57 protein-coding genes, 1 pseudogene and 1 riboswitch (1 of these 59 only partly in view) are annotated in these 57,671 nt (G+C 40.9%); of the genes and pseudogenes, 17 read left to right on the top strand and 41 right to left on the bottom strand.

From position 1 onward, the window contains the following. The 10 genes from NE257_RS09560 to NE257_RS09515 form a co-directional block, all read right to left on the bottom strand. Positions 1–490, bottom strand: partial view of a YveK family protein gene (locus NE257_RS09560; protein ID WP_251886318.1) — the 5' portion only. The gene continues 305 nt to the left of window position 1, outside the view; only the first 490 of its 795 coding nucleotides appear in the window; its start codon is at positions 488–490; its stop codon lies off the left edge, out of view. 15 nt (positions 491–505) lie between these two features. Then, positions 506–1,486, bottom strand: coding sequence for an LCP family glycopolymer transferase (locus tag NE257_RS09555; protein ID WP_251886317.1), 981 nt, complete (start codon positions 1,484–1,486; stop codon positions 506–508). Positions 1,487–1,513: 27 nt separating this feature from the next. After that, positions 1,514–2,290, bottom strand: a complete 777-nt coding sequence (locus NE257_RS09550) for a hypothetical protein (RefSeq protein WP_251886316.1) — start codon at positions 2,288–2,290, stop codon at positions 1,514–1,516. Between the two features lie 331 nt (positions 2,291–2,621). Next, a complete protein-coding gene (locus NE257_RS09545; RefSeq protein WP_420871129.1) occupies positions 2,622–3,845 on the bottom strand; it encodes a 3D domain-containing protein in 1,224 nt (407 codons plus the stop codon). A gap of 427 nt (positions 3,846–4,272) precedes the next feature. Beyond that, positions 4,273–5,328: an AI-2E family transporter gene (locus tag NE257_RS09540; protein ID WP_251886314.1), complete on the bottom strand. Its 1,056-nt coding sequence runs from the start codon at positions 5,326–5,328 to the stop codon at positions 4,273–4,275. 273 nt (positions 5,329–5,601) lie between these two features. Continuing rightward, the gene (locus NE257_RS09535; protein WP_251886313.1) at positions 5,602–7,032 is read right to left on the bottom strand and encodes an MFS transporter; all 1,431 of its coding nucleotides are present in this window, start codon (positions 7,030–7,032) and stop codon (positions 5,602–5,604) included. Beyond that, a complete protein-coding gene (locus NE257_RS09530; RefSeq protein ID WP_251886312.1) occupies positions 7,025–7,429 on the bottom strand; it encodes a MarR family winged helix-turn-helix transcriptional regulator in 405 nt (134 codons plus the stop codon). The genes NE257_RS09535 and NE257_RS09530 overlap by 8 nt, the downstream gene beginning before the upstream one ends. A gap of 189 nt (positions 7,430–7,618) precedes the next feature. Beyond that, entirely contained in the window at positions 7,619–8,266 is a 648-nt protein-coding gene (pcp, locus tag NE257_RS09525; RefSeq protein ID WP_251886467.1) for a pyroglutamyl-peptidase I, read from the bottom strand. Positions 8,267–8,290: 24 nt separating this feature from the next. Then, entirely contained in the window at positions 8,291–9,220 is a 930-nt protein-coding gene (locus tag NE257_RS09520) for a DUF979 domain-containing protein (RefSeq protein ID WP_251886311.1), read from the bottom strand. 3 nt (positions 9,221–9,223) lie between these two features. Next, positions 9,224–9,907, bottom strand: coding sequence for a DUF969 domain-containing protein (locus NE257_RS09515; RefSeq protein WP_251886310.1), 684 nt, complete (start codon positions 9,905–9,907; stop codon positions 9,224–9,226). A gap of 204 nt (positions 9,908–10,111) precedes the next feature. Between NE257_RS09515 and NE257_RS09510 the strand changes: the two genes are divergently transcribed. Together NE257_RS09510 and NE257_RS09505 are read left to right on the top strand one after the other, a co-directional pair. Continuing rightward, complete coding sequence (locus NE257_RS09510; RefSeq protein WP_251886309.1) at positions 10,112–11,824, top strand: ABC transporter ATP-binding protein; 1,713 nt, start codon at positions 10,112–10,114, stop codon at positions 11,822–11,824. Continuing rightward, a complete protein-coding gene (locus NE257_RS09505) occupies positions 11,824–13,575 on the top strand; it encodes an ABC transporter ATP-binding protein (protein ID WP_251886308.1) in 1,752 nt (583 codons plus the stop codon). The genes NE257_RS09510 and NE257_RS09505 overlap by 1 nt, the downstream gene beginning before the upstream one ends. Before the next feature lie 102 nt (positions 13,576–13,677). Here NE257_RS09505 and NE257_RS09500 read toward each other — a convergent pair whose 3' ends face one another. Continuing rightward, positions 13,678–14,883, bottom strand: a complete 1,206-nt coding sequence (locus tag NE257_RS09500) for a glycoside hydrolase family 3 N-terminal domain-containing protein (RefSeq protein WP_251886307.1) — start codon at positions 14,881–14,883, stop codon at positions 13,678–13,680. A 174-nt stretch (positions 14,884–15,057) separates the two neighbouring features. Here NE257_RS09500 and NE257_RS09495 point away from each other — a divergent pair, with 174 nt between their 5' ends. Further along, the gene (locus tag NE257_RS09495; RefSeq protein ID WP_251886306.1) at positions 15,058–16,797 is read left to right on the top strand and encodes a pyruvate oxidase; all 1,740 of its coding nucleotides are present in this window, start codon (positions 15,058–15,060) and stop codon (positions 16,795–16,797) included. Between the two features lie 156 nt (positions 16,798–16,953). Here NE257_RS09495 and tnpA (NE257_RS09490) read toward each other — a convergent pair whose 3' ends face one another. From tnpA (NE257_RS09490) to NE257_RS09390, 21 genes are all read right to left on the bottom strand, one after another. Further along, the gene (tnpA, locus tag NE257_RS09490) at positions 16,954–17,409 is read right to left on the bottom strand and encodes an IS200/IS605 family transposase (RefSeq protein ID WP_276532319.1); all 456 of its coding nucleotides are present in this window, start codon (positions 17,407–17,409) and stop codon (positions 16,954–16,956) included. Positions 17,410–17,623: 214 nt separating this feature from the next. Next, positions 17,624–18,259, bottom strand: a complete 636-nt coding sequence (locus NE257_RS09485) for a response regulator transcription factor (protein WP_251852227.1) — start codon at positions 18,257–18,259, stop codon at positions 17,624–17,626. Further along, a complete protein-coding gene (locus NE257_RS09480; RefSeq protein ID WP_251886305.1) occupies positions 18,256–19,281 on the bottom strand; it encodes a sensor histidine kinase in 1,026 nt (341 codons plus the stop codon). Before NE257_RS09480 ends, NE257_RS09485 begins: the two co-directional genes overlap by 4 nt. 4 nt (positions 19,282–19,285) lie before the next feature. Next, positions 19,286–19,744: a GAF domain-containing protein gene (locus NE257_RS09475; protein WP_052607469.1), complete on the bottom strand. Its 459-nt coding sequence runs from the start codon at positions 19,742–19,744 to the stop codon at positions 19,286–19,288. Between the two features lie 113 nt (positions 19,745–19,857). Next, positions 19,858–20,622, bottom strand: a complete 765-nt coding sequence (locus NE257_RS09470) for a formate/nitrite transporter family protein (protein WP_251854774.1) — start codon at positions 20,620–20,622, stop codon at positions 19,858–19,860. Positions 20,623–20,676: 54 nt separating this feature from the next. Then, positions 20,677–21,924: an NAD(P)H-dependent oxidoreductase gene (locus NE257_RS09465; protein WP_251886304.1), complete on the bottom strand. Its 1,248-nt coding sequence runs from the start codon at positions 21,922–21,924 to the stop codon at positions 20,677–20,679. A gap of 77 nt (positions 21,925–22,001) precedes the next feature. Next, a complete protein-coding gene (locus NE257_RS09460; protein ID WP_040366067.1) occupies positions 22,002–22,613 on the bottom strand; it encodes an NADPH-dependent FMN reductase in 612 nt (203 codons plus the stop codon). A 53-nt stretch (positions 22,614–22,666) separates the two neighbouring features. Next, complete coding sequence (locus NE257_RS09455; RefSeq protein WP_007207352.1) at positions 22,667–23,644, bottom strand: FAD:protein FMN transferase; 978 nt, start codon at positions 23,642–23,644, stop codon at positions 22,667–22,669. A gap of 231 nt (positions 23,645–23,875) precedes the next feature. Continuing rightward, positions 23,876–24,619 carry an alpha/beta hydrolase gene (locus tag NE257_RS09450; RefSeq protein ID WP_251886303.1) on the bottom strand — a complete coding sequence of 248 codons (744 nt, stop codon included), beginning with the start codon at positions 24,617–24,619 and terminating at the stop codon, positions 23,876–23,878. Positions 24,620–24,621: 2 nt separating this feature from the next. Continuing rightward, positions 24,622–25,593, bottom strand: coding sequence for a LacI family DNA-binding transcriptional regulator (locus NE257_RS09445; RefSeq protein ID WP_251886302.1), 972 nt, complete (start codon positions 25,591–25,593; stop codon positions 24,622–24,624). Between the two features lie 18 nt (positions 25,594–25,611). After that, positions 25,612–28,917, bottom strand: coding sequence for a GH36-type glycosyl hydrolase domain-containing protein (locus NE257_RS09440; RefSeq protein WP_251886301.1), 3,306 nt, complete (start codon positions 28,915–28,917; stop codon positions 25,612–25,614). Positions 28,918–28,952: 35 nt separating this feature from the next. Continuing rightward, the gene (bglX, locus tag NE257_RS09435) at positions 28,953–31,103 is read right to left on the bottom strand and encodes a beta-glucosidase BglX (protein WP_251886300.1); all 2,151 of its coding nucleotides are present in this window, start codon (positions 31,101–31,103) and stop codon (positions 28,953–28,955) included. Between the two features lie 22 nt (positions 31,104–31,125). Continuing rightward, a complete protein-coding gene (locus tag NE257_RS09430; protein WP_251886299.1) occupies positions 31,126–31,953 on the bottom strand; it encodes a carbohydrate ABC transporter permease in 828 nt (275 codons plus the stop codon). 12 nt (positions 31,954–31,965) lie between these two features. Next, entirely contained in the window at positions 31,966–32,850 is an 885-nt protein-coding gene (locus tag NE257_RS09425) for a carbohydrate ABC transporter permease (protein ID WP_040366069.1), read from the bottom strand. A 155-nt stretch (positions 32,851–33,005) separates the two neighbouring features. Further along, the gene (locus NE257_RS09420) at positions 33,006–34,259 is read right to left on the bottom strand and encodes a sugar ABC transporter substrate-binding protein (protein WP_251886298.1); all 1,254 of its coding nucleotides are present in this window, start codon (positions 34,257–34,259) and stop codon (positions 33,006–33,008) included. Positions 34,260–34,465: 206 nt separating this feature from the next. Continuing rightward, positions 34,466–34,990 carry a folate family ECF transporter S component gene (locus tag NE257_RS09415; protein ID WP_040366071.1) on the bottom strand — a complete coding sequence of 175 codons (525 nt, stop codon included), beginning with the start codon at positions 34,988–34,990 and terminating at the stop codon, positions 34,466–34,468. Between the two features lie 36 nt (positions 34,991–35,026). Next, positions 35,027–35,125, bottom strand: a riboswitch (THF riboswitch). A 56-nt stretch (positions 35,126–35,181) separates the two neighbouring features. Next, the gene (locus NE257_RS09410) at positions 35,182–36,048 is read right to left on the bottom strand and encodes a DegV family protein (RefSeq protein ID WP_251852215.1); all 867 of its coding nucleotides are present in this window, start codon (positions 36,046–36,048) and stop codon (positions 35,182–35,184) included. 79 nt (positions 36,049–36,127) lie between these two features. Further along, a complete protein-coding gene (locus NE257_RS09405; RefSeq protein WP_251886297.1) occupies positions 36,128–36,712 on the bottom strand; it encodes a hypothetical protein in 585 nt (194 codons plus the stop codon). Between the two features lie 120 nt (positions 36,713–36,832). Next, the gene (gene rsmA / locus NE257_RS09400) at positions 36,833–37,720 is read right to left on the bottom strand and encodes a 16S rRNA (adenine(1518)-N(6)/adenine(1519)-N(6))-dimethyltransferase RsmA (protein ID WP_251886296.1); all 888 of its coding nucleotides are present in this window, start codon (positions 37,718–37,720) and stop codon (positions 36,833–36,835) included. After that, positions 37,717–38,292: a ribonuclease M5 gene (gene rnmV / locus NE257_RS09395; RefSeq protein WP_007207364.1), complete on the bottom strand. Its 576-nt coding sequence runs from the start codon at positions 38,290–38,292 to the stop codon at positions 37,717–37,719. The genes rsmA and rnmV overlap by 4 nt, the downstream gene beginning before the upstream one ends. Next, on the bottom strand, positions 38,289–39,065 hold the full coding sequence (locus tag NE257_RS09390; protein WP_251869453.1) for a TatD family hydrolase: 777 nt from the start codon (positions 39,063–39,065) through the stop codon (positions 38,289–38,291). Before NE257_RS09390 ends, rnmV begins: the two co-directional genes overlap by 4 nt. A gap of 155 nt (positions 39,066–39,220) precedes the next feature. Between NE257_RS09390 and NE257_RS09385 the strand changes: the two genes are divergently transcribed. Together NE257_RS09385 and NE257_RS09380 are read left to right on the top strand one after the other, a co-directional pair. Continuing rightward, a complete protein-coding gene (locus tag NE257_RS09385) occupies positions 39,221–39,808 on the top strand; it encodes a hypothetical protein (RefSeq protein ID WP_251869454.1) in 588 nt (195 codons plus the stop codon). A gap of 88 nt (positions 39,809–39,896) precedes the next feature. Next, positions 39,897–40,772, top strand: a complete 876-nt coding sequence (locus NE257_RS09380) for a metallophosphoesterase (RefSeq protein WP_251852210.1) — start codon at positions 39,897–39,899, stop codon at positions 40,770–40,772. 120 nt (positions 40,773–40,892) lie between these two features. On the opposite strand, the pseudogene NE257_RS09375 reads toward NE257_RS09380, so the two are convergent. From NE257_RS09375 to NE257_RS09365, 3 genes and pseudogenes are all read right to left on the bottom strand, one after another. Further along, a pseudogene (locus NE257_RS09375) lies at positions 40,893–41,255 on the bottom strand (bifunctional acetaldehyde-CoA/alcohol dehydrogenase); the annotation flags it as partial. Positions 41,256–41,397: 142 nt separating this feature from the next. Then, positions 41,398–42,138: an epoxyqueuosine reductase QueH gene (locus tag NE257_RS09370; protein ID WP_251886295.1), complete on the bottom strand. Its 741-nt coding sequence runs from the start codon at positions 42,136–42,138 to the stop codon at positions 41,398–41,400. Positions 42,139–42,248: 110 nt separating this feature from the next. Next, entirely contained in the window at positions 42,249–43,259 is a 1,011-nt protein-coding gene (locus NE257_RS09365; RefSeq protein ID WP_251854790.1) for a lipid II:glycine glycyltransferase FemX, read from the bottom strand. Positions 43,260–43,515: 256 nt separating this feature from the next. Between NE257_RS09365 and tnpA (NE257_RS09360) the strand changes: the two genes are divergently transcribed. From tnpA (NE257_RS09360) to NE257_RS09320, 9 genes are all read left to right on the top strand, one after another. Continuing rightward, the gene (tnpA, locus tag NE257_RS09360; protein ID WP_251886294.1) at positions 43,516–43,917 is read left to right on the top strand and encodes an IS200/IS605 family transposase; all 402 of its coding nucleotides are present in this window, start codon (positions 43,516–43,518) and stop codon (positions 43,915–43,917) included. Between the two features lie 11 nt (positions 43,918–43,928). Continuing rightward, on the top strand, positions 43,929–45,068 hold the full coding sequence (tnpB, locus tag NE257_RS09355) for an IS200/IS605 family element RNA-guided endonuclease TnpB (RefSeq protein ID WP_251886293.1): 1,140 nt from the start codon (positions 43,929–43,931) through the stop codon (positions 45,066–45,068). 267 nt (positions 45,069–45,335) lie between these two features. After that, a complete protein-coding gene (locus tag NE257_RS09350) occupies positions 45,336–45,953 on the top strand; it encodes an NAD(P)H-dependent oxidoreductase (protein ID WP_251886292.1) in 618 nt (205 codons plus the stop codon). Between the two features lie 143 nt (positions 45,954–46,096). Further along, the gene (locus NE257_RS09345) at positions 46,097–47,485 is read left to right on the top strand and encodes an aldehyde dehydrogenase (RefSeq protein ID WP_251886291.1); all 1,389 of its coding nucleotides are present in this window, start codon (positions 46,097–46,099) and stop codon (positions 47,483–47,485) included. Between the two features lie 9 nt (positions 47,486–47,494). Beyond that, the gene (locus NE257_RS09340; protein ID WP_251852205.1) at positions 47,495–47,809 is read left to right on the top strand and encodes an ArsR/SmtB family transcription factor; all 315 of its coding nucleotides are present in this window, start codon (positions 47,495–47,497) and stop codon (positions 47,807–47,809) included. Positions 47,810–47,831: 22 nt separating this feature from the next. Then, positions 47,832–48,299 carry a DUF1569 domain-containing protein gene (locus tag NE257_RS09335; protein ID WP_338127567.1) on the top strand — a complete coding sequence of 156 codons (468 nt, stop codon included), beginning with the start codon at positions 47,832–47,834 and terminating at the stop codon, positions 48,297–48,299. 82 nt (positions 48,300–48,381) lie between these two features. Next, the gene (locus NE257_RS09330) at positions 48,382–49,020 is read left to right on the top strand and encodes a VTT domain-containing protein (RefSeq protein ID WP_251852203.1); all 639 of its coding nucleotides are present in this window, start codon (positions 48,382–48,384) and stop codon (positions 49,018–49,020) included. Between the two features lie 140 nt (positions 49,021–49,160). Next, positions 49,161–49,418 (top strand): hypothetical protein, encoded by a 258-nt coding sequence (locus NE257_RS09325; protein ID WP_251852202.1) that lies wholly within the window; start codon positions 49,161–49,163, stop codon positions 49,416–49,418. Between the two features lie 167 nt (positions 49,419–49,585). After that, positions 49,586–49,786 (top strand): hypothetical protein, encoded by a 201-nt coding sequence (locus NE257_RS09320; RefSeq protein ID WP_251852201.1) that lies wholly within the window; start codon positions 49,586–49,588, stop codon positions 49,784–49,786. Between the two features lie 78 nt (positions 49,787–49,864). On the opposite strand, the gene NE257_RS09315 is transcribed toward NE257_RS09320, so the two are convergent. Then, positions 49,865–50,878, bottom strand: a complete 1,014-nt coding sequence (locus NE257_RS09315) for a YeiH family protein (RefSeq protein WP_007207378.1) — start codon at positions 50,876–50,878, stop codon at positions 49,865–49,867. Between the two features lie 112 nt (positions 50,879–50,990). On the opposite strand from NE257_RS09315, the gene NE257_RS09310 reads away from it, so the two are divergent. Further along, entirely contained in the window at positions 50,991–51,860 is an 870-nt protein-coding gene (locus NE257_RS09310) for a LysR family transcriptional regulator (protein WP_251854795.1), read from the top strand. Between the two features lie 63 nt (positions 51,861–51,923). Here the strand turns inward: NE257_RS09310 and trxA are convergent, their stop codons facing one another. From trxA to NE257_RS09290, 4 genes are read right to left on the bottom strand one after another with little or no spacing between them, the layout of a single operon-like run. After that, positions 51,924–52,229 carry a thioredoxin gene (gene trxA, locus NE257_RS09305; RefSeq protein ID WP_007207380.1) on the bottom strand — a complete coding sequence of 102 codons (306 nt, stop codon included), beginning with the start codon at positions 52,227–52,229 and terminating at the stop codon, positions 51,924–51,926. Between the two features lie 16 nt (positions 52,230–52,245). Next, on the bottom strand, positions 52,246–52,545 hold the full coding sequence (locus NE257_RS09300) for a rhodanese-like domain-containing protein (RefSeq protein ID WP_251854796.1): 300 nt from the start codon (positions 52,543–52,545) through the stop codon (positions 52,246–52,248). Further along, entirely contained in the window at positions 52,538–54,187 is a 1,650-nt protein-coding gene (locus NE257_RS09295; protein WP_251886289.1) for an FAD-dependent oxidoreductase, read from the bottom strand. Before NE257_RS09295 ends, NE257_RS09300 begins: the two co-directional genes overlap by 8 nt. After that, positions 54,188–54,499, bottom strand: coding sequence for a rhodanese-like domain-containing protein (locus NE257_RS09290; protein WP_251886288.1), 312 nt, complete (start codon positions 54,497–54,499; stop codon positions 54,188–54,190). It abuts the gene before it with no gap. A 153-nt stretch (positions 54,500–54,652) separates the two neighbouring features. Between NE257_RS09290 and NE257_RS09285 the strand changes: the two genes are divergently transcribed. Together NE257_RS09285 and NE257_RS09280 are read left to right on the top strand one after the other, a co-directional pair. After that, the gene (locus tag NE257_RS09285) at positions 54,653–54,919 is read left to right on the top strand and encodes a metal-sensitive transcriptional regulator (protein ID WP_007207384.1); all 267 of its coding nucleotides are present in this window, start codon (positions 54,653–54,655) and stop codon (positions 54,917–54,919) included. Positions 54,920–55,067: 148 nt separating this feature from the next. Next, positions 55,068–56,417, top strand: coding sequence for an amino acid permease (locus NE257_RS09280; RefSeq protein ID WP_251854800.1), 1,350 nt, complete (start codon positions 55,068–55,070; stop codon positions 56,415–56,417). A 281-nt stretch (positions 56,418–56,698) separates the two neighbouring features. Here the strand turns inward: NE257_RS09280 and NE257_RS09275 are convergent, their stop codons facing one another. Next, positions 56,699–57,535 (bottom strand): aldo/keto reductase, encoded by an 837-nt coding sequence (locus NE257_RS09275; RefSeq protein WP_040366073.1) that lies wholly within the window; start codon positions 57,533–57,535, stop codon positions 56,699–56,701. Positions 57,536–57,671 lie beyond the last annotated feature (136 nt).

Here is a 57,671-nt window from a genome sequence, read left to right as displayed (position 1 = left end):
CCACAGCGTTAGAAATAATGGTAATCCGATCTACATTTAATACATCTTTGGCATTGTCCTGGAATGTTTTTGCGACAGTATTCGCAATATGTGCTGCTTCGACAGCTTTGGTACTTTTTACGATAATTGAAAACATTTGTGAATTTTGATTCTGTTCAACTGAAACAGCATCCTCAATTTCTTTGGGTTCCATTTCAATCTTATATTGTGTATTTAAGCGACTCTGTACTTGATTTAATACTAAATCACTTACAATAAAATCTTTGTAGGTATTGATCATTTGTAGGTTACTATTTACATCGTTTACATTGGTACTGTCTGATTGTGGCAGTGTCACTACTAATTGTGCTTGTGAGCTATACTTTGGCGTGATAATAAAGAATGTCACAACACCAGATAATGCTAAGCCGGCAAACATGCAAGTCAAAATCAGCTGGATATGTTTTTTAAACATATCTAAAAGTTGTTTTACTGTATAGGTCTTCTCCATCTTTTCTCCACTTTCCTATTGGTTTATCTCTAATTCGGTTTTTAATTGGTCTTGCATTGCTTTCAAGTCTTCCTCACTCACACGTTGGTAAGAGACGCCATCTTGCATAAAGCCGGTACCTTTTAATTGTTGCGTATCAATAGTTTTAAAAGCATCCCGATAGTCCAATGCGATTTGTTTCATTTGATCAAAGGTCAAGTCAGTCAAGACATTGTCTTCCATCGCATCAAGCAGGGCTTTATATTGCGTCACACCGTCTAATGAAAGAACCTTTTTGGCAATGGCAGTTACGACTTCGCGTTGGCGTCGTTGACGGCCATAGTCACCTTCTGGATCATCGTAGCGCATGCGTAGGTATCCGAGTGCTTTCATTCCTTCAAGATGAATTTTCCCGATATCATAGGTATACGTCACGTCATCTTGGGTGTAATCAAACTTCAACGTATTATCTACATCCACACCGCCGACTGCATCGACCAACTGTTGGATGCCTTCCATATTAATGACGATGTAGTGATCGATAGGAATATCTAGAAGGTTGGAGACTGTATCCATCGACATCCCCGCTCCACCGAATGCATAGGCATGGTTGATTTTATCTTCTGTGCCATGGCCGACGATTGTCGCATAGGTATCGCGCTCGAGACTAACTAAGAGTGTCTTATTGTCATTTGGGTTAACAGTCGCGACCATCATCGAGTCTGATCGGCCTTTATATGTCCGACCTAGTGCTCCTGTATCCACACCTAGTAAGAGTACACTAAAGGGTTCCTTCTTGCTTAAGTCGACTTCACTATCTCGATCGGCGCTTGTGGCTGTTCGTTCGACACTGGCGTAGGTAGCTTTTGCCGATTTCGATACATCAGAATAGAGTTTTGCAAAAACGATTCCGATTGCAACAATGAGTACACCTACTAGAGCAATGATGGTGATTATCACTTTTTTCCAGATGCTACGTTTACTACTTTTATGTTTTTTTCTTCGCTTTTCAGCCATGCTTCTTCCTCCGATTATTCGAATTCATTATTGAACTGGTGCCCCAAATCCCATTTGTTCATTAATGGCGTTTAACGTCTGAACAAAGGTTTGCCGTACGGTTTGATTTTTGACGGCATCAATATCTGAGGCTAACGGAACATAGGCATCATAAGTAGCTTCCGTAGTTGCTGTGCCATTTTGATACATTTTATCGATGGCAGCTTGGATCGTATCAATCGTCGTTCGTTGACTTGTTGCTTCATCTAAGTACTGGTTAGCCAAGGTTTGCCAACTATCTTTATACAAGACATTCACACTATCTTTTAGTTCGCTAATAGCTGTTGCAGTAGTCTTTTCGTTGATCGCTGCTGGGTCGGCGTAAGTCGTCCAATTGACAGCTTGTTCGAACAATGCATCAATTTTAGTCTGTAGGCTACGTTTTTCTTTGATTGCTTGTATCTCGCTTAGGAGTCTTTCTTTGGTTTTATCTAGTTTTTTTATTTCAGTAGGCAGTTGAGATTCGGTAATACCGAATGCTTCGGCTGTCGTCTGAACACCGCCTAATTGATTAGTTACTGTGTCAATTGTTTCATCGGTTACTTTGTCGCTTAAGATGCCACTTTCTTGCGATACATAGAATGTTTGAATCGTTTGTTCTGCACTTGTGAGCTGTGCTTTTTGGCTAGTAACGGATGACTTTGCATAAGCGACTTGCTGATTGACTTGCTGGCCTTTACTATATTGATAGCCAGCTATACAAATAGCTGCAGCGCCGATAGCCATAATCCCCACTCCGAAACTCTTAGTAACTGCTCTACTCATCGAGATGGTTTTCCTCCTACTATATTAGGTTTTTGTGAATAATGTACTTTTCCCCACTAATAAATATATGTTACCGAATAGCAAAGTATAAGTCAAAACAATTTCAATTAAAAAACATGAAATACCACTTATTTAAATAAAAAACTGTGAAAAAAATATGAAAACATTCGGCTTAATCCTCTTTTTCCTTTATTCTTCAATATTTTTTAAACAAAAATTTTTTTCGCTTTATTTGATCTTTTTCATAAAATAACGAATTATTTCAATTGTTATTTAAAGCAGCGGATAAAAAGAGCAACGCAACTTTTGGTTGGATTACTCTTTTTTTACATTATCCTAATATGGTTACTTTAACATTATAACGGCGGCCCCATTGTCGGCACTGCTCGACGGTATTAAAGTGAACGTCGATGATATTGCCTCTAATGGCACCACCAGTATCGGCAGCAATCGCAATCCCGTAGCCTTCGACTTCTACCATGGTACCTAATGGAATAACACTCGTATCGACTGCCACGGCCATTGGGTTTTGACGAAGATCTAAGCCACTAGCGGTGATGCTATAGCCTGTTTCTGAATAAGAATAGGCGGTTGATTGCATATAGAGTACTTTATTGGAACTTGAGGTACTCGTTGAGCTCGTTGTTGAGCTTGATTCTGTCGTTTGTTCTGAGCTTGAGCTAGTTGTGCTGGTGGAAGTACTACTTGAACTACTAGTTGCTTGGGTAGATGAACTACTTGTCGAACTATTGGTTGTTTGACTATTGCTTGTCTTACTTTCAGTTGTGGCTTCACTAGTTGTTTTGGCTGCAGCTTGTGCTTGTTCTTTCTTCGCAGCTTCGGCGGCTGCTTTTTCGGCAGCTTCTTGTTCTGCTTTTTCTTTGGCTGCACGCTCGGATTCGGCTTTTAGTCGAGCTGTTTCGACGGCTTTGCTATTGGCGATTGACTGCAAGACGCCTTGTTTTTCAGCGAGTTGTGTTTGTAAGTTTTTCACCTTAGTATGTAAAGTCGCAGCTTGTGTTTCCAAACTTGCTTGATTGGCTTCTAAGGTTTCTTGCGTCGCTTCGGCTTTGGCTTTTAGCGTCTCTAGCTGATTGACGTCTTTGTTTAGGCTTTCAACAGTGGCTTTCTCAGAGCTTTGCATAACGCTGATTGCATAGACACTGTTCACAAAATCTTGGATGCTATCGGCATTTAGTAATAGCTCGAGCTTGCTATCTGTTGCATCGCTCATTTGCAAGTTGCGCAATCGTTCGGCCATAACGGTTTTTCGCTTGGCAATCGTTGCTTCTTTATCGGTAATTTGTTGATTTGTATCGGCTAATTCAGTCTCGTTTTCACTGATTTGACTTTTAATCTTTTCTACTTTTGCATAGGTTTGATTCACATCTGTTAATGCGAGTTGTACCTCGGCACTGATGGTCTCACTTTCTTTGGTAACTTGCTGCTCTTGTTGATCCAGCACATCTAGTGATTCCGCTTGTGCTAGTAAGGGTACAAAGGTATTCAATCCGATCACTGCCACAGCAGCTAACGCGAGTTTTTTTCCTTTCACTCTAGCCCACACCTTTCCACTTTTCATTTCTTTTCTGTTACCCCTGTCTCTGCTCACGAGATTTCCTTATTAATTATACAAAAGTTGCGTGTATGCCTGATTGCAATTTCTTTACAGATTGTTACAGAATTTTGTTGTTTTGATAAAAAATAAGAAAGATTGAATTGAAAACTTATTCTCATGCCTTTTTCATTGTAATGAAATCGTAACATTCCAAGTGGGAAACTGAATTGCATTCCAACCAAATTGGCTTCCAATTTGGTATGCTAGCTAGACAAGAAGTTAAATTTTCGACTTAAAGTGGGGGTCAAGTTGCTTGGCATCCCAAAATGATAAAAGCTTGTACGTATTTACTCTGTGGGTCTACTTTCTGCTCCAAGAAGTGTAAAAGCCTCCCTAACTGTTTCAGCAAGGAGACTTTTTGTTATCATTCTTCTTTCTTCCGAGGAAACTTCATCATCTTGGGTGTCAGACGGCCAGCTGGATTTTTAATTTTTAACAAATCAAAGATAAAGGTGAAGACTGGAATCCCCATCACTAAGCCCCAAACACCAAAGTAGTGCTCACTAAAGAGCAAGATGACAAATGTAAAGAAAATGGGAATTTCAGTCTTGCTAGACATTAATTTGGGATTCAAAAAATACGATTCCAAGAGGTGTATCGCTAGAATAACCAATAAAATAATAACGACATCATTCATGCCACCTGTCGAATAAGCGATAATCGATAATGGGATAGTTGAAATAATCACACCTGCGACGGGAATCAAACTGAGAATAAAAATCATCACCACCAAACTGGGAATCTGTGTAAAGTTCATCGCAACCAACGCAAGGCAGGTTAAAACCGTATTAATTAATGCAATAAAAAGTTGGGCTTCAATCACTACGCCAAACGTGTTGGAAAATTTGACAAAAAAGTAATGCAAATCTTGAAAAAACCAAGCAAACTCGCCGTGTAAAAAGAGGCGTGAGAACTCAAATGTACGCTTTTCTTCTATTAAAAAGAAAAAGCTCAGAATAAAAGCCATCATCGCGGCAATCGTTACTTTTCCAAAGCTTTGGATATAGTCTAAAACAATCGTTAACCGATTTTTCAAATATTCCAATAGATTAAACTGATCGATTACTTCATGCGCAGCTCGGAAAAAGCTATCGGAATTTTTCGGATTGTGTTGGTAAAAGCGTACGAGAGAATCCACCATCAAAATCGATTGATCTATCACAATTGGAACGTATTTGGTTACAACAAGGTACATGCCAAGTACAATCAGACCATAAATAGCAACAACCAAAATGGTCGAGGAAATGGGAATGAGCTTTTTAAGCTTTTTGACGGACTTATATGCCAAAAAAGTAAAAATAAAGGTTAGGAACAATAAGGTCAGCATGCTCCGTAGAATATAGATTCCCCCAATCAGCACAAGCAGCACAACAATGCGCCGTAGCTTGATATTTTCCAAAAATGCTTCGTAATATTTCATGCAGACCCTTCTTTCATTCGATGTATTTCAGGCAGATCGTCTTGCTTTTCTAGTACGTAAAAGCCAAAATAATCTACTCTATATCTAGTAAGTCTATCTTACTATTCTTTGCATTGTTTTTATACATTTTATGAAAATATTCGTTATAGGAGCTTGCTCGTTTCACTAAATTTCTTACATTTAGCCACCCCGTTCGCAACCGAAAAAAAACTTAAGAAACCAGCATAATACATCCAATTCACCGGTTGTTTTATGCTGGCTTTTATCTACTGACTATATTTCATTTGAAGGCTTTTCTGTTTGGACAGGTGCAGTGTACTCTTTTGTGCGAAACATTAAGAAAAAGAGACCAAAGCTCACTAAGCCAAAGGTGATGAACAAGAGATTGGTCTGCTGGAACGCATCTTTAATATTGGCTTGACTACTGGAAATCAAGGCCACAACAGCGGTACCAATCGAACCGCCATATTGGTTCATCATTTGAAACAATGCTAATGCGTGGGGACCCTCTTCTTTTGATAAGTGCGCAATTGTGGTCGTTTGTATGTTACCAAATGCCATGACGCGACCAAAAGAAAATATCACATAGATGATAGTTAACAGTACCATACCTAATGAATGAGCAAACAGACACATCACCAAAAGACTGATGGTGAATAACAAATTTCCGAGGTATAGCGGCAATTTTGCTCCTCTTTCATCGTACAGTTTGCCAAACCAGGGATTCAAAAGGGCTGCAAGCAAGGATCCGGGTAGTAGAGCAAAGCCGGCTAAGATGCTGGATACACCAAATCCCAATTGTAAATAGTTGGGAATCAAATAATTGCCACCAATATTCGCAAACTGGTACAACACAAATGGAGTAACGGCATAGAGGAAGACGGGTTTAGCAAATAAGCGGATATTTAAAAATTCTTGCTTACTCGTTAGTGATTTCCAAATAAATAAAAAGAAAGTGGCAAAAAAGAGGACTAACACTGGAAGATTGACCTTCCCTGTTTCTAATCCAGATACAAAGATTAGACTAGTCGTTAACGCACAAGCTAGTAATAAAAATTGTAGCCAATCGAGTTTGGCTGTTTTGTCGATGGGTTCTTTTTTTTCAAAACTAGTGATGCCAAGAAAAACAGAAACAGCAACTAAAAGTAAAACGAAAAAGAAAATGGCACGCCAACCCAACGAGTCGACTAGTAAACCACCATACGTTGGACCAATGGACGGGGCGATGGATACAACTAATGATCCAAAGCCCATCCAGGTGCCAAGTTTGGCTAGGGGAACTTGTTCCAAAATAATGTTAAAGGTTAAGGGTAGGGCAATGCCGGCCGCCACGCCTTGTAAAACGCGGCCGACTAAAAGAATCGGAAAGGTGACCGCCGTGCCACCAATCAAGGTGCCGATGACAAAGACGCCGACAGATGCTAGAAATAACTGACGTTGGGAGAAGCGTCTCCTTAAATAGGCGGATAAGGTCATCATAATGGCGACCATTAATAAATATATGGTGGTTACCCACGCTAGGGTTTCCATACTGACGTGAAAGATTTGGCTTAGCTTGGGAAAGGTGACATTCATGGCTGTTTCGCTCATAATACCGGCAAAGCCCATTAAAGCAGCAGCCACTATCATGCGCACCACCTTTTTGGGTACCGTTGGTTGTTGTTGATTAGTCATTTGTTGATTAGTCATTTGTTGTTCAGTCATGTTTTCCTCCTATTTGTTGCAAAAACTTTGCAATTACGGCTAATTCGTTTGTGTCAAAGCCAGCAGTTAATCGTTCATTGTCTTTTTGAAAAAAATTTTGAATCGCTGTAATATAGGTCTGGGCATTCGGTGTCAAGTTGAGGTATTTTTGGCGACCTACTGTTTGGCGGGTCACCAAATTACGTTCTTCCATCCGGTGAACAATCACCGACATGGTTGACCCTTTCACACCAAATTCTGTCACTAAATCTTTTTGTGATATGTCTTCTCCTGAGTGTTCATATAGATAATTCAAAATACTCATTTGCGTGCCCGTCAATTGATATTGATGGGCAAAGGTATCCATTTCACGAGCTAATTGAATACTCGCTATTTTAATCAATTTCCCGAAATTCATTCTCTGCTCCTCCCATAGTTAGCAACCTAACTATTTTAGAAGATATTTCAGAAATGTGCAAATTTTTTCGATTTAATGCACTAAATAATCAGCAAAACAGCTCCCTTCTACACAGAAACAGTGTGTCGAAAGGAGCTGTTTTGTTTCAATTGGGTGGTTCATTTTTGCTATAACCTAAGAATGACTGACTTAATGCGTGGTTCCGCCAATGATTTTCAGATCTTCTTTGCCATCAAAAGCAACCATTTGAGCAATCGCAGCCGTTAAGCCGGCAACAATATTTTCCAAACTCATGGATGGTGTATCGGAACGGTTTAGTACTTGTTCTGGTAAAAATGGGACATGCATAAAGCCTGCTTTGACCTTGGGAAAGTCCGTGTGTGTTAGGTACAGGCATTGATACATGATATGGTTGCAGACAAAGGTCCCAGCTGAGTTTGAAACAGAAGCAGGAATGCCAGCTTCTTTCACCGCCGTGACCATGGCTTTTACTGGGTGTTGGGTGAAGTACGCGCTAGCACCTTCCGCTTGAATAGGAACATCAATCGGTTGTTGGCCTTCGTTGTCGGCAATGCGGGCATCATCGACGTTGATGGCTACTCGTTCAAAGGTTAGATCAAATCGTCCCCCTGCTTGACCGACTGCTAAAACATAGTCATAGTCTTTTTTTTGTAATTCTTCTTTCACAGCAGCTGCACTCTTATGAAAGACGGTCGGTATTTCTAATTTGGTTATCGTCGCTCCGGCGATAGTATCCGGCAAGCGTTTGACTGCCTCAATTGCCGGATTGGTTTGGTCTTCACCAAACGGGTCAAAGCCAGTTACTAAAATATTCATCATTGTGTTCTTCCTTTCTTTGTGCTAAAAAGCCCAGAAATACATTAAGACAATATGGACAATAATCATCAACGTTGCCATGGTTGCTTGCTCTTTGATGACACCGTATGGATTTTTCATTTCCATTAATGATGCGGGTAAGGCATTGAAGTTAGCTGCCATCGGTGTCAATAAGGTGCCACAATAACCAGCTGTCATCGCCAGTGCCCCTGCGATGGCTGGGTTTGCACCTTGCGCAATGACAAACGGAATGCCGATACCAGCTGTAATAACGGTAAACGCCGCAAAGGCATTTCCCATAATGGCGGTAAACAAGACCATTCCCAAGACATAAGCAACTACGCCAAAGAAACGGCTGCCTTCTGGTACCACTCCTCCAATGGCATTAGCGATGACTGTCCCTACTCCAGACAGTGAAAAAATCACGCCCAATGCAGCGAGTAATTGTGGTAAGACACCGGAAGTCCCCATTGCTTGAATCATACGGTCACTTTCAGCCATCGTTGCTTTGGCGGATCCTTTAAAGATCAGCCAAGCAAAAAGAGTTCCAATAACTGCTGCCAATCCAATGGCTACTTTGCTTGAGTCAGGAATAAATTTTGCTAATAGCATTGAGACAATTGCTAAACATAATACGGGGAAGAAGACCCAATTTTTGTATCGTTTGGCACTAGCCATCAAACTGTCTGTCGAAAAATTAGCAAATTTACCGACTTCAAATTGCTTAAAGATGGTGATGACTCCTAAGAATACGACTAACAGACCAGATAACGCAGTCGGAAGAACTTTTCCTAGTGTAAATAGAAGCCCTAGGTCAAGCCAAAAAAGTCCAGAACCTATTCGTTTTTGATTGGTTTGATCGTTAAAGGCTTTGTAGGCGGTGTAGATCAGTTGTAGGCCAATTAAGACATAGAAAAATTCTAAGACATTGTCCCAAAAAGTTGGTGAAGTCATCGATTATTTGGCCCCTTTCTGTGTATATTTTTTCTTTAATTGACGATCATAATTGATATTGTTTAACGCGCCAAAAACAATCATGATGACTGCCACGGGAATGGATGCCTGTGCGATGTCCCAACCAGAAATCTTGTAGCCCAGTGAATCAAGCGTGCTGGCAATCAATAAGACGCCTGAAGAAGCCAAGAACGTATTTTGTCCATAGAAGTTCCCGTAATTTTCCATCGCTGCGGATTTGGCTTTGATGGTTTCTTTTTCCTCTTCCGTGATTTCCCCATACTTCGCTTCAGCAGCTGCTTCAGCCATTGGTTGTACCAACGGACGGACAAATTGGGGATGTCCGCCTAAACGAATCGAAAACAGGCCTGCTACTTCACGAATAATTAAGTAGATGGTCAAAAATGTCCCCGTGGTTAAGCCTTTGATCTTTTTGATTAGCATGACGGCTTGTTCTTTTAAGCCGTGGCGTTCTGATAGGCCAATCAATGGTAGGGTAATAAAGAAAATGGTGACCAACCGTTGATCAACAAAGGCTTGACCCAAATGTTGTAAAAATTCGACTGGGGTAATCCCAGAAACAAGTGCTGTTGCAAAGCCAGCGATAATGACCACTGCGATTGTGTCTAGTTTTAGCACAAAGCCCACGACAATAATGACAATACCAATTAATTTAATCCATTCCATTTCTGTATTATTCCTCCTTGTAGATATTTACCACATTGATATGTGATTTATCTATACTAGGTCATAATTTGTGTATTTTCAATAATAAACTCTTTTTTTCGGTGAATTTCATGTAACAAACACATTTTTTTATAGCGCGATTGTACCTTCTTTTTGCATAGTATAGTACACTACATAGAGTAAAACTATTTGGGAGGTTTTAGGATGGTGGCTCTCTTGCACTATGCAAAAAATTATCGGAAGCAATTGTTGCTAGGTCCGGTATTTAAATTTTTAGAAGCCGTCTTTGAATTGATTTTGCCTTGGCAGATGGCACGCTTAATTGACGAAGGCATAAAAAAAAGCAACTGGCCGGTCGTGGTCCAAATGGCGGTCTGGATGGCTGCCATGTCGGTAATCGGACTTTTCTTTGCTGTGGTCTGTCAATATTTTGCGTCGGTGGCGTCACAAGGATTCGGCACTGAGTTACGCAATCAACTGCTCAAAAAAATCAACCAACTCTCGCACGAGGAGTTAAATCAATTTGGCACAGATACATTGATTACTCGCATGACCAACGATGTGAATCAGTTACAATTGGCATTGGCGATGTTGATTCGCTTAGTCGTACGGGCGCCTTTTTTAAGTATCGGTGCGATTGTGATGGCTTTTGTCATTGATTGGCAAGCGGGCTTGTTATTTTTATTGGTCTTGCCGTTATTTTGCTTGGTGCTCTATTTTATGATTAGTCGCTCGATTCCTTTATACAAAAAAGTGCAAGGTCAGCTGGATCATTTGAATGAATTGGTTAGTCAAAACTTGAGCGGTGTGCGGGTCATTCGGGCATTTGCTCGGACGGATCAGCAAAAAGAAACCTTTCATGACGCGACCGATTCCTTAAACGATGTCTACGTGCGCGTCGGCAACTTGCAAGCATTACTGACTCCGGCGACGACGTTATTGATGAATGTGGGCATTATTGGGCTCTTTTATCTAGGTGGCTGGAAAGTCGATACGGGTCACTTGCAACAAGGACAACTACTAGCCTTGATCAACTATATGAATCAGATGTTATTGGCTTTAATCGTCGTGTCGAATTTGGTGGTGATTTTTACGCGTGCGGCTGCTTCGGCTGATCGTATCAATGACGTCTTGGCGGTCAAGCCAGCCATTGTCGACCAACCGACTGTTCAAGCACACGCCTTAAAAGGTGGCATTGCCTTTGAGCAAGTGTCTTTCCGCTATGGTGCTAATTACGGCTTGGCTCTGACTGATATTTCCTTTGAGGTGAAGCCGAATCAAACAATCGGCATCATCGGCCCGACTGGTAGTGGAAAATCAACCGTGACGCAACTGATTCCTCGCTTTTACGAAGCATCGAGTGGGCGCGTCTTACTTGATCACATCCCAGTAGCCGAATTTTCACTAAAAACGTTGCGCACGCAAATCGCGATGGTGCCACAAACGGCAGTCCTTTTTTATGGAACTATACGGGAAAACTTGCAGTGGGGCAAAGAGAACGCGACCGATGAAGAATGCTGGCAGGCCCTAGCGATTGCGCAAGCGACGGAGTTTGTGCAATCATTGCCCCATCAGCTTGATACGATTATTCAAGAAGGCGGCAAAAACTTTTCTGGTGGGCAACGCCAACGGTTAACCATCGCGCGCGCGGTCATTGCCAAACCTGCCATCTTAATTCTTGACGACTCCCTCAGCGCGTTGGACTACAAGACGGATTTAGCGTTGCGGCGTGCTTTGCAAACCCAACCAGGTACCGTCCTGATTATTTCACAACGAGTGCGCTCCATTCAAGAAGCCAACCAAATTTTGGTGATGGATAACGGCCGCTTACTGGCTCAAGGTACCCATGAGGAACTCCTTGATGCTTCTTCAGAATACCGAGAAATCGTCCAATCACAAGCGGAGGTGACCGACTAATGCAACCAAGAAAAACAGATTTTTCTGCGTTTCGCCCGTTTCTTCCTTATTTACTCAAGTATCGAAAAGAAAATATTCTGGCAATTGTGCTGGGCATTATTAATGGCCTAAGCGCGGTATTGATGAGCTTGGAAATTGGTCGGGCCATTGACAAAATGCTCGGCAAAGGGCGTGTCGACTTTGGTGGTTTGACCCGTGAATTGCTCCTATTTGCTGGTTGTATTTTGGTCAATGTTGTCAGCCAGTGGTTGATTCAACGACTAGGCAATCGCGTCGCCTATGGAGCTGCTACGCAATTACGCAAGGAGGCCTTTGATCATCTGAATCGGTTGCCTTTGCGCTATTATGACCAAGAAGCACATGGCAGCATCGTTAGCCGCTTTACCAATGACATCGACGCCATTTCCTTAGCCGTCTCCAGTGTCTTCAACCAGCTCTTTTCTGGAGTAGCGGTGGTCTGTCTCGCTTTGGTCTTGATGTTACAGATGAGCCTGACCTTAACTTGGGTCGTGTTGCTGTCGACACCCATTATCTTTTTCGTCAATTGGAGTGTGGCCCGTGCTTCGCAAGCCAACTTTGCCGCGCAACAAAAAAGCGTCGGGGCCATCTCTAGTTTTATTAGTGAAATGGTCGGCAACCAAAAAATTGTCAAAGCCTTTCACCGAGAAGCACGTAACCAACTGATTTTTGAAGAAATTAACGAAGAGCTCAATCAAGTAGGCCAAAAAGCCCAACTCTCCTCTTCGCTGACCAATCCGCTCTCACGTTTTGTGGACCACTTAGCCTATGTCGCTGTCGGCTTTGCGGGTGGCTGGTTAATGCTTAAAGGAGAAACGGCTGTAACGATTGGTATCATCTCCAGCTTTACGATTTATGAAAGTCAATTTACCAAACCGTTTATTGAAATTTCGGGGATGATTACCCCAATCCAAACGGCCCTCGCTGGCTTAAGGCGGACCTTTGATTTGATGGGGCAACCAGTGGAAGAGGACCAGCCTTTGTGTCCAGCCCTGGCTACCGTCCAAGGCGAAATTGCCTTTCGTCAAGTGGCCTTCTCGTATTCACCTAATCAGCCCTTGATTCGCGACTTTGATTTTACGGCCTATCCTGGCGAAACCGTCGCGATTGTCGGGAAAACTGGTGCGGGGAAATCAACCTTGGTGAATTTGCTCATGCGTTTTTATGAAGTGACCAGTGGACAAATCACCCTCGATGGGCAACCCATTGCGACCGTCAACCGTGATCAATTGCGGCGGAAATTTGGCATGGTTCTCCAAGAAACTTGGCTCTTTGATGGAACCATTCGCGAAAACTTGGCATATGGGCGCCCTGAGGCAAGTGACGAAGAACTCTATCAGGCCTTGAAAAAAACGTACATGTACGATTTTGTGCAACGCTTGCCTGAAAAACTGGGCACCCATTTGGGAAGTCAGCGCCTCAAAATTTCAGATGGGCAGCGTCAACTCCTGACCATCGCTCGTACCATGATTAGTCAACCCGATTTGTTGATTTTAGATGAAGCAACTAGCTCAGTTGATACGCTAACTGAAGGCAAAATCCAAGCCGCTTTTCTGGAAATGATGAAAGGCCACTCGAGCTTCGTGATTGCCCATCGCCTCTCCACCATTCGCAACGCGGATAAAATATTGGTGATGGACCAAGGCCAAATTGTCGAACAAGGTACCCATGAAAGCTTGCTCCAAGCCAAAGGATGGTACTATGAGTTGTACCATGCCCAATTTGAAGACTAATCGCTTTTTACTTGATACCAAAAAAGCCTGCCAACAGAATGATCTCTGTTGACAGGCCTTTTTCAATTCCTCTCATGAATGGCACCTCTGCGACAGTTTTTGTTACTGTGCGAAAAGACCCAAAGCTTGTTTCCATGCTAATACCCGTTTGACTGCTTGATTTAACTCACTTTCGCTATATTGTCCTGCTTTCACGGCTTGAATGACGTACGGAATTTGCGTGGCATAGCTTGAAGACATGACCAAATCATTGCCCGCTTGCAAGGCCTTTAAGCCCGCTTCTTCTTGACTAATGAAGTCCGCTAGCCCTGCCATATCCATATCATCCGTCATAATCACGCCTTGAAAGCCCAACTCTTGCCGCAACAACCGGTGAACCGCGGGCGAAATCGAGGCCGGTTGCGTGGCATCGATACTGGTGACGATGTTGTGATTCACCAAGACACTGTCAGCCCCAGCTTCAATCCCTGCTTTAAAGGGCAAAAAATCCGACTGACGTAACTCTTCCAGTGAGCGAGTATCAGTCACAATCTCCACATGTGAATCCCGGTTGTTCCCATAGCCTGGAAAATGTTTTAACGTCGAGCCAACGTGTTCTTCTTTAAGCGTCTGCACCACAGTTTTCACATATTCACTGGTCGTCTGTGCATCCATTCCCAATGTCCGGTCATAGATGAAGGCTTGCGGATCAGTCGCCACATCCGCCACCGGAAACAGCCCCGTCTGAATTCCAAAGGCTTTTAAAATTTCACTTTTGCGCTGAGTATCAGCAACAATGCCTGCTAAGCCACTTTCTTGGTAAATGGTCTGCGGTGATTCAAAGGGGGTTTTCACTAAATTGGTATTGCGACTAATGCGCGTCACCGTCCCCCCTTCTTCATCTGAACCAATCAATAGTGGAATGCTACTGGCCGCTTGATAAGATCGAATTTTGCCTTTTAACCCCTCAATCGACTCCTTGTCCACATCCCGACCAAATAACACATATCCTCCTAAGTGGTACTCCTGAATGTCTGCGATTTGATTCGTTTCTGGGACGCGGACAAAAAAGAGTTGCCCGACTTTCTCTGCCAAACTCATCTGACTGAGTAATTCGTCCACGGTTTGTTTTGACACATCCTCCTTTGCAGGCTGACTTGTGCTACTGACTGTGGCTGTATCTTTCGTATGTTTTGTTTCTTGGGTTGTTGAATTCATGACGATCTGTTTCGCTGATTGATCCATAAGTAACCATATCCCTCCCGCTAACAAGCCAAAGAAAAGCGTAAATCCAAATAAAATCCAGGATGCTATAGGTTTTTTCTTCATGCTCTGCTCCTTTATGCCAGATTTTTTCTTCAAACCCATTATACGGATTTTTATAGGGAGTGACAAATGGCATTTTCTTTGAAGTCCCTCCTGCTAAATTGAGCCTATTAGTTGAGAAAAAAGCGTGAGTACCCTAGTATAAATAGATGAAACGAAAGGATTGGTGAAGAGCCGATGAAAAAAATAAAAGCATCTGAAGCAATGATCAATGTCTTATTGGATTGGGGAGTTAAACGCGTCTATGGATTACCTGGCGATTCGATAGACACCACGATTGACGCCTTGCATCGTCACGATGAAGAAATCGACTTTATTCAAGTACGTCATGAAGAAGTGGCTTCCCTAGCTGCAACAAGTGAAGCCAAACTAACAGGAACGGTTGGCGTGTGTTTGTCCATTGGAGGTCCGGGAGCCATTCACTTATTAAACGGGCTTTATGATGCCAAAATGGATCATGTACCAGTCCTAGCGTTGATTGGCCAAGTCAAATCCAGTTTAATCAATAGTGATTATTTTCAAGAAGTCAATACTGCCGCACTGTTGGAAGATGTGGCTGTTTATAATAAAGAAATCCAATCCGCTGCCTCCTTGCCAAGAATTGTCGATGAAGCCATCCGGACTGCTATGCGTCAAAAAGGTGTGGCCGTCCTGACCATTCCCGATGACCTGCCCGATGAAGACATTCCTGACACCTATCGTGCACTCGCTGGTGAAGCGAATCTTTTCAGCACCCCAACGATTGAAGCGGATAAAATTGCCGAAGTAACTCGTTTAATAAAAGAAAGCAAAAAACCAATCGTGCTATCAGGGGTTGGAGCAAAAGGTGCCGGAGAAGCGCTAACCACCTTTATCGAAACCAATCACATTCCTTTGGTTCAAACAATGCCCAGCAAAGGAACCGTTGCGGACAACCACCCGCATTCTTTAGGAAATGTGGGCAAACTAGGAACAAAACCCGCTTATGAAGCCATGAAAGAAGCGGATTTTCTCCTCTTATTGGGCACGAATTACCCTTATGTCGATTATTTACCTGATCCAAGCACTTGCAAAGCCGTCCAAGTCGACATCGTCCCTGAACGCTTCGGCAAACGATTCCCGATTGAATTAGCCATTGAAGGCCGTGTTGCGGATTTCTTAACGGCAATGAATGCGCAAGGTGCCATTCGTACAACAGATACCTTTTTACAAGCTTGCCAACAAACGATGGGCCATTGGAATGATTGGATGCAAGAGCAACGCCAAAATACCACTGGCGATTTTGTCCATCCTTCTTATTTATTCAATGCCATCGAATCCATCGCCAAACCCAATGCCGTCTTTTCGATTGATGTGGGGACGTCCACCTCTTGGGGTGCGCGTTTCTTGCGGGTACAACCTGGCCAAGGCTACTTGATTTCTGCTTGGTTAGGAACGATGGGCTGTGCATTGCCAGGAGCCATTGCCGCAAAAATCAATGAACCCGAACGACAAGTACTCGCTGTGGCAGGTGATGGCGCGTTTGCGATGGTCATGCAAGATTTCGTCACGGCAACAAAATACCAGTTACCTTTAGTCCAATTTGTTGTCAACAATCAAAAGCTAGCCTTTATCGAAGTTGAACAACAGTCCGCTGGTCAACGCAACTATGGCATTGATTTAGAAGACATTGATTTTGCAAAAGTAGCGGAAGCCTGTGGTGGCGTCGGCTACACCGTCAAAACCGCCGCCGAACTCGACGCACTTTTACCAAAATTAGCAGATGTCAGCAAACCAACCCTTGTCAATGTTTACGTGGAAGACGATGCACCTTTACCAGGAAAAATTGTGATGGATGAAGCCCAAGGTTATGCAAAATTCACGTTTGAAACGGTCCTGAAAGATCATAAATTTCCAACCTTACCTCCATTGAAAGACATTATGCGGCAATTTTTCTAAGAAATTAAATCATAACCACCCTTCAAAAGGGTGGTTTGCTCTGAGGCTATAAGCCTCTGCTACTAGCCAGCGTTTCAAGGCGCTGGCTTTCACCTTGTTCAAGCCACATTGGTTTTGTCACTTTTGCTATCTCTAAAGAGACAACTCTATCACTTCTTAACCCTTAAAAGGGTCTTCATGTTCTCGAACACTCAACTTATCTAGTGCTATATCATGGTTTTCCTGTTCTTGAATATATTTTTTGATGGTCGCTTCATTAAGACCAACTGTACTCGCATAGTATCCTTCCGACCAAAAATGACGATTGCCAAATTTGTATTTTAGGTTTGCATGCTTGTCAAACATCATCAACGCGCTCTTTCCTTTCAGATACCCCATAAAACTTGACACACTTATTTTTGGTGGAATACTTAAAAGTAAATGTACATGGTCCGGCATTATGTGCCCTTCAATTATTTCGACTCCCTTATAGCTACATAACTGCTTAATAATTTCTTGAAGACTTGCGCAGTATTGATTATAGATAATTTTTCTTCTATACTTTGGAGTGAATACGATATGGTATTTGCACATCCACTTCGTATGGGCTAAGCTATTTGTTTTATTAGCCAACACTATCTCTTCCTTTCGTTAACATATGGCCTGAACAACTATATTTTAACGCTTAAGAAGAGATTTTTTTGTATAACTTTTTATCTTCCACCCGCATAGCAGGTGGTTTTTTGTTTCGCACGCGTTGCAAGCTCAACCGGATCTAAAGACAATAAAAAAACCTGTCTCTCTGCCAGTTCACACTGGTGTGAGACAGGAACTTGCTATTAGAATCCTAAAACTCAATCAAATGATGCTTTACACAATATCTTAATAATTCTGGATAATGATTGATTGCTAGTTTTTTACGAATGTTCGTTTTATGTACCTCAATCGTTTTGACAGACAAAAATAGTTGGCTTGCAATCTCTTTATTGCTATAACCTAGTGCAATTAAAGGCAAGAGTTCTTTTTCCCTTTTTGTTAGTGTTTCATAGCATTGATCTTCATCATCAGAATGAGGCAAATGAGAAAGATCTGCCTCATTGACCCCGGTATAATACCTACCTCCATTCATTACGGTTCGTAAGGCTTGTATTAATTGTTCATTGGGTTCACTTTTCACGACAAAACCTTCAATCCCATAACTGATCGCTTCTTCCATGTATTGTCGTTCATCATACATTGTCAACATCACAATTTTTATTTTGGGGTAAGCTTCTTTCATTCGTTTGGCTGTATACAAGCCATTTTCACCTGGGGGCATACTTATATCTAGTAAAACGATATCCACACTCTGCGCCTCTAACTTTATAAAGGCTTCGGCACCATCCGCTGCTTCGGCGACAACACACATATCTTCTTGCGCATTTAGTACCTGTGATAAGCCATTTCTGACAATCATGTGATCATCTGCAATAAGTATTTTCACTGAGTCTCCTCCATTCTCACCAGACGTAACGTCACCGTCGTACCCACTTGATAAGCAGCATGAATCGATATGTCTGCCCCAATCGCCATTGCCCGTTCCTGCATATTCCAAAGTCCTAGACCATGTTTTTGTGTTGAGGTATCGAAGCCTTTTCCACTATCTTTTACTTGAATTGTACACAAATTATTTTCAAAAAGAAATGATACTGTCGCTTGATTCACTTCCGCATATTTTAATGAATTGGTGACTGCCTCCTGGATGATGCGATAGATGTGACTTGCTGTTCGCTTTGGAATGGAGAATGGCATTCCTTGTACCTCAACATTTAATTTAAAGCCTGCCAATTGTTTTAATTGGTCTGCTAAATGAAAAATCGCCTGCAATAAACCCAGATCCTCTAGAGCAGCGGGATATAATTCGGCCGCTAACGTCCGAATTTCCTGTAATAATTCTACAAAGCTGACATCTAACTGTTGACTGTCAGTAGTCTTTTCTAATTGATATTTTTTCATTATCCGGCGTGATTCTAACATAAGACTATACATACTCTGAGCCAATCCATCATGTAAATCGCGAGCAATGCGTTGTCGTTCGACTTCTTGTGCTTCATTTAAGTAGCCGAGCATCAGACGTTCCTGTTGAACTTGTTGTGTTGTTTGCCAACTACGGATTTCTACATACTGGTAGAAAGTATTTGTCGTCGGATCGGGTATTGTTGTAAGTTTTCCCCAAAAAGAAGCCAGTTGTCCTTGTTTGTTCTTAAGTTGAAATGGAATGGCTTCTGGATTGAGATGTCCGTCAATCGGGCAGTCCTGACAGACATCCTGTAAAGCATGTAATGAGCACCCTTTCCCAGTCAAAATATCATGAATCTTTTTAAGTGGAATGGTATAATCTTCTGCTAATTTTTCGGCTCCATTAGATAGGAGGAGAATCTTATTATTTGCATCTAATAGCCAAATTATCGCTTCGGTTGACTGTAATCCTCGTTTATATAGTTCACCCATTTCTTCGCTCATCATAAAGTCACCTTCCTGCCACCCATTTTTCCACTCCGTTGTATTCAATTGATTGTTCCAGCTGCTCCATAAAAGGTAATAACCGACTTGAAGTCTCACTATTTCCTATTCGATTGCCTATTAACAAAACCGCTTTTACTTGCCGATTAATCAATAGAGGATAAGCAATAACTTCGTCCAATTTTTCAAGACGTGCAATTGGATAATCCATTAATCGTCTAGGTTGGCTTTGGATGTTTTTTTCGTACATAGGTCTTCCCGTTCGCCATACTAGACCCGCAATACCGTGACCAATTCGCAAGCAGATTTTTTGATAGTCTTCGCCTAAATTCCCTGAAACGACTACCCAACGAATCTCTTTTGGTTCACCTGGTCTGGCGACATTTTGGGCAATTCCGATAAAATCTACTTGTGTTTTTATTTTCATCTGCTCAAGTAGTGCCTGAAGTTCTCGTTGCTTTAACATAAGATTCACCGCCATTTTTCTGCATTTTCTTTACATTATAAATCACAATGATGGAAAGCAAAAGCTAGAGTACGAGCTTCACCTCATACTCTAGCTTACATGCTAACTATCACTTATTCCAATTTTTGAGCCATCTTGACATAAGGATAAGCAACAAATAAAATCCCACCAATCATATTGCCTAAGGTTACCCAAAATAAATTATAAAACCACCCACTAATTGTGATAGCTGAACTTGTCGAATCCAATAAGCCCGCTGTTAGGACCGTCATATTGGCAACACTATGTTCAAAACCAGTTGTGAAAAAAGCGAGCAAGCACCAAAAGATCATAATCAATTTCCCTGCTTCACTTTTGCATTGAAAGCCTGACCAAATAGCTAAACATACGAGCATATTGCAAAGAATCCCCCGAAGAATTAATGGGACAATCCCTAAGCTCATTTTTGTCACAGTCGCTGCTGCTAGCACTTGCGCAACTGCTCCAGTCTGTAAGCCACTATAATGAAAGCCGATTGCAAGAAGAATGGCTCCCACCGCATTTCCAAGCCAGCACCATAACCAGAGTTTGGAAGCAGCTCTCCACGTAACCGAACGACGAAGTAAGCCAACTCCTAAAACAAAATTATTGCCCGTAAATAACTCGGCCCCTGCAATAACAACCAGACTCAGCGCAATACCAAACACCGATCCCATTGCTAGTTTGCTACTGTTGCTTTCTTTCAATAGTCCACCAACCGTAAAGGACAACAAGATACCAAAGCCAATGAATGCCCCAGCTAAGATTGAAGCTAGGAAGAACCCCCAAAAATTTTGGGTGATAAACGCTATTTTTTTCTTGCCAGCTAATTCCACTGCTTGTATCTGATCCACATACACGAAACATGCCTCCCAATTAACCTTTTCACTCGTTTGCTTTTGGTGCTTCGTTTTTTAGTCTGATACGGAGGCACTTGAAACAGCATCAGCTCCAGCTGGTGATGCACTAGGTGTCGCATCATGGGTTGACGCACTGGAGACAGCATCGGCTCCAGTTGCTGTCACTGCATTAGGTATCATACCAGCGACACTATTTGCCACAAGTGTTTGTTTGGTTTCTTTTAAGTAAAAATCAACGATTGGTTTAAAATCAAGTATATATTCATTTACACCCATATATTTTCCATCGTGGTCATACATTGCTTGATAATTATGGACAACAAATTTTTCTGCAGAGTGCTTCTTAATATGAATTTGAACCAAATCCATATTTCCTGATCGTAATTGTTGAATGACATATTCTACATTTTTCAGTGCTTTTGGTGGGTGACATTCTGATAAAGGATTCCCAACTTGCCCTGGTAAACGACCTGCCAACATTTCCGCTTTTTCTTTTGTATAGTTATAGTAAATAAATTGATTATTCTCATCGGCATATGTTAGTTCCATTGGCATTGATTCCAAGAAAGCATTTAGTTGATTGACTGTTAATAGTCCACGATTCAACTTCACGTATTGGTCGCCTTCCGCTGCACCGACTTGTTTGGCTGCCTGCTCAACCCAATCATCAGCCGTCATATCAATGCCAGGAATGGTTGTTTTGGTTCCTCTTTTGGCGTGTAAATCTTCAGGTGGAAAACTAGGTTTCGGATCACTTAGAACGGATACAGCTTGCATATAGGTTAAAAATTTCTTAATGGTACTATCTAAGAAATCAATTGTTCCTTGATTTCTTAATTCTCCTTGATTATCAAATGCTTCTTTGACTTTTCCTAATAAAAATTCATTTCCCGGAAAAACAAAAGCATTTACCCCTGGCGCATCTAAAATTTGACGTAAATGTAGTTGTGCTCTAGAAGATCCTTGATCGTGGTAGGAAGCCCCGACAATCATCACAGGTTTCTTTTCTAATGGATGAACTTTGTAAGAAAGCCATTCAAGCGCACTCTTTAAACCGGCTGGAACAGTATGATTATGTTCAGGTGTTGCGATAATAACTCCATCGGCAAAGCCAATTTTTTGCACCCATTCTTGCATGATTGGAGAATCAGTAGCATCTTTGCTTTGATTAAACATCGGCAACTCGTTCACTTCTACTAATTCCATATGGAACGTGCTTCGATAATGACGTTGAATATATTGCAAGAGCAGCCGATTATATGATTGTTCGGCACAAGAGCCGACGATTCCAATTAGTTTCATGTGATTTTTCTCCTTTATTATCTTAATTCGTTGTGTCATTCAAAGTGAGCAGCTAGTTTCGCATTACATCTCACAATTTAGTTTAATTTGTCCCAATTAAAGCGGGCTGCTTTTTTCTTATGATCTTCTCGATTCAAGTGCATCTGTTGTGTAATTGAAACAAATGTTAAGAAATCATCAAATAATTCATCTAAACGTGCAAGGTCGTCCGAATGAATCAAATTTCCTTCTTGATCAAAGGCTTGGAGCGAATGAGCTAACAAATAATCAGAGCTAGGCATAATACGTGCCTTTAATTCAGGTGAATCTAAGATTTGCCGTAATTGTGCCTGAGCCCGAGATGAACCCAATGTACCATAGGATGCACCCGTAATCATGACTGGTTGATCGACAAATGGGAATACGCCATAAGATAACCAGTGAAGAGCATTGACCAAAACGGCGGGTACTGCATGATCGTACTCCGGTGTGCTAATGATAATGCCATCTGCTTGGTCAATTTTGGTAGCTAATTCAGTTGCTCTTGCTGGTATTTTCTTATCACTGGGTTTATTAAACATCGGTAGGTCACCAATTTCAAGAAGTTCAATTTTGGCGTCTTTTTTAAAATGTTTTTGCATAAACTGTAATAATGTCCGATTTGTTGATTGTTCTGAATTCGTTCCTACAATTCCAATAAAGTTATACATTTTTTTCATCCTTTCTTCACTTGTTCTTCTGCATTTAACAAAAATGTTCCCTCTCAATTGATTGCGCTTTGTGCACACTTTGCTCCACTTGACAGCCAAACTTGACCATTTTGCTTAACAATCACTCCTTCCAAATTTTTTTGTTGCATAATCTGTTGGATTTTTTCGGCACGATAGCCAAAGAGACGGGTAGTCCAAATTTCCCCCATAAGGGATTGTTTCGTTACAATCGTCAAACTATCAATATCCGTTTCAACAGGATACCCTGTTCGACTATCAAAAATATGGGTATAGCGATGGCCAGCAAGTGTCAAGACTCGTTCGTAAATGCCTGAGGTTACCACAGAACCTTCTGAACAGTTCAGAATGGTTAGGCATTCCTCTCGCTTTCCTTTTGGATCACGGATTCCAATTTTCCAAAGGCCATCTGCATGTAATGGGCAAGGACCAAACACAACGACATTGCCACCTAAATTTATTAACCCCGCTTTTACTTGTTTTCTTTTTAGTTCGGAAACCAAACAGTCGGCAATGTATCCTTTTGCCAATGCTCCCAAATCAATTCTCATGCCCTTTTTTCTTAAAAAAACGCTTTGTTGTGCCGCATTCAATTCAATTGCTAAAGGATCAATTAAGGACAACGCTCGCGTAATTTGTTCTTTTGATGGTACATGGGCATCTTGAAACCCTATCCGCCACGTCTGAATCAACGGGCCAATCGCGATATTTAATAAATCAGGTGCTGCTATACTTTGTTCCTTACCTATTTGAATAAGCTCAAATAGTTCTGGGTGAACTTTGACAGCAGTTTGTCCAGCTGCTCGATTGATAGCCATTAGTTCGGAATGGTCATCATTGGCACTAAATCGTTGTTCATATTCTTTTAGTTTCTTTTCCAACCAACCGAGGATAGCTTTCGGCTCTTTGCAATAAACAGTTAAGGTAATAACCGTTCCCATTCCTTTGACACTGCGACTTTCTAGTTTGTTTTGACTCGTTGTTGAAACAGAAGGAATTTTTTGCTCAGACATTCACGACACAGCCTTTCTTTGCTCCCAAATCTTATCTGGTTGCTTACTAACGACAGCTAGATAATGATTTTATTCACAAGTTAAGAATAGAACGCTTCTTGCAACAATTCAATTGGGTTTCACCAAGTTCGTAAAATATAGTGAATTCCCTTAGATACAAAAAGCATGCAACGAACAATTTTTCTTGTTCATTGCATACTTGTCAGTTTATTTTTCTCTTAAGGGTGGGGATTACTCGTTAAGCAATCGAAAAAACTGTCGTAATACTTCTTGAATCGTTGCATCCCAGTATTCCCAAGTATGGTCTCCTGGGCCTTCTTGGTAGACATAGTTTTCCAATGCTTGTTGTGCTTGATTTCGAAACATTTGGTTTTCTGTGTAAAGAAAGTCTTCCGTTCCACAATATTGGAAAAAGGCGGTTTGATTGCAAGTTTGTCTGTCTAACAAGAATAGCAAATCATTGTTACTCTGCTTGAGAGCTGTCTTCGTACCAAAAATTAATGAAAATTCATGGTCTCTTTGAGCATCTTTTTCCCATAACGATACCACATCCAGTGCGCCTGATAATGAAGCCACTGCCCGAAATTCATTTGGTTTTCGTAGCGCCCATTTAAAGGCGCCATACCCGCCCATGGATAGACCAGCTAAAAAATATTGATTTGCCTCTGTTTTTAATTGAAACCATTGGTGCATTTTATTGGGAAGCTCTTCCGTAAGAAAGGTCCAGTAACGGTCACCATAAACCATATCCGTGTAATAACTCAATTCAACTTGAGGCATGACAATGCAAAAGGGGTATTGGCTAGCGTAACGCTCAAGAGAGGTGGCATTTAGCCAAGCATTGCAATCATCTGACTTCCCATGAAGAAGATAAAGCACAGGCATTTTTGCTTGTTTTTCGTCTGGCAAATAGACAGTAACCGCTGTTCCTTTGCCTAATACTTCGGAGCGAAAATTCATCCGACTGATAGCCATCACTATCCCTCTTTTCCTAAAAATGAATCTCGACGGACAAAGGTGGTATAAATTAATTCCGATTCGGTTGACTCATCCTGAAGTAATTGAACCACTTTTTTGGCTGCTAACATGCCCCAACGGTGTTTTGAATAGGAAATAGTGGCTAATGGCGGGCGCAAATACTTGCCAATTTCGATATTATCAAAACCGATGATGGACACATCTTTGCCAATTTTTAGATTGGTCCCTTTAAAATATTTATACAATCCAACGGCCATTTCATCGTTAAATGAGAAAATGTGGATTGGGAGTTGCGGTTGTTGTTTCATAATTTTTTCACCAGCCTCATATCCTGATGATTCTGTAAAATCCCCAGCAATAATTTCATAAGGAATCGTGTACAGGTTCAATTCTTTTTCACTTGTAACTAACCGTTTTTGACTATCATAGCCTTTGGTTGGACCGGAAATAAGGTACAGCTTTTCTGGGCGCAACTTGGCAAATTGTTCGATTGCCAAACTGGTCCCACCCGCATTATCTAATAAGACTTTCCGAATATTGGTGTGTTCAATTTCGCGATCGAGCACAACGAGCTTATGCCCACGATGGGCAAATTGTAAAATTTGCTCACTATCAAATGTCCAATCGAGAACAATCGCGCCATCGACCATTTTTTCGGGAATAAATAGTTGTGACTTTTTGCCACTACAGACAATCATCTCATAGCCGTGAAATTCAAGACCGCGTTTGATGCCATCTAACAGTTCTCCATAAAAGCTCCCTGCATAATCCGTCAAATAAACACCAATAATATTGGTTTGTTGCCGTTTTAAGGTACGAGCAGCCATGTTGGGTACGTAGTTCATTTCCTCAGCTAGCTTCATAATTTTTGCGCGTGTTTCATCCGTGATTTTGGGATTGCCATTTAATGCATAGGATACGGTTGAAATCGATACTCCTGCTGCTTTGGCAATGTCTTTAATTCCTACCATGGCTTCTCCTTTCCTTTTTTATTGACTATACACATCAATCCGACTTCCCTCATGAAGTCTTGAATGAACTGCATTTGCTTGGATGACTAATCCACCTGGACGGTACCGGTTGGCTTCTTCCTCAAATGGTAACTCAACGCCATCCAGACATACTTTCCGTTCTGTTTGATTTAAGTGGAAGACAATTTCAACTGGTGTTTTGTTCAATTGAAATGCACAGCGTAATCCATCGAGTTCATCTGGTAAGACCGGATCAAATACATATCGATCATGGAAGGCCCGAATTCCTAAAATAGCCGAAATCAATTGATTGACATAAATTCCGGGTCCGCTTGAATAAATACGCCAACCTCCCTTAACATTGACTGCCCCTGTTTTCAATTTATCAAATTGCTCTTGGGCAGCATAACGAGTGGGGAAATCACCATCTGAACTGCTAAAATAGGCATTTGCTTGGCGTAACGATGCATTCGGCACACGCGTCTGCAATTGAATAGGGTTGATGGTATTGAGTGCTTTCCATGACTCATTCTTTTCACCAATCTTAGCCATGGCTTCTGAAAAACGAATGTGTGCATGCACATATTGCAATCCAATTTCACGGCCGAAGTTTGCAGCTTGTTCGGCCCGTTTGAAATGCACGCTAACCCCACCTTGGTAATGTGCGGGGCGATTCATTAAACGTACGCCATCTGGAAAGAACAATTGTTTTTTGATAATAGCCAAATGTTCTTGCATTTGTTCTGGTGAAAGTAATTCGGCAATCATACTTCGCGTCATTGGCAACAGGCGATAATGAATCCCTGTTTTCTGATCGGTAGGATGAATCATCCACTCGACTTTTTCAGGTGAATCCATGTAGACGAATCCTGGCAACGTTCCAGCACTTAGCATGTACTTATTGAAATCAGCTTGGATTTTTTGCGCAAGCGTCAGTAGTTCAGTTGCGAAAGATTGATCTGTTGGTTTCAACAAGTTTCCTAATTTATTGATTACTTGATACGTTAAGGCAACTGTCCATGTGCTAGCCATATTCTTTTTCAAACGACTATCATAGGGTTGCAGCGTGTCATCCCAATCGCCATCGCCGTAACAAGATAGATACGTTCCTTTTAGAAAATGGGTCTGGATATAGTGGATTTCTTTTTTTAGGTGTTCAAACAAAGTCGCTGTTTGGGTTGTTTTTGCAAAAGTTTTGCGGTCCGTATACGGTATCTTTTTCTTAAGTATACTAAAGTTTCCAGATTTTTCCAGATAATCTGTGACCACTTTCATTGGCCAGACAATCACATCGCCGTGACTTTCATCAGCTTTTTGTTTTTCGTAGCCATCAAACATAAACCATTGTGGCCAATTGCCGTCATCTTCAAATTGATTTTCAAAAATATGGGTGATAATTGATTCAACGACATCGTATTGGTTCATTGCCAAGAAAAATTCGGTTGGGCCTTGTGATACGTCACGGGTTCCCCATGCGGCTCCCCCATATTGCTCTAGTCCATGTGGAGACAAGTAATGAACAAGCATATTGTGCGTATACCAGCGAATTAATTGGTTCATACTCGTAACATCCACCTGAGGATGTGTTAAATGAAACTGGTTGGTTAACGTATCAAATGCTTCTCCAAAAGCTTGCTCTTCCTCATTAATCGTCAGGCTTTCTGTCAATAGCAATGATTCTGATGAATGCAAGCGACCTTTAATTGACAGAGCCAACTGACTTTGATTTTCTACCACAAAGGTCGTTAAAACTGGTTGCTCTGCTAGACAGCCGAATAACGATTCATTCGTTAATCGAAAGGGTTTGTCTAGGGTGAGTTGATAGGTTAACTCCGGATAAATTGCGTAAATTGCTGATTCTTCTGTAGGTGTCAGCGTTACTTTCTGACCGTTTACATGCTGATTATAGGTTGGGTGTTCATCGTCAGCATTCATTAAAAATTGGTTAGTCACTGCGAAATTATAGCGTTTGCCTTGTTCGGAATGAATGGTGGTGATAATTTCATGGCTATCTCGCCGACTATAGGTCGTTACAATCAAACAGTCATCTGCCAATTGATAATACCAAGTTCCAGAGTTTAAGCCCATTTCAAATGCAGATGGCATGGTCAACAATGACCATTTTTCTTGTTCTTGCAGATAGATTCGTTGACCCGATTGTTTCAATACATTTAGCGCGTTGCGACTATTTGAGAGCAATTTATTCATGGATGTATTGCCTAAAACAATTTGGGAATTAAAAATCCCATACATATAAAGGGTGGTGCTCATCACAGGATGTGCAACTTCCAGATCTAATCCTCCTAAAAGAATATGGCCAGTTGCCCGTTCCATCTCGCATTCTTTGGCTTGCACCACTACATGGCGATTGTTTTTGGTGAAGAATGAATAGGTGGTATTCCCTACTTTTTCCACTTGTTCTTGTTCTGGGAATCGTTCACACAACTCCTGTTCGGTAAACGGACGTCCGACAATCGGCGCACCTAGTGTATGAACCATTGTTAATTGAGCTATTTGGTCGGTTTCTTTTTTCTCATTCGCCCATGCGTAATCTTGTGCTACATGCGTCAATGATGCAATTGGTTGCGTCACTGCAGTCGGATGATTGGCAATTGCTACACCATAGAAGATCACTGTTTGATTTTCAGCAGTTGCTTTGATTGCTTTGGTTTGCAACGCAATATAGGCAAATTCATATTGATAGACTTCGCTTGGAAGAATTTCCTGTTGCAGAGCTTCTGGTTTATTCGTTTTTTTGTAAGTTTTCCCAAAAAATTGATACCCATCTGTCGCATAACCAACGAGCGGAGCAAAGCTTCCTAACTCAACCACTGGAAATTGATTGTTTTGTGGTTGATTTTGACGTGAGGTAATCGTGATATGCTCATCTTCCTTGGTTACAAAATGATCAACATATTGGGAAACATAGGCTTCATTTGCTTTAACGGCTCCTACTAGCGCATTGCCCAAATCATGTCCAGCGAAAAGGGTTACTTCTTCCCCATTTCCTGAAAATTCGACGGTCCAATACCATTGATTTTCTTCTCCCAATTGGAACGTTACTTGATAAGTTACTCCGGCGAATATACCCGACCAAATACATCGATCGATAAATCGATGAAACACGCTATTGGCTGTACTACCAATTAGTGGTGCAACAGCTGTTTGATGGGTCATTTTCACTCGTAAATATAGTTGCGTGATGCTGCCATCAAGGGGATTCCCATGGAGTTGGTTTACCATGATGGCACCATTTGTCAGTTGATAAAGTTCCCCGGTTTCTAAAAATGAAGCCGTTAGTTGCTTAGAATGTAATGTAATCATAGTTGTTTGGCAAACCTTCTTTCGAAATAGTTTCTTTATACGAGTTGAAATGTAGCATTTACTCCCGTCGCACTGTTAGGCCCAATCCATAATTCGAATTCACCTGGATCACTGCCCCATTGCTGATTCGGATGCACATAGCGTAACAACGCTTCGGTCACTTCAAATGAAACGGTTTTCGTCTCATGTGCTTGCAATTGAATTTGTTTAAAGCCTTTTAGTTCTTTGATTGGGCGTGCGACCATTGCCACAACATCCCGAAGATACAATTGGACTGTTTCTGTCCGTTCATAGGTAGATTCATTGACAACATCTATAGATGCCCGAAGTGATTGGCCCGCGCTTAGCTCGGTACTAGACAATTGCAGCTTTTGATAACGAACCGTACCGTAGCTTAATCCATATCCAAATGGATACCGCGCATAGTTAGATGTATCTAAATATTTGGAGACATATTTTTCATCTGGGTTTGATTCATAGGGACGACCAGTATTTTCCACATTGTAATAAATCGGTACTTGTCCGACTGTTGTTGGAAATGACATGCTTAAACGCGCAGATGGGTTCACTGCTCCCCAAAGGATATCGGCTAAGGCTTGGCCCCCTTCTGTTCCAGGAAACCACGCTTCAACAATGGCATCGGCCGCCTGAATCGCTTCTAAATCTAACGGTCTTCCATTGTACAATGTCACCACAAGTTTTTTGGCCACCGATCGAATAGCATCAAAGAGCTGTAGTTGACCTTCTGGCAGGCGAATGTCACTGCGACTTGCTGCTTCGCCACTCATCCATTCTGCTTCACCTAATGCCAAAATCACCACATCAACGCTTCGAGCGATGTGTGTTGCTTCCTCAAGTGCCACTTCACTTAGTTGGAAATAGTCACATGGTTCTTTGGCAATATGCAATTGTTTGCTATAGTGACGCGCACCTACTGTAAGCGAAGTAGCTTCTGCTTGTCTTCCTTGCCAAGACCACGCTCCTAGAATGTCTTGCGAAGAAGCGGCCGGACCGACGATGCCGATCGTCAACTCTGATTTTAATGGCAATACTTCTTGCTCATTTTTCAACAATACAATGGATTGTTGCGCGACTTCACGAGCAGCCTGACGATGTTCTTTTGACAGCACATGTTGCGCTTCTAGCTCTTCATTCGCTCCTCTGAAGGGATGTTCAAATAGGCCTAATTCATTTTTCAATGTCAAAATACGTAAGACCGCCTCGTCTAACTGTGCTTCCTTAATCTTTCCTTCAGCAATCAATTCTGCTAAATAATGACTATAACAAGTGGTCATCATTTCGATATCAACGGTTGCATTCATCGCCAATTGTGCCGCTTCTTTTTCATTAGCAGCCACCCCATGTGGAATCATTTCCTTCACAGCACCCCAATCGGAAATAACTACCCCATCAAATCCAAATTCGTTACGCAAAACTTGTTTAAACAACCATTCATTTCCTGTGGCTGGAATCCCATCCACTGTATTGAAAGAAGTCATGACTAGTTTTGCTCCAGCTTCTAAGGCAGCCTTATAACCAGGTAAATATTGATCACGTAGTTGGCGCTCAGACATATTCACCGTATTGTAATCCCGACCGGCAATTGCCGCACCGTAAGCTGCAAAATGTTTGACACAAGCCGCAACACGGAAGAAATCATTGGCTAAATCTGTTCCTTGATAGCCTTTGACAAACGCCTCTGCAAAGCGGGCATTTAAAAAGGCATCTTCTCCTGTTGATTCCATCACACGTCCCCAGCGAGGATCGCGTACTAGATCTACCATGGGTGAAAACGTCACATGTAAGCCAGAGACCGCTGCTTCTTTCGCTGAAACACTTGCCATTCTTTCGGCCGCTGCTAAGCTCCAACTACTTCCAAGTGCCAATGGAATTGGAAAAATGGTTCGAAAGCCATGAATAATGTCGGCCATCAGAAGGGTGGGAATGCCCAGACGATTTTTTTTCATATAATTGGTTTGGACTCGAATGGCTTCTTTCGCTCCAGAAACCCCTAACGTTGTTCCTGCCTGATTCACCGTGGTGTCTGAAATCGCCAAATCCGCCATGGGACCCGTTTTAACCTCAGCTTTTTCTGAATAGAAATCGGCAGCCAATTGTAACAATTGATCGACTTTTTCTTCTAACGTCATTTGACGCAATAATTCGTTTAGTTTTTCTGCTTCCATTCCTTCACCCTTTTCTTCGTACTTATTTAATCCCTGAAACGTTGAAACCTTGTAAAATATATTTTTGGAAAATCATAAAAATAATCAAGATTGGCACGACCATAAATGTCGCTCCCGCCATTTGAAGGGAGTAATCTGTCCCATGTTGGCCTTGTAATAATTGGAGACCTACCGACAAGGTGTAATACTTTTCATCATTGGCGATAATTAATGGCCATAGGAACGAATTCCAGCCGCCGATGAAGGTCAGAATACCCTGAACAGCCAAAATTGGTCGCGTCAACGGTAGCACAATTCGAAAGAAAATATACCATTCATTCGCACCATCTAAGCGAGCGGCTTCCAACAATTCATCCGAAATCGTGCTCATAAATTGACGAAAAAGAAATATACCAAACGCACCCGCTAAGCCCGGTAACACAATTCCCATCAAGGTATTGGTTAAACCGACACTGTTTAAAATCAAATACACTGGAATCATCGTCACTTGACCAGGAATCATCATAGTGGCTAAGACAAGTAAAAATAAGCCATGTTTCCCTTTAAAGTCATATTTTGAAAAACCATAACCTGCCATCGCATTTAAAAATAGACCTAAAAAGGAAAACAGCGTAACAATCAAGGTATTTTTTAAATAGATGCCAAAGTTTAGTCGTTCGAATAATTCTTTAAAGTTATTCAAGGTTGGATTTTTAGGTAGCAACGTCGGCACCATTTGACTAATTTCCGCATTGGTCTTTAAGGAAGAAAAAATCATCCATAAGAACGGAAAAAACGTTAGAGTTCCTAAGACAGCTAGCATCACTCCGATAAATACTTTAAAACTCATCTGTGATTTTTGATAACTCATGTTGTATCCTCCTTACATTCCACTGTCTTTTTGACGTGTTTGAAGCTTCATTTGAATGCTTGTTACTATGATAATAGCGATAAACAAGACGAATGATCCCGCTGCAGCGTAGCCAAATTTACTATATTGGAAACCATTTTGATAGATGAATAAAGCAACTGAGAGCGTACTATCTAATGGTCCACCTTTCGTCATAACAAAAGGTTCTTCGAAAAATTGGAACCAACCGATTAACGTGGTCACTGTCACGAAAAAGATCGAAAAGCGTAACAATGGAATCGTGATTCGTGTAATTTGGTACCATTTATTGGCTCCATCTATTTCAGCCGCTTCATAATAAACTTTTGGAATTCCCTGGATAGCCGCTAAAAAAATCAACATATTCAAGCCAATTGCTTTCCAAACAGCAATAATGATGAGGGAAATTTTAGCTGTTCCTGCATCGGTTAGCCAGAGAATTGGGCCAATATTTAAATAGGAAAGCAGGTGATTCAACAACCCAATTGTTGGATTGTATAAGTACATCCAAACCACTGCAATGGCTACAGTATTGGTAATGGATGGGCTATAAAAGACCAAGCGCATAAATTGAAAGAATTTATTTTCGCCAAAATTAATCATGATTGCCAAAGCCAATGAAATAAGAATAACTAGAGGTACGCCAATCACAACGTAGTACCCTGTATTAAATATTGCTTGACCGAATGTTTTGTCACTAAAAATATTTATGTAATTTTCCAGACCGACAAATTTGATTCGTGAATAATCCGCCAATCCTGCTAAACTCATGTCAGTAAAACTAATGATTAATGCAAGAAAAATAGGGATGATTGAAAAAATCAATAATAAAATCACGGCTGGCGCAATGAAAAAATAAGGTGCTTTGGTTTTTTTCATGGGTTGTTCCTCCTCCATATGGGTAACAAGCAAAGAAACGTTCGCTTTTTCAAATAAGATGCAAACATAACGATCCGAACAACCAACCATTGACTTGCAATGATTGATTGTTCGGAATAATTATTGCCAATGCATCGCTTGCAAACTGTCAAGCTTCATTTTTTATTTTTCAAAAGTGTTTCGGTTTCGGTATTTAATTCATCCATTGCTTTTTGGACATCTTTTCCATTCGAAACAATTTGTTCCCATTGTTTTAAATAGTTTTGGGCAATTTCATCCCATTGTTTTAAAGCAGGAACTGGTTGCGAATTTTCCAATTGTTTTCCGAATACTGAAATCATTTTGTTGCTTGTAAACGTATCATTTTTCCAAGCATCTTTGTTCGTTGGTAATGAGTTGGTACTTTCGAAGAATTTGGTTTGATTATCTGGTTTTGATAAAAACTCAATCAATTTAACTGCATCATCTTGTTTCTTCGAACTACTAAAGACAGCTAAGTTTGCTCCACCGGTAATAGAAGTGTTTCCATCTTTTCCTGAAGGTAATTCCGCTACATTCCATTTTCCATCAATATCAGGCGCAGCATCTTTGATTGAATTAATCATCCAAGGTCCACTAATAAACATTGGAACAATCCCTTCACCACCAAAACTTTGACCAATATCCAAGCCTAAGTTGGTGCTTGGTGCAGAACCATCTTTAATCATGCTATCAAGGTATTTGACTGCATCCACCATTGCGGGTTTATTGAATAGGGGTTCATTCTTTTTACTAAAGAGTTCTGAACCATTTTGACGAGCAAACATAAATCCAAAAGTCGGTTCGGCAGCATCAACGTTAAATCCATATTTTCCTTCCCCACGTGCGGCTAGTTTTTTCGCTGCATCAGCTAGTTCTTCCCATGTCTTAGGAGCTTCATTGTAACCAACCGATTTCAATAAATCAGAACGATAGTATAGTGCCCGCGTTTCGGTATACCATGGCACAGCATAGTACTTACCATCAAATTCAGTAGTGGCCACAGAACCATCAAAGAAATTACTTGTCTTTAACACATCGTTGTCTTTGATTTTGTCTGAAAGATCCACTAATGCCCCAGCATCGACAAATTCACTCATATAAGATGTCCCCATTTGTACCACGTCAGGACCACTTTTTGAGGCAACTGCTGTTAATAATTTGTCTCTTGATGAACTCCATGGAATACTTTGAATTTTTACTTTAATTCCTGTCTCTTTTGTAAAATCATCAATGATTGGCTTAATCCCTTGATCGCCATCGCCCATGTACCAAAACGTCAATTCTTTGCTTTCACTGTCGCTTTTTGAATTGTTTCCACAAGCCGCTAACACACCCAACGAAAACAAGGCACTCGCACCCAATAAGGCAATTTTTTTACTAAACTTCATTCTTATGTTCCTCCCTAATTTTTAGTGAAACGTTTCTACAAAAAGAAGTATAACGCGTATACATAGAAAAAGCAAACGGTTTCTTTTAGTTTTTTTCATTTTTTGTTCTATTAATCAATAGAAACGTTTTTCTTAATGCACTTTTTTTCGAAAATAAAGCACCCTTTCCTGCGGATGTAACAGGAGAGGATGCATGTTTTTAGGATTTATACTGATACGCGTTTGATGAGTTTCTGCAAGGGTACCATGCGACCGACCATGTAGTTTAAGATGGCTTGGATTGGCAACATAATGACTGTTTTGATCAGTCTTGGTGCCCAAATCACCCAACTAAAAAGTGGTTGGTTGTACATCATGGATAACCAGATTGGTGTTAAAATGAGGCTGATTACTATCGTTGTTGCTAAGGCGCAACCAATGGCATTTTTCCAAGAAATTTCTTTTTTGTAGAAGAAATAACCGTAGATTAGCCCACCAATAAATGCATTAATGGTGAAACCAAAAAAGAAAGCCGCTTTTGGAAATAGCGCCATCCCCAGAAAATCAGCCAATACGCACCCAATGCCTGCCCATAATGGACCGAACAGCATGCCCATGATAATCGTGGGCACAAATGAAAAGGATAAACGTAGGTACTGTGTTTCAATCCCTAACACTTGGGAAAGGACCACTTGCAGAGCTACTAATAGCCCCATCGTGGCAATCATGCGCGTGGTTATTTTTTGTTTCATACGAAGCATCTCCTTTAAGAGTTGCTACATCAAATATGCAGCGAATGCGAAAATAAAACCGCGGAAGCGAATTCCTTCGTCCAGAAAGCAACATCCCATCTTTCCAGCACTTGACGCTTTATTTTCTACTCTGATTTTATTTGTGGGAAACCCACGGGCTCACTATACCACAGTACACTTGTTGATACAACTTATCTTGCTGTCTTGCCCATCGAAAATAACGCAATGCAGCCATAGCCAGTATGACTGGCTATCGTTGGACCAAGTGGAAAGTGCTCAACAGGGGTATCTGGTAAGCGTTGGGCGAGTTGCTCGAGTACATAGCTCACACTCTCTTCATCGCCACTGTGCGCCAAATAGAGTTGATTCAAAATAGTAAGGTCAAACTCTTTTTCTGTCGCATCAAGAATCGTCTTCAGAGCTTTCATGCGACCACGCGCCTTACCGATTGTCTGTAATTTTCCTTCTGTATCGACGTGGATAATCGGTTTAATATTTAACAATCCGCCAATTGCGGCTGCTGTCTTAGAGATACGACCACCACGTTCCAAATGACCCAAATCATCAACGGTAACCCAAGAACGGACATGCTCCTTGTACGTTTCAAGCCAAGCCACCACCTCTTGAAGTGAATGATTGGCTTGCTGCATGGCGGCTGCCTGAATGACAAGCATCCCCTCACCTAAACTTGCGCCTTTTGTATCCACACAATAAATCTCGGCATGCGGATAGTCTTCCTTCACAATCTCGACTGCTTGCAAAGCACTGCTAAACGATCCACTCAAGCCGGAAGAAAAAGCAACATAAAGCAGTGGTATTTGTTGTTGTGCATAGGGTTTAAAATACGAGAGATACTGTCCAACATTGATTTGTGAAGTTGTTGGCTGTTTGTTTTCCTTTAAGCACTCTAAAAACCATTGGTAATCAAAGGTCTGTCCTAAGTCATCATCATATTGCTTGCCATCTAGGTCTAATGTCATCGGAATATATGCTACATTGAGTTTGTTTAATACGTCAGCTGGCACATCACAGCACGCATCGGTAATTAGTTGATACATATTATTTCTCCTCTTGTTACTCCATTTTCTTTAGTATACCAAAAAAACAGGAGAAACGTCTGAGGCGACTAGCTATGCCTTAGTCATGATAAGTCGTTGGTTGCTTGAGTTGGGCTTTTTGAAAGACGGGAATGGCGACTCCCTTGCTAATAGTGGTCACCACAAGTAATGCCAGATTGTAATCGACAAAACTATGAATCACGCCTCCGACACCCATCAATCCAAATAAGAAGACATAGAAATTTCCATCCACTGTCGTTCCAGCGGCATTGCCAGTCGCAAAAAAGAGCCATACGACAGATATCTCAATCAATGTATGAATCAAGGCAATGACCAGATTATAGACTTGAAAAGCTCCTTTGTGTAGCACAATTTCCGGATGCTTCTTTAAATACACCGCCCCTAAAACGGCAAAGACCAGATGTGACAATGCTCTCATCGCAATAATAAATGGTGTCGTCATTAAAAACCCAAATGCGGTACCAATCGCAACGGCTACAGCCATCCCTGGTGAAAAAAACATCGCAATCATTAGTGGCACATGGCTAGCAAGTGTAAAAGAAGCTGGACCAATGACAATCTTTGGCATCACCATCGGAATAAGAATCCCCATGGCAATAAGTAGTGCAGATACGGTAAGTTGACGTACTTTCGTTGTTTTCATGCTCGTTTCCCCTTAATGTGTCAAGACACGTTTGATACTTGTATTGTAGTGGGAATATCGTGAGGTGTCAAGACACATTAAAAAAGAAAGAATCAATTGCTTGATTCTTTCCAATTCTTACTATTTTTTATTCGCTTCCATCACATTACTCAAACGAGCAAACTCTTCTAAGCTAAGAGTTTCTCCACGGCGGATGGGATCAATCTCCGCCTCTTTAAGACTTTGTTGAAGCCAAGCTTTGGTCGCTTCGTCTTTCCCGTAGTAACTTTGCAAATTATTCCAAAATGTTTTGCGTCGTTGCAAAAAGGCGGCTTTGGTTAAGCCAAAGAAGGCTTTTTCATTGGTCACATCGACAGCAGGCTGTGGGCGTTTAGTGAGCTTTAGGATTGCTGAGTCGACGTTAGGCTGTGGCACGAATACAGTCTTCGGTACAATAAATGCTACACTTGCTTCCATATAGTACTGCACCGCAATCGACAAAGAGCCGTATGCTTTGGTGCCTGGTTTGGCTGAAATGCGGTCGGCCACTTCTTTTTGCATCATCACAATCATTTCGGCAATTTCTACTTTTGAATCCAAAAAGTGCATCATAATCGGAGTCGTAATGTAATAAGGTAAGTTCGCTACGACTTTTACCGGTCGACCATCATTGGTAAATTGCTCTTGTAAGACGTGATCAATCCGTGCTTGTAAAATGTCTTGATGAATCACTGATATATTATCATATGGCGACAACGTGTCTGCTAAGACTGGTAATAAGCGATCATCTATCTCAAAGGCCACGACCTGATGCGCTGCTCGTGCCAAATATTCCGTCAATGCGCCAATTCCAGGACCGACTTCGATAACATTGGTGTCTTGGTCGATATCCCCGGCTGCGACAATATTTCGTAAAATATTTGGGTCTGTCAAAAAGTTTTGACCTAGACTCTTTTTAAACGTAAAGCCATGCTTGGCTAAGATTTCTCTGGTTCTTGATGGTGTTGCGATGTCTCGTTGTTCTTTCAACTGTTTTCCTCCACTTGTTTCATTGCGTCAGCCAATGTTTGCTCATCAATACGAAACATTGCTAGGCGCTTCTCTAATTGTTTGCCATTTGTATACCCAATTCTCAGCTCATCGCCTAAGACTTCGCGGCGATGCTTCGCCTGTGGTCCTGCCAATAGTCCATAACGCATCAAGACTTGGCGGTCTATTGGTTGGTAGTCATCTTCTGTTAGGACTGGGGTCACTACTTTATGAAGCGCAGCTAAGATGGCTTCATCACTTGCATGCTCCACCCCTAAACTCATCCCCTTGCGCTTGGGCACAGCTTGCGCACGTGGCAAGAAAGCATGCTTGGCATCCGGTATGTCCGCCATGATGGTTTTACGAATCTTCTCTCCTGAATAATCAGGATCTGTAAAGACGATCACGCCACGAGTCTCCTGTGCGTGAGCAATCCGAGCAAGAATATCCTCATTGATTGCTGAGCCAATCGTCTCAATGGTATCAACATCAAGTACTTCTTGCAATCGTCTCGTATCATCCTTGCCTTCCACGACAACTATTTCGGCGATACGTTCTTTCTTTTGGCTCATGCAAATGCTCCAATCCGAAACAATCGATGAGCATTTTCTGTCGTTTGTGCTGCGACTTGTTCTACGGTCATTTCGCGTAATTCAGCAATTTTTTCGACTACATAGCGCGTGTAGCCAGGTTCATTGCGCTTGCCTCGATATGGGACGGGTGCTAGATAAGGTGCATCCGTTTCGACCAATAGTCGATCGAGTGGCACGATTTGAGCAGCTGCTTGGACATCGGTTGCTTTTTTAAATGTCACCACGCCACTAAAAGAAAGGTGCATACCCAATGCCAAAAATTTCTCCGCCCACGTAGCATCGCCACTAAAGCTATGCATAATACCGCCTCGTGCAGGTACGCCTTCCTCTTTTAGAATCCGATAGGTGTCCTCCATCGCGTCACGGGTATGAATGCTAATGGGTAAGTTAACTTCTTTTGCTAACGCTACTTGACGGCGAAAGACGGCTTCTTGCACTTCCTTAGGATCTTCCATCCAATAATAATCTAAGCCAATCTCACCTAACCCGACAACTTTGGGGCCAGTCAGCTTTTCACGCAAGTCTTGCTCGATTTCATTTGTATAGGAGCCGGCTTCAGTCGGGTGCCAGCCGATAATACTATAGATATGGTCATATTGTTGGCTTAATGCGAGTGATTTGGCTATCGTCGGAGTGTCAAACCCCACCACCGCCATCTCGGAGACACCTAATTCAGTGGCACGCGCGATTGTCTCAGGTATATCTGCTTGAAATTGTTCTGCATTTAAATGAGTGTGTGTATCAAAAATCATGTGTGGCTCTCCTCCTCATCTTCATGCTTACAATAGCATATTTTCCAAGTGAACGGGAACGATTCACTCAAAACTTTTGAAAATTTCCGTCTTGCGTCCGAGTTCAACTATCGCTTCACAGCGTATACTAATGGTAACTTGAAAGGAGACTTGCTATGTTGCATTCACTATCCTCAATTTTACGCACACCTAAAAACTCATCTGAAAGCCAACAGTCTTGGAGTCACTGGGTTTTGATTGCTCTTTTCGGCGTGCTATGTTTTGTCCCAATTTCAGGCAAATTATTATTTATTCTCGGCTTTGTCTTATTAGCCGCTTTTATTAAAGGCCCTTTGATGATTGTCGTTAGTGCCATCTTTGCGTTTTTGATTAGCTTGATTCCTCCGCTAGCATGGGTCCTTTCCCTATTTTTTGTCATCAATGAGCTTTTCTTCTTAGCTCGTAACTGGCGGTTTGGTCTAATTGCTGGATTCTTTTTCACCTATCCCTTTTTGCGTCTTTTAATTGAGCGAGCCTTACCTTATCCTCCACTATGGGAAAAATTCGGAACGATTACAATTGGTATGCTGTTCTTTTATAGTCTACTGGTCTGGTTCTATCGTAAAAATCCAAATAGTCATGCCCTAGTTTGGTCCATTGTGTCACTTCCATTTGATTGCTTGGTACGCTTTTTCCCTCGATTCAGCCGCTCAAGTCAAGTCGCAAAATATGCTAGTAAAAAATCGTATCATTTCAAAAAATAACTCGTTTATTTTTTTGAAGTGCGTGATTGCTTTTTCCGAAAAATTCTACTATGCTAAGAGCAGAAACTAAGTAAAGGATGCCTGGCTGATGTATTTACTCTATGCATGTGTGATGTTTTCCCTGCTTCTATTGATTTACATGGTCATCATTGAGCCAGGAAGATTGACTGCTACACACTATTTTATTCGTAAAAGCAAAAAAACTGTATTAGACGTCTCTGACGCAGTGGATTTGTACCAAGGAAAGACGAGCTTGACACTGGCCCAATTAAGTGACTTGCATTTTTCCAGCTGGTACGCTCCTCGTCGTCTGAATCGCATCATTAAAGAATTTTTGAAAACAAAGCCTGATATGGTCATTTTTACTGGGGACTTAATTGACGACTACGGCAAATGGCCACACAAAAAAACGGCAGCTTTAGTCGAAAAACTACAAAAAATCCCCGCACCCATGGGGAAGATCGCCATTCTAGGAAACCATGACTATCATCATAATGGCCAGTATTTCGTCAGAGAAGTATTAAAAAAAGCCGGTTTTACCGTTTTGACGAACGAACAACTCTTTTTCTCAACGGAACAAATCTCACTAACCATTGTAGGTCTTGATGATGATTTATATGGTCATCCTGCTTACGACTTTGAAGATACTCTTGCAGAATGGCATTTGCTTTTGACTCATGAACCTGACAGCATTGAAAAAATCCCCGCCATTCATCGCTTTGATTTGGTCTTATCGGGGCACAGTCATGGTGGCCAAATTCGCTTGCCTTTTTATCGGAAGACAACTACCGGTGCACTGAAATACACACACGGCCTATACCTTGTGACGGATCAGACCTTGCTTTCAGTCAATACCGGAATTGGGATGACTGCTCTCCCTGCGCGCTTAGGCGTTGCACCAGAGATTACCTACTACCATCTAGAAAAAGAACAAAAAGCTCCCACATTAGTAAAGAAAAAGTAGTGTGACAACAGAAATGAACTATCACGACAAAAAGCCATAAAAGTCAAAAGTTTGAGAAATAACTTCTGGTTTTTATGGTCTTTTTGCTTGTCGCTGACTATTTCTATCTCAGCGTCTTTTTTAGAATTGATCAATTAATAGCTGACGAATTTCTGCCAATACCGGCTGGCGTGGATTCGCTGGTGTACATCGATCGTTATAAACCAAGTGATCCAAGGCGCGCGCGATGTCTGCGTAGTCTTTTTACGCACGGTATACTTCATAACGCGGATACGGGTTACGCTTCACTTTACATGAAGCCGCGTTAAACCGAGTGACAAGTTGCATCGCAATTGTAATCACCAACCCATGTGGCAACCCAAACTCTCCACCTGTTTTGTGTGCCAATGAGTGATTGATGCCTAAGAATGCATTTGAGAAGGCCATGCCCCCTAATGTTGCGGCATAGGGCATATTCGTACGTGCTCGCTCGCCTTGATTCGTGATGGCCACTGGCTGGTCAAACATCGCGAAAATGACCCAAGCGCTCGGATAAGGGAACACTTGAAACGCTAGCCAAACTATAATAGCCAAAGCCACAATACCCCCTACTACCCACAAGATGACTTTCGCTAATAGCTGTATGCTAGCTCTCCTTTACTTTCGTCTGATGGCGCTTGACAAATGCACTCGCCTCTTTTTGTATTTCTTTTAAGTCGACACCTTGTTGTTGCGCTGCAAACAAACACCCACAATAGCATTGTCGATAGACATCGTACTCTTTACACATTTCAACCGATCGTTTGTAGCCATTATTTTTTTTGAAATCACTCGGCAAATAACTCGTATCGAAAAATTCTTGAATATCAATCCCGATTTGATTAATGAGTTGACTGTTCTTTTTTGGTGAAAGAGTCAACGCTGACCCAAAGTAATCGTATCCTTCTTCGGCTGCTTTTTTCGCTACTATATCCAGTCGCATTTGAAAGCATGCCGTACACCGTTTGCCGCCTTCTGGTTCTTGCGTGAGTTCTTTTTCTTTGACCATTTGAATAAAGACATTTGGCTCATACGGTGCGGCTAAAAATCGTACTTGGTTGCCAGTTTTTTGATTAAAGGCTGTGATGAATTCCTCTTGAACAATTTTGCGGCGCTCGTACTCAGCACGAGGATGGATATTACTGTTGGCAAAATAGATGGTAATATCGGCAATATCAGCCAAGTATTCTAGCGTATACGTACTACACGGCGCACAACAACTATGCAACAAAATAGTTGGCCGTCGCTTTTCATCTTGCCATTTTTGCATCATTTTTTGCAGCACGCGATCATAGTTTACTTTTTGATTGAGGTTCATAGTCGCCAATACTTCTAACACATTAATCATCTTTTCGCACTCCTCGTTTTCTCTCGATATTATTTTATCAAGGAAATGAGGCATTGTATAGAAGGTGCAGAATACAAAAAAACTCGACCCACTTCGGCCGAGTTCTTGACTTATTTATTTAAAAATGTTTGATAGTATTCTTCATTATAGACTTTATCAATTTCACCGATGTATTCTGTCGCACCATTCGGACGAGTAAACATATACTTAAATTGATACAAGCTATCTGAGTTGTCTGGTGCAAATACGCCACCTAGGTCATAAAATTCTTTACCTAACGCTAATGCCCACTGCATCCCCACCCAGTTTACAAGGTAAGGGGCCATTAATACTTGATTTTCATGGGTACTGCCTGCGTACATGTACCAAACATAGTTTCCATATGCAAAGTCTAGACCTGCTGCATCAGGCTTACCATCGACCTCTACAATCACAATTCGCATTAACCCGCGCTCTAAGAAGGCGTCAGCTAAGCGCTCAAAATAAGAAAATGGTCGATAACTAATACCATGACGCTCACTCGTCTTTTTGTGCAAATCATAAAAAATGGCTAAATCATCACGATTGTCACTTAATCGATACGTCAAACCATTCTTTAAGGCATAACGAATCCGGTAACGGGTCTTACCATAAAAGGACGCCATCAGTTCTTCATCTGATGAAAATGCGCGTAAATCCACGCGCATCGTGTAGCGTGGTTGAATCGTCGCCTTACCTGATACGTTACGGTTACGTACATGATAGCCTGCTTCACGAAAAGCTTCACTGACTTCTTCTGAATACGCCCACTCTGGATCCATCCGTAATAAAAACACATTTTTTTCTCTTAACGTTGCTTCTGCCTCGGCAATTAGTCGGTCCACAATTTGTGGTGACTGCTCATTGACTGCCGGACCTTTTGATACATAAGCAAAGACTTGTCCTTCTGTTTGTTCGATCATTAAGATAGACATCGCCGCAACAATCTTTTGATCTTCTTCTAAATACACTTCTAATGGTTCCCAATTATCTTTTACATGCGCCCATTGAGGGTCTTGGGTAATCGCTGTGTAAGTTGCTTGCTCTACGAATGATTGGTAAGCAGCTTTTTCTTGTTCATTTTGTTGGTTTACGATTGGCATTGCACTTCACTCTTTCTCATACAAGATTTCCCTTTTTCATTCACTCTCATTATTTATTGAAGCATAGTTACAGAAAAGAGTAAAGAATCTTTCCTTTTTTATGAATTAGCCGAGAACACTCGCAACTTTAGTCGTGTGGATGAATCGGCTTCGGTTGTAGCATAGCTTTAGCTATGTTACAACCGATACAATATGTTAAAACCTTTTTGAAATTTAACGATTACATATGTTAAACTATTTTCAAGGAGGTTTTTTCATGTCACAAGTACATCATGGTCGTGGGTATGTCTATTCTATACAGTATCACTTAGTTTGGTGTGTAAAATATAGACACAATATTTTACAAGGTAACATTGATACATATGTTAAAAAACTAGTCACACAAATTGCATTAGATAATGATATTGAAATCATTGAAATGGAATCAGACAAAGACCATATTCATTTGCTTATTGAATGTAAGCCTCAACACTATATTCCAAATATAGTGAAAGCTTTTAAAGGTGTCTCTGCGCGGTTCTTATTTAAAGAATATCCCGAACTTAAAAATCGTTTGTGTGGTGGTCATCTTTGGAATCCAAGCTATTTTGTAGCGACAGTTAGTGAAAACACAGAAGACCAAATCAGACACTATATCCAAAACCAAAAAAAGAAATGAGGTGAATTGTAATGTTCCGACACAAAGCTTATAAATTCAGACTATACCCAACTGTTGAGCAAGAAATATTAATCGGCAAAACAATTGGATCATCAAGATTTATCTATAATCATATGTTAAACGCTTGGAATAGTTCATATAAGAAAACGGGTAAAGGACTGTCTTACGGTAAATGTTCTGCTATGTTGCCTGCTATGAAAAAATCAGGTGATACCTCTTGGTTAAAAGAAGTTGATAGCGTTGCATTACAATCCTCTATTAAGAATTTAGCGGATTCTTTCAATAGATTTTTCAAAAAACAAAATCAATTTCCTAACTTTAAAAGTAAGAAAAATCCTGTTCAATGTTATACAACAAAAAATACAAATAATAATTTGTCTATTATAGGCAATCAGGTGAAATTACCCAAGCTTGGATTAGTTAAATTCTCTAAAAGTCGTGAAGTCAATGGTCGTATTTTAAGTGCCACAGTCCGTAAAAATGCCAGTGGTAAATTTTTCGTTTCCTTACTATGTGAAGAAGAAATAACTGAGTTGCCAAAAACTAACAAACACGTTGGGATTGACTTAGGTATTACAGATTTTGCCGTTCTTTCTGAGGGTCAAAAGATTGATAATAATAAATTCACTTCAAAAATGGCACAGAAACTAAAACGTGAACAACGTAAGTTGTCAAGACGTGCACTATTGGCTAAGAAGAAAGGTATCAATCTTTTTGAAGCAAAAAACTATCAGAAGCAAAAACAAAAAGTTGCTCGTCTACACGAAAAAGTAATGAATCAACGCAACGACTTTCTGAATAAGTTAAGTACAGAAATTATCAAAAGTCACGATATTATCTGTATTGAAGACTTAAATGCAAAAAATATGTTGCGTAATCATAAACTAGCCAAACGTATTTCGGATGTATCGTGGTCTAGTTTTGTGACTAAATTACAATACAAGGCTGATTGGTACGGACGTGAAATTATCAAGATAGATAAGTGGTTCCCATCCAGTCAACTTTGTTCAAACTGTGGGCACAAAGATGGTAAGAAACCTCTCAATATTCGAGAATGGACTTGTTCTGTTTGTCATTTCCATCACGACCGAGATATAAATGCGAGTATCAATATTCTGACCGAAGGTCTACGAATAAAACAATTAGCTTAGATGCAAACAATAACCGTAGGAACTACGGAGATAGCTTGGTAAATAAGAGACACCGCTGTTAGTAAAGTAATACACTATCAAGTATGCTCTATTCCCAAGAATCTCGTGACTTTAGTCATGAGAGGTTCAAAAGCTTTGTCTTTTTTAAAACTATCCAAAAGTAAGAACTTATTTATTGTAAGACATTTTAAAATAGTGTATGATATTTTTGTGGGAATTGCCCATATGAAAATATTTTAGTATTTTAGAATAGGTGGAAAATTATTTATGAAAAACGTTTTAGTTGTCAAAGCAAATAACCGTCCAGACGGCGTTTCAACAGCAATGTTCAATAAATTTGTTGAAAATTTGGATGCATCTAAAGTTGAAGTTGATACATTTGATGTCTACGCACAAGAAATGCCATATATTGGTCAAACATTATTTGACGCATTTGGTAAATTAGCTGCTGGCGAACCTTTCTCTAGCGACGAACAAAAATTAATGGACGTTCGCCAAGTAGTGCAAGATAAATTTTCTAAAGCAGACGTAGTTGTTTTTGCTTTCCCAATGTGGAACTTAACAATTCCAGCTGCTTTGCATACATTTATCGACTACATCTTCCAAGCTGGTTACACTTTCTCATACAACGAAGATGGATCAATGAACCAACTACAAGCTAGTAAAGAAGTAATCTTACTTAATGCTCGTGGCGGTGTCTACTCTGGTGAAGGTGCTGCGATGGAAACTGCTGTATCTTACATGCAAAAAACATTCGGTGCAATGTTTGGCATGAACATCATCGAAGAAGTAATCATCGAAGGTCACAATGCAGACCCTTCAAGAACACAAGAAATTATCGCTGCTGGCTTAGACCGCGTAGCTGAGGCTGCTAAAGCTTTATAATTTTAATACTATTTTACGAGATTGAGTTATGCTCAGTCTCGTTTTTTTATAGTACGTATTCTTTGACAGTAACTCAAAATTTTTTTATTCTTAAATAACCAAATAATTAGTTATTTAGATATTTACTTGAAAGGATACCAATTATGACGACTATTCCAAGCATTCTTCAGAATCAACGTATTTTTTTCCAAACCAATACCACTCGTTCGCTTGCCTTTCGTATGGAACAATTGACAAAACTTGAGCAGGCAATCCATCGCTACGAAGCAGATCTTTATGCGGCTTTCTGGCAAGATTTGCGTAAGTCTGAATTCGAAGTCTATGCGACTGAGATTGGCTTTGTTCTTCAAAGCATTCGCGAGACAAAAAAGCATTTGCGCCGTTGGATGAAGCCTAAAAAAGCTGGCAATCCATTGTTTTTATTTGGTTCAAAAAGTTATTCACTGTTTGAGCCTTATGGAACAGTGTTAATCATCGGTCCGTTTAATTATCCTTTTCAGCTCGTGATTGAGCCATTACTAGGTGCCATCGCAGCTGGTAATACTGCGGTCATCAAACCTTCCGAATTAACGCCACATGTCGCGACCGTCATCCAAGATATACTAAAGTCCACTTTTGCTGAAGAATACGTAGCTGTCGTATCCGGTGGTGTAGAAGAAACGACCACCCTCTTAACTCAACGATTTGATCATATATTTTTTACCGGTAGTCCCCGAGTAGGAAAAATTGTTATGACCGCTGCTAGCAAACACTTAACGCCTGTCACTTTAGAACTAGGTGGCAAAAGTCCTGCCATCGTGACCGCCTCTGCGAATCTGAAAGAAGCTGCCAAAAAAATAGCTTGGGGCAAATTTTTGAATACTGGCCAGACTTGTGTCGCGCCCGATTACCTTCTTGTTGATGCAGCCATTGCTTCCTCGTTTACAAAAGAACTACGGGCCGCGATTGTCACCTTTTATGGTGAGACACCCCAATCAAGTCCCGACTATGGCCGGATGGCAACGATTCGACATACAGAACGGTTATCGACTATGCTTGCACAAACCAACGCAACCATAACACATGGTGGCCAAGTAGATGTAGCTGACCGCTACATCTCGCCCACACTTTTAACAGATGTTCAGTGGGATGATGTCGTGATGCAAGAGGAATTATTCGGCCCTATCTTACCGATTTTGACCTATCAAGCAGACCAATTCACGAAGCAAGTGATTGCACCGATTCGTGAACACGAAAAGCCTTTAGCTTTGTATTTATTTACAGAGGACCAAGAACTGACAGATACTGTTTTACAACAACTTTCTTTTGGTGGTGGTGTCGTCAACGATACGCTCTTACATTTATCAAATACTCGCTTGCCTTTTGGCGGCGTGGGTGAATCTGGTATCGGCAACTATCACGGTATGTATAGCTTCCACACTTTTTCCCATCAAAAAGCGATTGTAAAAAAGAACCGCTTCGTGCCATTAACGATGCTATATGCCCCCTATACAAAAAAAAAATTAGCGTTAATCAAACGTTTTATGAAATGAGGAGAACAGATGGATCAAAAAACATTAACTAGCTTTCGCGAATGCATTCCAGTCTTTCAAGCACTATTAGACCCCCATCGACAAGATATCGTCGCATTACTATCCGAAAAAGGACGCTTGACGGTCAAAGAAATCGTCGCTGCTTCTCCATTATCCCGTTCGGCAATCTCGCATCACTTGCAAACATTAAAAACGGTCGGCATTGTCTCAGCAACAAAAGTCGGCACCGAACAATTTTATCAACTACATCTTATAGATGCCACGAAACAACTAAAACTGCTCGTCGCAAACTTAGAAGAAGAACTCGAATTAGAAGGAGAATAGCCACATGATTGAATTATAACAAATCCCCCATCAATTTGCTTCCTTAGATGAAGCACTGAATATTTTGGAACAATTAAAAGAAAATGAATCTGTCTGCACCAAAAACTGGAGTGTCTATGAAATTTGTCTGCATTGTGCACAAACAATCGACTACTCAATGACTGGCTATAAAGAAATGAAACCAAAACTAATCCGTCAAACAATCGGAAAAAAAGTCGTCAAAAAATTTCTAACAGACAAAAAAATGTCTCATAATCTGCAAGCGCCCGTCGCTGGTGGTGCACCCATTGCCCATGACGGACTTCCAATCGATGGCATTCAAGCTTTAATCGATGCCATCCATCGTTTTCAAGCTTGGGTTGGAGAGCTTCAAGAGCATGGTGTCTTTGGTGCACTAAGCAAAGAAGAGTATGCGACCTACTTCGCTCTGCATATTGCCGATCATTTTCAAGAAATCAAAGCCGCCAGCACGCAATTTGTAAAAATTTAGCTTTTTTACTGGTTTCACTGGTACTTTTTGCTGAAATTGATTACTATGGTATGGAATCTATCATCAAAAGGAGCGAGAGTACGTGGCAATTATTGATTTTTTGTTGCATGTCGATACACACTTATTAGCCCTAGTGAACCAATACGGTTGGGGCATTTATCCAATTTTATTTTTGATTATTTTTATTGAAACAGGCGTCGTAGTGTTTCCTTTTTTACCGGGGGATTCGCTGCTTTTTGCAGCTGGTGCCTTGGCGGCTGTCGGTAGTCAAGTGTTACACTTGCCGACTTTATTTTTGACAGCCATCGCCGCTGCTATTTTAGGTGATATGGCCAACTATTGGATCGGCCGCACATTCGGTCTGCATGTGCTTTATGAGGGCAAGCTAGCTCGCTTCATTCGCCAAGAGGAAGTACAACGAGCAGAACAGTTCTTCAATGAAAAAGGCAAGCATACCATCTTTATCGGTCGCTTTTTACCATTTATCCGCACATTTATTCCCTTTATTGCAGGAGCGAGTCAGATGAGCTGGCGCTTGTTTAGCTTTTACAATATCATTGGTGCTCTTTGTTGGACTGCAATCGGCCTATTTGCCGGCTACTTCTTAGGATCCATTCCAGTTGTAAACGATCATTTTTCACTGATTATGATTGGTATTGTCGCTGTATCAATGATTCCAATTGTAGTGACTTTGGTGAAGAAGCAACAGAATTCACGTTAACATCGCACGTGTGATTGCTCCTGCCTCCAATTGCCAGCGCTGATTCTTTAAAACACACCTTCTGTTTCAAGAATACTTGGACATCATCATCCGAGTAAGCACTTCAATATATAGATATCATTTTGGGAGGCAGATTCAATATGAGTTTATTGAAAGAGTACAAAAAGAACAAAGAAAATCATGAAGATTTTTTGGAATGGTTGTTGGTCCGTAAACTGTCAACAAGGGGAAAATTAGTCCTATTCAGTTTTTTGTGGATTCTTTTTCTTAAGTTTGCCTATAATGTAAGAGTGATGGTTTTCTTTTTTGAATTTGTTTTCATTGCGGTAACACTCTCCTTCATGGCTACTGGTGGGTATCAAATGGCTAAGAAGTGGTATTCCTCCAAGCGTAAATAAAAAGCATTCTTCGAAAAATTGCCAGAATTTTCTTCACCCTTTTCAAAGAATGTACACTTATTTGGCTTTTCTCAAAAACATTCGCGTTTTACCTACTTAAGGAAATCAATATTGCCTTGAAAAAACTAACAAAGCACGCATATCGAAGGAAAGGAGTGTGACAACGAATGAGTATTAAACGATTTGTGCAACTTTTTTGTTTTTATTTCTTATCGATCGTTGTTAGCTATAGCTTCATCATTTGGCTGGATATTACTAGTTTCTGGGGAACGATTCTTATCATGAGCATTGCTGGTTACATTGTACTAACATTGCCGCTAACGCTACTAACACTTAAAAAAAAGAAAGAAGAAAAGCCAGCGAAATAATCGCCGGCTACCTGTTTCTCATTTGGTTGACCAAGAATATCTGTACGTAGATTTTCTTGATTCACCGAATGAGTTTTTTTATAAATGCAATAGAGATAGTAGCATCAATGCCGCAGCTGTCTGAACAACGCCTACTGCTGCTCCAAAGGCTAAAAATTGGGGCCCTTCTTTTAAAAATTTTCGGAAATCTAACCGCAAGCCAATCGCCGCTAAAGCAATCGTTTCAAACCATGTACTCAAGAAATGCGCACTTGTGCTAAAGATAGAAGGTAAGTCGATGCTACTATTAACAATGCACAAAACTAAAAAGCCCGCTACATACCAAGGAATGGGCAGTTTTCGTTTACCTTCCTTATTTTTTTCAATTGTGGCGTCGTTTTTGGCGGCAATTTTTCCAAAAAGATAAACGACTACAACTAGCATCAAAATCCGGATAATTTTGAAAAGCATGGCATATTGGACCACTTTGCCATCAATCAAGCTTGCGCCCGCTACCACTTGTCCGACCGATTGTAACGTACCACCCATGAGTGCACTTTGGGCCAAATAATCACCCGCAAAGAAATTGATACCAATCACTGGCAATCCTAACATCATGACCGTTCCTAATAAGTTCACTAACGTAATGATTTGGCCTTTTTCTTGATCATCTGCCTTAATAGCTGGAGCGATAGCACCAATTGCTGAAGAACCACAGACCGCATTTCCGCCAGCCATCATCAGCGTCATCTTCTGACTGAATCCGAGTTTTCTACCAATCCAATACGTCCAGCTAATGACAATCGTCATCATACATAACACATAAAGCACACCACGCCAGCCCACTTCACCAATCGTCTGAACTGTCACCGTTAACCCTAACAATACGACTGAGTATTCAAGCAACCGACTTTCCGAAAATTTGGTGCCCTCGGCTAATGTAGATTGCTTAAAATAAGTATTTCCTAAAATAATCCCCAAAATAATCGCGATCGTTGCTCCACCAATCGTTGGAAAAATACGTGCAAGTAGTTTCGCTATGATTGCGACTATGACCGATAATCCTAAACCTGGCAAGATTGGTAAATAGTTTTTTTGCATCTTGGTAATCATTTATCAAGCTCCTCATTTTTTTTTGATGTGCTTATTATAGCCCAAATTTATTATTGATAGGATTTATTGATATAATAGTTATTATTCATTTATATAATGTAAGGGGTCTATTATGTTCAAGTTATTAGAAACATTCAAAGTCGTTTACGAAACACGTAGTTTCTCTAAAGCAGCGGAACTGTTATTTGTCAGTCAGCCCACAGTATCGACCCATATCCGTCAATTGGAGCAAGAAATCGGCTGTTCTTTATTTACACGCAATGGCCGGACCAATATTCAAGTGACTCCCGCTGCCGATACTCTTTATCAGGCGTCATTGACCATTGTCGAAAATTGGCAACAAGTCCAAGAAATCTTGCAAAAAAAGCAATTAGAGCAAGCAAGATTGACATTAGGAGTCTCACACACTTTTGCCGTCTATCTTTTACCAGAACTCTTGATTTTCCTCTATCACCAGTTTCCAAATACTCACTTTCAAGTCAAGCAACTGAATTCTTGGGAGGTACTGCAAGCGATGGAGCATCATGAAATTGACCTAGGAGTGATTGAAAAACCATTAGCCAGTCACACTGTGCAACGGACTCCTCTACTTGTGGATCAACTCGTGTTAGTGAATACTTCCATGGGACCATGGTTGGTACGGGAAACGTCTTCTGGAGTCTACTACTATACAAAACGCTATTTTGAGGAACAAAATATCCAAGAACCTAGTGTAACCATTGAAAACAATGAAATAATTTTGGCGTTACTAAAAAAAGGTTTTGGTCGTTCCATTGTCTCTCAGCGTGCAGCAGGTCATCTTGCTTATAGGCCACTCGGTCCAAACTACCAACGTTGGTTTTACCTCCTGCATCCAAACATTCAAGAAGAGCAGTCGTCTACACCTTATGTTCAGGCCATTCTTAAATGGAAGAAGCAAGATCAAAGATGCATTCTCGAAGAACCGACAACTCCGATTCACGAAAAAACGTCGGATGACTAATATCTATCGACTAGTCATCCGACGTTTCTATCTAAAATTATTATGAAGCTGTTACGTCAATAATTAGTACTCGTTCATGATTTGTTTCAACTCATCTTTCATTCGTACACCAACCAAGCGATCGACCAAACGACCTTCCTGAAAAACCAAGATAGTTGGAATGCTTTGAATTCCAAACTTTAAAGCCAAGTCCCTTTCTTGATCGACATTCACTTTAGCAATTTTTTTGTTGCCAGATAGTTCTCGACTTAACTCTTCCAAAATCGGCGTCTGCATCCGACAAGGTCCACACCAAGTAGCCCAAAAGTCGACCAATGTCAGTCCGCTTGCGATAGCGGCATCAAACGTTTGATTTGTTAATTCTTCCATCCTTTTCTTTCTCCTTTTATCCTTCTAATTGCCCCATCCACGCAGAAGTACCACCCATGACGTTGATGACTTTGTACCCTTTGTTACCTAAAAATTGACAGGCCGTAGCAGAACGACTGCCAGTTTGACAGATGAGAAAGTATTCTTGATCCTTTTCTAGTATCGGATAAGATTCAGCTAATTCACTCAATGGCAGATTTACGGCAGTCGGCACATGGCCATAGTCATATTCCTCTTTTTCTCGTACATCGATAATCTTTAACGACTCTCTCTTGTTTTTTTGATAAAATTCTGGCATAGACATTGAACTAAACATAGACTAATTCCTCCGGTAAGACAGCATGATACAAAGCAAAAGCACCGTCAAGATTTTTTACATGAAACCCATGTTGTTTTAAAATTCGTTCCGCTACGTAGCTACGCAAGCCGCTATGGCAGCTGACGATCCATTCTTGTGATGGATCTAATTCTGAAAGTCGGTCGCGTAATTCATTTAATGGAATATGCGTCGCGTTTGGAAAAGTGCCTTGTGCTAGTTCAGACTCATTACGGACATCAAGCAATTTCTTTCCTTCAGCTATTTCTTCTTTTAGTTGGTACCATTGAATGGATTCACTTAACCCCTCGGCCAGATTCATCGCTGCATACCCCAGCATATTGACTGGATCTTTAGCAGAACCAAATGGTGGTGCGTAGGTCAACTCAAGCTCAGGTAAGTCAAAAATAGTCAGCCCGCCCTTGATAGCGGTAGCTAAAATATCAATCCTCTTGTCGACTCCTTTTTGGCCAATGCCTTGTGCACCATAAATTTCACCGGTTTCCGGATTAAAAATGAGCTTCAACAAAATATCTGTAGCACCTGGGTAATAACCCGCGTGGTCTTTGCCTGAAACATGGACAACAGCTACTGGTAAGTCGGCTTGTTTCGCCGCTCGATCACTTAATCCGGTTGATGCGGCTGTTTGCTCAAAGACACGCACGATAGCCGTTCCAATGCTTCCTCGATTGGATCGATTCAAGCCTGCAATCACATCCGCCACTTGACGACCTTGACGATTTGCTGGTGAAGCTAAGGCGATTAATGCATCTGTATCAGTAATTTGTTGCTTGACTACAATAGCATCACCCACTGCATAAATATCAGGATCACTCGTTTGGTATTGTTCATTAACGACGATACCACCACGCAAGCCTAATGTTAAATCTGCAGCTTTCGCTAATGTTGTTTCAGGTTGGACACCTACCGATAAAATCGTGAGGTCGGATGAGATCACTTCGCCACTTTCTAACACAATTTTTTGACCATTTTCCTTAAATTCAACAGCTGAATCATTTGTTTTCACGAGAATGCCTTCACGATTCAATTCATTTTGAATAAAAGCAGCCATTTCTTCATCCAATAGTGGCAAAACGTGAGGGGCTTTTTCAACAACCGTTACAGTTAAACCACGTTTCTTTAGATTTTCAGCCATTTCTAAACCAATAAAGCCAGCTCCAATCACCACTGCCTGCTTGGTGTCAGTCGTGATTTGTTGCATAATTTTATCTAGGTCAGGTACATTTCTCAAAGAATGAACATTGGTCGCCGTTTGTAATCCAATGATTGGCGGGACAAATGGTTTCGCTCCTGGAGACAAAATGAGGCGATCATATGTTTCGCTTGTTTCTACTCCATTATGTTTGACTGTCACGGTTTTCTTGTCTGGTTCGATAGCGACTACTTCATGCAACGGACGGACATCTAATTGAAAACGAGCTTTTAAACTTTCAGGTGTTTGAACCAATAAAGAATCACGATCCGCAATTTCACCAGATACATAATAAGGCAATCCACAATTGGCAAAAGAAACAAATGGGCCCTTTTCAAAAATAAGAATTTCAGCATCTTCCATTAAACGCCGTAAACGTGTCGCTGCGGACATCCCCCCAGCCACGCCACCAATTATCACAATTTTCATTTATTTCCCTCCTACTGTTTTACCTGTCCACAGATTCATTCCTCCGCGGACATTTACCACATTGTAACCTTTTTTGCTTAAAACCTTTGCTGCCTGCTTACTTCGCATGCCGGATTGGCAAATTACATAGACTTGATCTGCTTTTGCTGTATACCCACCAATTTTGTTTAATGGAACATTTTTTGCTTTGGCTATATGCCCTGAATGGTATTCCTGAGGTGTTCGAACATCTATTAATTCAATGTTATCAGGCAATTTTTCGGCTAATTCTTGTGTGCTAATTGTCGGTATTTTTTGAAACAATGAAAACATTTTCCTTCCCTCCTTCTATATACCTTATAGGGTATATTAAAACCTTATCGATCAACAAAGTCAATCAAAATGTTCTGCATAAAACTTTTGTCAAATTTTCATTATGATACCCTATGTGGTATTATAATGAAAACAACAAGGAGGAATTATTCAATGATTAAACTGGAAAAAGAAAAAAAAATAATAAATCGGTTGCGCCGGACAGAAGGACAAATACGTGGTATTCAGAAGATGATTGAAGACGAAAAAGAATGTATTGATATAATTACTCAGCTTAGTGCGGTGCGATCAAGTATTGATCGTGCGATGGGCTTAATTGTCGCTGAAAACTTAAAAGACTGTTTAGAAAATCCTGAGAAAGATCCCAATGAACAAGCAAAAAAAATGGAACAGGCCATTCACATGATTATAAAAAAATAATTTCAATCACTCTCGCCAGCAACAGTCCTTTTCTTGTTGGCTTTTGTTTATCGATTAAGCCCTTTCTCCTTTAACTAAATATTTCTATTTGTTTTTTTTATTAGATAGATTAGAATAAGATGATATTAATTTTAGTTAGGATGATAAAATGCAAACAGAAAAAAGAACACTTGACCGCGGTTTAAAAAACCGACATGTCCAGCTAATGGCTTTAGGCGGAGCGATTGGCACAGGGTTATTTCTAGGATCGGGCACTTCAATACAGCTTGCTGGTCCATCGATTTTACTCGCCTATACGATTGTTGGCCTAGTTTGCTTTTTTATTATGCGTGCATTAGGTGAATTATTACTCTCTGATTCATCAAAACATTCATTTATTGACTTTATTGCATCGTACCTTGGACCAAAAGCAGCGTTCATCACCGGCTGGACGTATTGGTTTTGTTGGATTTCGATTGCGATGGCTGATTTGACTGCGACTGGTACCTATGTTCGTTATTGGCTACCACAATTGCCAGCTTGGCTACCTGAAATTTTCATTTTACTCTTACTCGTTGGTCTGAATTTAATTGCTGTCAAAATTTTTGGTGAATTAGAATTTTGGTTTGCACTCATCAAAATTATCGCGATTGTCGCGTTGATAGCTGTTGGACTGGTCTTAATCGCCACTCGTTTTCAAACGAACCAGGGAACTGTTCAATTTGCTAACATCTGGTCATATGGTGGTTTCTTCCCGACTGGCCTCGATGGCTTCTTAAAATCATTCCAGATGGCTACGTTTGCTTTTGTAGGGATTGAACTGGTCGGACTAGTCGCTGGTGAGACCAAAGATCCAGATACCGTCATCCCAAAAGCAATCAATAGTATTCCCATTCGAATCATTTTATTTTACATTGGTGCACTGGCGATTATCATGGCAATTTACCCTTGGAATTCATTGAGTAGTGAACAAAGTCCGTTTGTCGAAGTCTTTTCGGAAATTGGCGTTGCATCGGCGGCGACAATCGTCAATCTGGTCGTTTTAAGCTCAGCGATGTCTGCTTGTAACTCGGCTATCTACTCAACGGGTCGCATGATTCACTCGCTTTCACGCGAAGGGAATGCACCAAAACGCTACAGCCAACTGACCCGCCATTTGGTCCCAGCCCAAGCCATTTATTTTTCTAGCGCAGTCATTGTCTTAGCTGTCTTGCTTAATATGATTATGCCTTCTGGTGTCTTTACGTTAGTGACTAGTTTATCGACCATTTGTTTTCTTTTTATTTGGTTTATGATTGTCTTGGCTCACTATCGTTATCGTAAACAAGAACCAACGAAATCCAAATTCCCAATGCCGCTTTATCCTATTAGCACGTACGTTATCTTTGCTTTCCTTTTATTTGTCGGTTTCGTGCTCTTTCTACAAAAAGAGACCCGACAAGCCTTATATTTAATGCCTTTTTGGTTTATTGCCTTGTATGGTCTCTCAATCTGGCAAACGAAAAAACAAACGAAATAAACCAGCGAGTCAAACTGATGCAGCTTCAATCAAAAAGACCAGCAAATCCGAAATTTTTTCTCAAACTTTTGGATTTGCTGGCTTTTTCGTAGTGGTTCATGCTATCTCACAATTTATTCTGTTGATTGCTCGGCGCTGAACGCATTTGGCACAACCTTTTTATCAGTGTTTCAAATGCAGCACCTCAACAATAAGATCAAAAAGTCCCAAAAATTTGAGGAACAATTTTCGGGACTTTCTGATCTTATTGATCGGAGCTGAACGCATTTGGCACAACCTTTTTAAAACTCTTGGTATTCTGCTGGATCTTGATTTTGAATTCGTCCGTCTGGTTGAGTCAAGCCATCTATGACTGCCATTTCTTCTTTTGACAATTCAAAGTCAAAAACAGCTAGATTTTGTTCCTGTCTTTTGGCATGACTTGCTTTAGGAATTGGTAAGACATTGCTTTGTACTTGCCAACGCAAAATCACTTGCGGAATGGTCTTATCATGTTGGTCGGCAATTTTACCAATCACTTCATTTTTTAATACAGCACTGGCGCGACCGAGTGGGCTCCAAGCTTCTGTAATGATTCCTTTCGATGCATCATAGTCACGTTGCTCTTCTTGATTAAAGAAAGGGTGCAACTCGATTTGATTGACCACTGGTAATTCGCCAGTTTCTTTTTCTAGACGATTGATGTGTTTAGGTAAAAAGTTACATACCCCAATCGAGCGAATCCAGCCCCATTTTTTTGCATCAATTAAGGCTTGCCATGCTTCGACATACAAATCTTCTTTTGGATTCGGCCAATGGATCAAATACAAATCCAAATAATCCAAGCCTGTTCGTAAAATAGATTCTTGAATGGCATCTAATGCTTCATCGTATTTTTGGTGACGTCCAGGCAGTTTAGAGGTGATTGTTAGTTGATCTCTAGGAACACTACTATTGCGGATCGCTTGTCCGACTGCACCTTCATTCTCATAGTTAAACGCACTATCAATTAAGCGGTAGCCATTCACGATGGCTTGTTCAATTGTTCTGACACCAGCCGCACCGTTTAAGGTATAGGTTCCAAAACCTACTCTTGGTAATTTGTAGCCATCAAGCAAATAAAATTCTGTTTCAGTCATACGAAAAACCTCCCTTGTTAGTTTGACGATAGCACAGAGACTTTTTTCCTGTAAAACATTTCGATTGAACATTAAGAGATGGAGAAAATTTTTTCAACTATAAGCAAAAAAGACCATAACATCCAAAAAATAGTTC

This window comes from Enterococcus italicus (genome assembly GCF_023743875.1).
Classification (GTDB): Bacteria; Bacillota; Bacilli; order Lactobacillales; family Enterococcaceae; genus Enterococcus_G; species Enterococcus_G italicus.
This window is presented reverse-complemented; position numbering and strand designations above follow the sequence as displayed.

Bases quoted from the DNA above. Each gene is read 5' to 3' on its own strand.
- NE257_RS09555 (WP_251886317.1), bottom strand. From the start codon at position 1,486: ATGGCTGAAAAGCGAAGAAAAAAACATAAAAGTAGTAAACGTAGCATC.
- NE257_RS09550 (WP_251886316.1), bottom strand. From the start codon at position 2,290: ATGAGTAGAGCAGTTACTAAGAGTTTCGGAGTGGGGATTATGGCTATC.
- NE257_RS09540 (WP_251886314.1), bottom strand. From the start codon at position 5,328: ATGAAATATTACGAAGCATTTTTGGAAAATATCAAGCTACGGCGCATT.
- NE257_RS09535 (WP_251886313.1), bottom strand. From the start codon at position 7,032: ATGACTGAACAACAAATGACTAATCAACAAATGACTAATCAACAACAA.
- NE257_RS09530 (WP_251886312.1), bottom strand. From the start codon at position 7,429: ATGAATTTCGGGAAATTGATTAAAATAGCGAGTATTCAATTAGCTCGT.
- pcp (WP_251886467.1), bottom strand. From the start codon at position 8,266: ATGAATATTTTAGTAACTGGCTTTGACCCGTTTGGTGAAGACCAAACC.
- NE257_RS09520 (WP_251886311.1), bottom strand. From the start codon at position 9,220: ATGACTTCACCAACTTTTTGGGACAATGTCTTAGAATTTTTCTATGTC.
- NE257_RS09515 (WP_251886310.1), bottom strand. From the start codon at position 9,907: ATGGAATGGATTAAATTAATTGGTATTGTCATTATTGTCGTGGGCTTT.
- NE257_RS09510 (WP_251886309.1), top strand. From the start codon at position 10,112: ATGGTGGCTCTCTTGCACTATGCAAAAAATTATCGGAAGCAATTGTTG.
- NE257_RS09505 (WP_251886308.1), top strand. From the start codon at position 11,824: ATGCAACCAAGAAAAACAGATTTTTCTGCGTTTCGCCCGTTTCTTCCT.
- NE257_RS09500 (WP_251886307.1), bottom strand. From the start codon at position 14,883: ATGAAGAAAAAACCTATAGCATCCTGGATTTTATTTGGATTTACGCTT.
- NE257_RS09495 (WP_251886306.1), top strand. From the start codon at position 15,058: ATGAAAAAAATAAAAGCATCTGAAGCAATGATCAATGTCTTATTGGAT.
- NE257_RS09480 (WP_251886305.1), bottom strand. From the start codon at position 19,281: ATGATGAGCGAAGAAATGGGTGAACTATATAAACGAGGATTACAGTCA.
- NE257_RS09475 (WP_052607469.1), bottom strand. From the start codon at position 19,744: ATGTTAAAGCAACGAGAACTTCAGGCACTACTTGAGCAGATGAAAATA.
- NE257_RS09465 (WP_251886304.1), bottom strand. From the start codon at position 21,924: ATGAAACTAATTGGAATCGTCGGCTCTTGTGCCGAACAATCATATAAT.
- NE257_RS09460 (WP_040366067.1), bottom strand. From the start codon at position 22,613: ATGTATAACTTTATTGGAATTGTAGGAACGAATTCAGAACAATCAACA.
- NE257_RS09455 (WP_007207352.1), bottom strand. From the start codon at position 23,644: ATGTCTGAGCAAAAAATTCCTTCTGTTTCAACAACGAGTCAAAACAAA.
- NE257_RS09450 (WP_251886303.1), bottom strand. From the start codon at position 24,619: ATGGCTATCAGTCGGATGAATTTTCGCTCCGAAGTATTAGGCAAAGGA.
- NE257_RS09445 (WP_251886302.1), bottom strand. From the start codon at position 25,593: ATGGTAGGAATTAAAGACATTGCCAAAGCAGCAGGAGTATCGATTTCA.
- NE257_RS09440 (WP_251886301.1), bottom strand. From the start codon at position 28,917: ATGATTACATTACATTCTAAGCAACTAACGGCTTCATTTTTAGAAACC.
- bglX (WP_251886300.1), bottom strand. From the start codon at position 31,103: ATGGAAGCAGAAAAACTAAACGAATTATTGCGTCAAATGACGTTAGAA.
- NE257_RS09430 (WP_251886299.1), bottom strand. From the start codon at position 31,953: ATGAGTTATCAAAAATCACAGATGAGTTTTAAAGTATTTATCGGAGTG.
- NE257_RS09425 (WP_040366069.1), bottom strand. From the start codon at position 32,850: ATGAAAAAAACCAAAGCACCTTATTTTTTCATTGCGCCAGCCGTGATT.
- NE257_RS09420 (WP_251886298.1), bottom strand. From the start codon at position 34,259: ATGAAGTTTAGTAAAAAAATTGCCTTATTGGGTGCGAGTGCCTTGTTT.
- NE257_RS09415 (WP_040366071.1), bottom strand. From the start codon at position 34,990: ATGAAACAAAAAATAACCACGCGCATGATTGCCACGATGGGGCTATTA.
- NE257_RS09410 (WP_251852215.1), bottom strand. From the start codon at position 36,048: ATGTATCAACTAATTACCGATGCGTGCTGTGATGTGCCAGCTGACGTA.
- NE257_RS09405 (WP_251886297.1), bottom strand. From the start codon at position 36,712: ATGAAAACAACGAAAGTACGTCAACTTACCGTATCTGCACTACTTATT.
- rnmV (WP_007207364.1), bottom strand. From the start codon at position 38,292: ATGAGCCAAAAGAAAGAACGTATCGCCGAAATAGTTGTCGTGGAAGGC.
- NE257_RS09390 (WP_251869453.1), bottom strand. From the start codon at position 39,065: ATGATTTTTGATACACACACTCATTTAAATGCAGAACAATTTCAAGCA.
- NE257_RS09385 (WP_251869454.1), top strand. From the start codon at position 39,221: ATGTTGCATTCACTATCCTCAATTTTACGCACACCTAAAAACTCATCT.
- NE257_RS09380 (WP_251852210.1), top strand. From the start codon at position 39,897: ATGTATTTACTCTATGCATGTGTGATGTTTTCCCTGCTTCTATTGATT.
- NE257_RS09370 (WP_251886295.1), bottom strand. From the start codon at position 42,138: ATGATTAATGTGTTAGAAGTATTGGCGACTATGAACCTCAATCAAAAA.
- NE257_RS09365 (WP_251854790.1), bottom strand. From the start codon at position 43,259: ATGCCAATCGTAAACCAACAAAATGAACAAGAAAAAGCTGCTTACCAA.
- tnpA (WP_251886294.1), top strand. From the start codon at position 43,516: ATGTCACAAGTACATCATGGTCGTGGGTATGTCTATTCTATACAGTAT.
- tnpB (WP_251886293.1), top strand. From the start codon at position 43,929: ATGTTCCGACACAAAGCTTATAAATTCAGACTATACCCAACTGTTGAG.
- NE257_RS09350 (WP_251886292.1), top strand. From the start codon at position 45,336: ATGAAAAACGTTTTAGTTGTCAAAGCAAATAACCGTCCAGACGGCGTT.
- NE257_RS09345 (WP_251886291.1), top strand. From the start codon at position 46,097: ATGACGACTATTCCAAGCATTCTTCAGAATCAACGTATTTTTTTCCAA.
- NE257_RS09340 (WP_251852205.1), top strand. From the start codon at position 47,495: ATGGATCAAAAAACATTAACTAGCTTTCGCGAATGCATTCCAGTCTTT.
- NE257_RS09325 (WP_251852202.1), top strand. From the start codon at position 49,161: ATGAGTTTATTGAAAGAGTACAAAAAGAACAAAGAAAATCATGAAGAT.
- NE257_RS09320 (WP_251852201.1), top strand. From the start codon at position 49,586: ATGAGTATTAAACGATTTGTGCAACTTTTTTGTTTTTATTTCTTATCG.
- NE257_RS09315 (WP_007207378.1), bottom strand. From the start codon at position 50,878: ATGATTACCAAGATGCAAAAAAACTATTTACCAATCTTGCCAGGTTTA.
- NE257_RS09310 (WP_251854795.1), top strand. From the start codon at position 50,991: ATGTTCAAGTTATTAGAAACATTCAAAGTCGTTTACGAAACACGTAGT.
- trxA (WP_007207380.1), bottom strand. From the start codon at position 52,229: ATGGAAGAATTAACAAATCAAACGTTTGATGCCGCTATCGCAAGCGGA.
- NE257_RS09300 (WP_251854796.1), bottom strand. From the start codon at position 52,545: ATGTTTAGTTCAATGTCTATGCCAGAATTTTATCAAAAAAACAAGAGA.
- NE257_RS09295 (WP_251886289.1), bottom strand. From the start codon at position 54,187: ATGAAAATTGTGATAATTGGTGGCGTGGCTGGGGGGATGTCCGCAGCG.
- NE257_RS09290 (WP_251886288.1), bottom strand. From the start codon at position 54,499: ATGTTTTCATTGTTTCAAAAAATACCGACAATTAGCACACAAGAATTA.
- NE257_RS09285 (WP_007207384.1), top strand. From the start codon at position 54,653: ATGATTAAACTGGAAAAAGAAAAAAAAATAATAAATCGGTTGCGCCGG.
- NE257_RS09280 (WP_251854800.1), top strand. From the start codon at position 55,068: ATGCAAACAGAAAAAAGAACACTTGACCGCGGTTTAAAAAACCGACAT.
- NE257_RS09275 (WP_040366073.1), bottom strand. From the start codon at position 57,535: ATGACTGAAACAGAATTTTATTTGCTTGATGGCTACAAATTACCAAGA.